Annotated in this window: 53 protein-coding genes, 1 pseudogene and 1 riboswitch (1 of these 55 running past the window's edge); of the genes and pseudogenes, 4 read left to right on the top strand and 50 right to left on the bottom strand. The window is 51.3% G+C overall.

All coding sequences use genetic code 11. The annotated features are described in order from the left end of the window. Nucleotides 1–308: 308 nt before the first annotated feature. Both WMO41_RS09375 and WMO41_RS09380 read right to left on the bottom strand, forming a co-directional pair. Nucleotides 309–422: pseudogene (locus WMO41_RS09375) on the bottom strand (Rid family hydrolase); the annotation flags it as partial. Between the two features lie 52 nt (nucleotides 423–474). Beyond that, nucleotides 475–1,707, bottom strand: coding sequence for a Zn-dependent hydrolase (locus WMO41_RS09380; protein WP_349229517.1), 1,233 nt, complete (start codon nucleotides 1,705–1,707; stop codon nucleotides 475–477). A gap of 268 nt (nucleotides 1,708–1,975) precedes the next feature. Between WMO41_RS09380 and WMO41_RS09385 the strand changes: the two genes are divergently transcribed. Beyond that, entirely contained in the window at nucleotides 1,976–2,875 is a 900-nt protein-coding gene (locus WMO41_RS09385) for an AraC family transcriptional regulator (RefSeq protein ID WP_349229518.1), read from the top strand. On the opposite strand, the gene WMO41_RS09390 is transcribed toward WMO41_RS09385, so the two are convergent. After that, a complete protein-coding gene (locus WMO41_RS09390; RefSeq protein ID WP_349229519.1) occupies nucleotides 2,870–3,904 on the bottom strand; it encodes a threonine aldolase family protein in 1,035 nt (344 codons plus the stop codon). The two genes, WMO41_RS09385 and WMO41_RS09390, sit on opposite strands and share 6 nt — an antisense overlap. A 997-nt stretch (nucleotides 3,905–4,901) precedes the next feature. Continuing rightward, a complete protein-coding gene (locus WMO41_RS09395; RefSeq protein ID WP_349229520.1) occupies nucleotides 4,902–6,260 on the bottom strand; it encodes an MATE family efflux transporter in 1,359 nt (452 codons plus the stop codon). 280 nt (nucleotides 6,261–6,540) lie between these two features. Between WMO41_RS09395 and WMO41_RS09400 the strand changes: the two genes are divergently transcribed. Further along, on the top strand, nucleotides 6,541–7,443 hold the full coding sequence (locus tag WMO41_RS09400; protein ID WP_349229521.1) for a LysR family transcriptional regulator: 903 nt from the start codon (nucleotides 6,541–6,543) through the stop codon (nucleotides 7,441–7,443). 18 nt (nucleotides 7,444–7,461) lie between these two features. Here the strand turns inward: WMO41_RS09400 and atpC are convergent, their stop codons facing one another. The 23 genes from atpC to WMO41_RS09515 all read right to left on the bottom strand — a co-directional run bounded on the left by atpC (nucleotide 7,462) and on the right by WMO41_RS09515 (nucleotide 26,891). Beyond that, nucleotides 7,462–7,890 carry an ATP synthase F1 subunit epsilon gene (gene atpC, locus WMO41_RS09405; protein WP_349229522.1) on the bottom strand — a complete coding sequence of 143 codons (429 nt, stop codon included), beginning with the start codon at nucleotides 7,888–7,890 and terminating at the stop codon, nucleotides 7,462–7,464. Nucleotides 7,891–7,970: 80 nt separating this feature from the next. Further along, nucleotides 7,971–9,377 carry a F0F1 ATP synthase subunit beta gene (gene atpD / locus WMO41_RS09410; protein WP_349229523.1) on the bottom strand — a complete coding sequence of 469 codons (1,407 nt, stop codon included), beginning with the start codon at nucleotides 9,375–9,377 and terminating at the stop codon, nucleotides 7,971–7,973. Nucleotides 9,378–9,400: 23 nt separating this feature from the next. Beyond that, nucleotides 9,401–10,294, bottom strand: coding sequence for an ATP synthase F1 subunit gamma (gene atpG, locus WMO41_RS09415; protein WP_349229524.1), 894 nt, complete (start codon nucleotides 10,292–10,294; stop codon nucleotides 9,401–9,403). Further along, nucleotides 10,261–11,799, bottom strand: coding sequence for a F0F1 ATP synthase subunit alpha (atpA, locus tag WMO41_RS09420; protein ID WP_349229525.1), 1,539 nt, complete (start codon nucleotides 11,797–11,799; stop codon nucleotides 10,261–10,263). The genes atpG and atpA overlap by 34 nt, the downstream gene beginning before the upstream one ends. Nucleotides 11,800–11,809: 10 nt before the next feature. Beyond that, a complete protein-coding gene (gene atpH / locus WMO41_RS09425) occupies nucleotides 11,810–12,322 on the bottom strand; it encodes an ATP synthase F1 subunit delta (RefSeq protein ID WP_349229526.1) in 513 nt (170 codons plus the stop codon). Further along, nucleotides 12,315–12,806 (bottom strand): F0F1 ATP synthase subunit B, encoded by a 492-nt coding sequence (gene atpF / locus WMO41_RS09430; protein ID WP_349229527.1) that lies wholly within the window; start codon nucleotides 12,804–12,806, stop codon nucleotides 12,315–12,317. Before atpF ends, atpH begins: the two co-directional genes overlap by 8 nt. Before the next feature lie 33 nt (nucleotides 12,807–12,839). Continuing rightward, on the bottom strand, nucleotides 12,840–13,064 hold the full coding sequence (gene atpE, locus WMO41_RS09435; protein WP_118534383.1) for an ATP synthase F0 subunit C: 225 nt from the start codon (nucleotides 13,062–13,064) through the stop codon (nucleotides 12,840–12,842). Nucleotides 13,065–13,126: 62 nt separating this feature from the next. After that, nucleotides 13,127–13,813, bottom strand: coding sequence for a F0F1 ATP synthase subunit A (locus tag WMO41_RS09440; protein ID WP_349229528.1), 687 nt, complete (start codon nucleotides 13,811–13,813; stop codon nucleotides 13,127–13,129). A 256-nt stretch (nucleotides 13,814–14,069) separates the two neighbouring features. Beyond that, entirely contained in the window at nucleotides 14,070–15,344 is a 1,275-nt protein-coding gene (gene purD / locus WMO41_RS09445) for a phosphoribosylamine--glycine ligase (protein WP_349229529.1), read from the bottom strand. A 72-nt stretch (nucleotides 15,345–15,416) separates the two neighbouring features. Continuing rightward, the gene (gene purN, locus WMO41_RS09450) at nucleotides 15,417–16,013 is read right to left on the bottom strand and encodes a phosphoribosylglycinamide formyltransferase (protein ID WP_349229530.1); all 597 of its coding nucleotides are present in this window, start codon (nucleotides 16,011–16,013) and stop codon (nucleotides 15,417–15,419) included. Further along, nucleotides 16,007–17,038, bottom strand: a complete 1,032-nt coding sequence (purM, locus tag WMO41_RS09455; protein ID WP_349229567.1) for a phosphoribosylformylglycinamidine cyclo-ligase — start codon at nucleotides 17,036–17,038, stop codon at nucleotides 16,007–16,009. Before purM ends, purN begins: the two co-directional genes overlap by 7 nt. 104 nt (nucleotides 17,039–17,142) lie before the next feature. Continuing rightward, nucleotides 17,143–17,658: a 5-(carboxyamino)imidazole ribonucleotide mutase gene (gene purE, locus WMO41_RS09460; RefSeq protein ID WP_177291307.1), complete on the bottom strand. Its 516-nt coding sequence runs from the start codon at nucleotides 17,656–17,658 to the stop codon at nucleotides 17,143–17,145. 245 nt (nucleotides 17,659–17,903) lie between these two features. Next, complete coding sequence (locus WMO41_RS09465; RefSeq protein WP_349229531.1) at nucleotides 17,904–19,985, bottom strand: aminopeptidase; 2,082 nt, start codon at nucleotides 19,983–19,985, stop codon at nucleotides 17,904–17,906. Between the two features lie 22 nt (nucleotides 19,986–20,007). Continuing rightward, a complete protein-coding gene (locus WMO41_RS09470) occupies nucleotides 20,008–20,340 on the bottom strand; it encodes a calcium:proton exchanger (RefSeq protein WP_177291528.1) in 333 nt (110 codons plus the stop codon). Further along, the gene (locus tag WMO41_RS09475) at nucleotides 20,337–20,801 is read right to left on the bottom strand and encodes a VanZ family protein (RefSeq protein WP_177291527.1); all 465 of its coding nucleotides are present in this window, start codon (nucleotides 20,799–20,801) and stop codon (nucleotides 20,337–20,339) included. Before WMO41_RS09475 ends, WMO41_RS09470 begins: the two co-directional genes overlap by 4 nt. A gap of 157 nt (nucleotides 20,802–20,958) precedes the next feature. Beyond that, on the bottom strand, nucleotides 20,959–21,108 hold the full coding sequence (locus WMO41_RS09480) for a hypothetical protein (RefSeq protein ID WP_177291526.1): 150 nt from the start codon (nucleotides 21,106–21,108) through the stop codon (nucleotides 20,959–20,961). Between the two features lie 47 nt (nucleotides 21,109–21,155). Beyond that, complete coding sequence (gene pyrE, locus WMO41_RS09485) at nucleotides 21,156–21,833, bottom strand: orotate phosphoribosyltransferase (protein ID WP_177291525.1); 678 nt, start codon at nucleotides 21,831–21,833, stop codon at nucleotides 21,156–21,158. Nucleotides 21,834–21,878: 45 nt separating this feature from the next. After that, the gene (locus WMO41_RS09490; RefSeq protein ID WP_349229532.1) at nucleotides 21,879–22,781 is read right to left on the bottom strand and encodes a dihydroorotate dehydrogenase; all 903 of its coding nucleotides are present in this window, start codon (nucleotides 22,779–22,781) and stop codon (nucleotides 21,879–21,881) included. Further along, nucleotides 22,781–23,560 (bottom strand): dihydroorotate dehydrogenase electron transfer subunit, encoded by a 780-nt coding sequence (locus tag WMO41_RS09495; RefSeq protein ID WP_349229533.1) that lies wholly within the window; start codon nucleotides 23,558–23,560, stop codon nucleotides 22,781–22,783. The genes WMO41_RS09490 and WMO41_RS09495 overlap by 1 nt, the downstream gene beginning before the upstream one ends. A 20-nt stretch (nucleotides 23,561–23,580) precedes the next feature. Next, nucleotides 23,581–24,498: an orotidine-5'-phosphate decarboxylase gene (gene pyrF, locus WMO41_RS09500; RefSeq protein ID WP_177291905.1), complete on the bottom strand. Its 918-nt coding sequence runs from the start codon at nucleotides 24,496–24,498 to the stop codon at nucleotides 23,581–23,583. A gap of 100 nt (nucleotides 24,499–24,598) precedes the next feature. Then, on the bottom strand, nucleotides 24,599–25,471 hold the full coding sequence (locus WMO41_RS09505; protein ID WP_349229534.1) for a YitT family protein: 873 nt from the start codon (nucleotides 25,469–25,471) through the stop codon (nucleotides 24,599–24,601). Between the two features lie 347 nt (nucleotides 25,472–25,818). Beyond that, complete coding sequence (locus WMO41_RS09510; protein WP_349229535.1) at nucleotides 25,819–26,511, bottom strand: LrgB family protein; 693 nt, start codon at nucleotides 26,509–26,511, stop codon at nucleotides 25,819–25,821. Continuing rightward, complete coding sequence (locus WMO41_RS09515; RefSeq protein WP_177291902.1) at nucleotides 26,508–26,891, bottom strand: CidA/LrgA family protein; 384 nt, start codon at nucleotides 26,889–26,891, stop codon at nucleotides 26,508–26,510. Before WMO41_RS09515 ends, WMO41_RS09510 begins: the two co-directional genes overlap by 4 nt. A 190-nt stretch (nucleotides 26,892–27,081) precedes the next feature. Between WMO41_RS09515 and WMO41_RS09520 the strand changes: the two genes are divergently transcribed. Beyond that, entirely contained in the window at nucleotides 27,082–27,846 is a 765-nt protein-coding gene (locus WMO41_RS09520; protein ID WP_349229536.1) for a GNAT family N-acetyltransferase, read from the top strand. Between the two features lie 40 nt (nucleotides 27,847–27,886). Here the strand turns inward: WMO41_RS09520 and WMO41_RS09525 are convergent, their stop codons facing one another. After that, nucleotides 27,887–28,723: a P-loop NTPase gene (locus WMO41_RS09525; protein WP_177291900.1), complete on the bottom strand. Its 837-nt coding sequence runs from the start codon at nucleotides 28,721–28,723 to the stop codon at nucleotides 27,887–27,889. A 237-nt stretch (nucleotides 28,724–28,960) separates the two neighbouring features. On the opposite strand from WMO41_RS09525, the gene WMO41_RS09530 reads away from it, so the two are divergent. Then, nucleotides 28,961–29,671, top strand: coding sequence for a GTP pyrophosphokinase (locus tag WMO41_RS09530; protein ID WP_349229537.1), 711 nt, complete (start codon nucleotides 28,961–28,963; stop codon nucleotides 29,669–29,671). Nucleotides 29,672–29,747: 76 nt separating this feature from the next. Here the strand turns inward: WMO41_RS09530 and WMO41_RS09535 are convergent, their stop codons facing one another. From WMO41_RS09535 to WMO41_RS09640, 22 genes are all read right to left on the bottom strand, one after another. Next, a complete protein-coding gene (locus WMO41_RS09535; RefSeq protein WP_349229538.1) occupies nucleotides 29,748–30,320 on the bottom strand; it encodes a folate family ECF transporter S component in 573 nt (190 codons plus the stop codon). A gap of 57 nt (nucleotides 30,321–30,377) precedes the next feature. Continuing rightward, nucleotides 30,378–30,489: riboswitch (THF riboswitch) on the bottom strand. Nucleotides 30,490–30,549: 60 nt separating this feature from the next. Continuing rightward, nucleotides 30,550–31,902, bottom strand: a complete 1,353-nt coding sequence (locus tag WMO41_RS09540) for an MATE family efflux transporter (protein ID WP_349229539.1) — start codon at nucleotides 31,900–31,902, stop codon at nucleotides 30,550–30,552. A 25-nt stretch (nucleotides 31,903–31,927) separates the two neighbouring features. After that, complete coding sequence (yfcC, locus tag WMO41_RS09545) at nucleotides 31,928–33,439, bottom strand: putative basic amino acid antiporter YfcC (protein WP_349229540.1); 1,512 nt, start codon at nucleotides 33,437–33,439, stop codon at nucleotides 31,928–31,930. Nucleotides 33,440–33,698: 259 nt separating this feature from the next. Continuing rightward, nucleotides 33,699–35,672 (bottom strand): diguanylate cyclase domain-containing protein, encoded by a 1,974-nt coding sequence (locus tag WMO41_RS09550; protein ID WP_349229541.1) that lies wholly within the window; start codon nucleotides 35,670–35,672, stop codon nucleotides 33,699–33,701. A 7-nt stretch (nucleotides 35,673–35,679) separates the two neighbouring features. Next, nucleotides 35,680–36,036, bottom strand: a complete 357-nt coding sequence (locus tag WMO41_RS09555; protein ID WP_349229542.1) for an Hpt domain-containing protein — start codon at nucleotides 36,034–36,036, stop codon at nucleotides 35,680–35,682. Between the two features lie 170 nt (nucleotides 36,037–36,206). After that, nucleotides 36,207–38,834, bottom strand: a complete 2,628-nt coding sequence (ppdK, locus tag WMO41_RS09560) for a pyruvate, phosphate dikinase (protein WP_349229543.1) — start codon at nucleotides 38,832–38,834, stop codon at nucleotides 36,207–36,209. A 283-nt stretch (nucleotides 38,835–39,117) separates the two neighbouring features. Further along, nucleotides 39,118–40,242 (bottom strand): molybdopterin-guanine dinucleotide biosynthesis protein B, encoded by a 1,125-nt coding sequence (mobB, locus tag WMO41_RS09565; RefSeq protein ID WP_349229544.1) that lies wholly within the window; start codon nucleotides 40,240–40,242, stop codon nucleotides 39,118–39,120. Then, complete coding sequence (locus WMO41_RS09570; RefSeq protein WP_349229545.1) at nucleotides 40,242–41,630, bottom strand: glycine--tRNA ligase; 1,389 nt, start codon at nucleotides 41,628–41,630, stop codon at nucleotides 40,242–40,244. Before WMO41_RS09570 ends, mobB begins: the two co-directional genes overlap by 1 nt. An 18-nt stretch (nucleotides 41,631–41,648) precedes the next feature. Beyond that, a complete protein-coding gene (locus tag WMO41_RS09575; protein WP_349229546.1) occupies nucleotides 41,649–42,296 on the bottom strand; it encodes a hypothetical protein in 648 nt (215 codons plus the stop codon). A gap of 71 nt (nucleotides 42,297–42,367) precedes the next feature. Beyond that, nucleotides 42,368–43,057 (bottom strand): DNA repair protein RecO, encoded by a 690-nt coding sequence (gene recO / locus WMO41_RS09580; protein WP_349229547.1) that lies wholly within the window; start codon nucleotides 43,055–43,057, stop codon nucleotides 42,368–42,370. A 3-nt stretch (nucleotides 43,058–43,060) separates the two neighbouring features. Beyond that, nucleotides 43,061–44,053: a GTPase Era gene (gene era / locus WMO41_RS09585; protein WP_349229548.1), complete on the bottom strand. Its 993-nt coding sequence runs from the start codon at nucleotides 44,051–44,053 to the stop codon at nucleotides 43,061–43,063. 21 nt (nucleotides 44,054–44,074) lie between these two features. Next, a complete protein-coding gene (locus WMO41_RS09590; RefSeq protein ID WP_349229549.1) occupies nucleotides 44,075–47,008 on the bottom strand; it encodes an insulinase family protein in 2,934 nt (977 codons plus the stop codon). 36 nt (nucleotides 47,009–47,044) lie between these two features. Continuing rightward, entirely contained in the window at nucleotides 47,045–47,935 is an 891-nt protein-coding gene (locus WMO41_RS09595; protein ID WP_349229550.1) for a YdcF family protein, read from the bottom strand. A 153-nt stretch (nucleotides 47,936–48,088) separates the two neighbouring features. Further along, nucleotides 48,089–48,613, bottom strand: a complete 525-nt coding sequence (locus tag WMO41_RS09600; RefSeq protein WP_349229551.1) for an adenine phosphoribosyltransferase — start codon at nucleotides 48,611–48,613, stop codon at nucleotides 48,089–48,091. A gap of 78 nt (nucleotides 48,614–48,691) precedes the next feature. Beyond that, nucleotides 48,692–49,963 (bottom strand): glycoside hydrolase family 10-like protein, encoded by a 1,272-nt coding sequence (locus WMO41_RS09605; protein ID WP_349229552.1) that lies wholly within the window; start codon nucleotides 49,961–49,963, stop codon nucleotides 48,692–48,694. Between the two features lie 145 nt (nucleotides 49,964–50,108). Beyond that, nucleotides 50,109–51,371, bottom strand: a complete 1,263-nt coding sequence (gene hemW, locus WMO41_RS09610) for a radical SAM family heme chaperone HemW (RefSeq protein WP_349229553.1) — start codon at nucleotides 51,369–51,371, stop codon at nucleotides 50,109–50,111. Continuing rightward, complete coding sequence (lepA, locus tag WMO41_RS09615; RefSeq protein ID WP_118530299.1) at nucleotides 51,364–53,178, bottom strand: translation elongation factor 4; 1,815 nt, start codon at nucleotides 53,176–53,178, stop codon at nucleotides 51,364–51,366. The genes hemW and lepA overlap by 8 nt, the downstream gene beginning before the upstream one ends. 112 nt (nucleotides 53,179–53,290) lie before the next feature. After that, nucleotides 53,291–54,466, bottom strand: a complete 1,176-nt coding sequence (locus tag WMO41_RS09620; RefSeq protein ID WP_349229554.1) for a stage II sporulation protein P — start codon at nucleotides 54,464–54,466, stop codon at nucleotides 53,291–53,293. Then, a complete protein-coding gene (gene sigE, locus WMO41_RS09625) occupies nucleotides 54,459–55,199 on the bottom strand; it encodes an RNA polymerase sporulation sigma factor SigE (RefSeq protein ID WP_177291396.1) in 741 nt (246 codons plus the stop codon). The genes WMO41_RS09620 and sigE overlap by 8 nt, the downstream gene beginning before the upstream one ends. An 18-nt stretch (nucleotides 55,200–55,217) precedes the next feature. Further along, nucleotides 55,218–56,090 carry a sigma-E processing peptidase SpoIIGA gene (locus WMO41_RS09630; protein ID WP_349229555.1) on the bottom strand — a complete coding sequence of 291 codons (873 nt, stop codon included), beginning with the start codon at nucleotides 56,088–56,090 and terminating at the stop codon, nucleotides 55,218–55,220. A gap of 187 nt (nucleotides 56,091–56,277) precedes the next feature. Beyond that, nucleotides 56,278–57,519: a cell division protein FtsZ gene (gene ftsZ, locus WMO41_RS09635; RefSeq protein ID WP_349229556.1), complete on the bottom strand. Its 1,242-nt coding sequence runs from the start codon at nucleotides 57,517–57,519 to the stop codon at nucleotides 56,278–56,280. Between the two features lie 136 nt (nucleotides 57,520–57,655). Further along, nucleotides 57,656–57,671 carry the end of a cell division protein FtsQ/DivIB gene (locus WMO41_RS09640; RefSeq protein WP_349229557.1) on the bottom strand. Its footprint extends 686 nt past the window's final position, so only the last 16 of its 702 coding nucleotides appear in the window; its start codon lies off the right edge, out of view; it ends in the stop codon at nucleotides 57,656–57,658.

A 57,671-nucleotide genomic window follows, 5' to 3' on the forward strand; every position in this document is an offset into this window, starting at 1 on the left:
TGTCACTGCTTTTTTATTTGAGAAAGAAAAAGCTGCGCAACAACCTTGGCAGGCCGTCGCGCAGCGACTTAGTTCAAATAGCAATATAAATAAATAGCTAATAAGGTAGGGCGTGCGGGGAATTGGATTCTGGAATTTTCCGCATATCCAGGTGTTTGCCTCTCGAACACACACGTCCGAATGTGGCGGATGCTAATCCGACACAGGCGAACGCGTGTTGTGAGAGCAAGCAAACAACGGATATGTGAAAATGTAAGAATGCAATTCCCCGCACGCCCGGCTCTTTTATTGAATCTGCCCTTATATTTTTATTTGACTGCAATGGCCTCGATCTCGCACAGCATGCCCTTCGGCAGATCCTTTACTGCGACGCAGCTTCTTGCCGGCTTGGAGGTGAAGTAATCTGCATACACTCTGTTGAATGCTGGCAGGTGCCGCAGCCACAGTTCCTGCCCGCGGCACCTGGTCAGTATTTTACTTCTGCTGTACTCCAGCCATCTCGCTCACAACATCCAGGAATACGTTTGCGCCTGCTACGCAGTCCTCATCCGGTGTGTACTCCTTCGGGTTGTGGCTGATGCCCTTGATGCTCGGCACAAAGATCATGGCAGTCGGACAGATGCGCGCCATCATCTGGGCATCCTGGCCTGCGCCGGAAGTCATGCGGCGGGTATTCAGTCCTCTTGCTGCGGCTGCTGCCTCAATTTTCTTTACGATACCCTCATCAAACGGAACCGGATCAAACTCAGTCAGACGCTCGCTGCTGATCTTGACATGATCGGTCTCCTCCAGTTCTTTGAAGTAAGCGGCAAGAGTCTTCTCATCTGCATCCAGCTTTTCCTTGTTCGGATTTCTTAAATCCACTGTCATAATGGCTTTGGACGGAATGACGTTGATGGCGTTCGGCTCATGCTCGATGCAGCCTACGGTTGCCACGCCGCCGGATTTCTTCACCAGCTCTCTTAAGAACACGTTGATCTTTGCTGCGGCCAGACCAGCATCCACTCTTAAGTTGGTCGGGGTGGTTCCTGCGTGGTTTGCAACACCCTCAATGGTGACACGCTGCCAGTGAATGCCCTGCAGATTCTCAACCGCGCCAATCTTCACACCCTCTACATCCATGATCGGTCCCTGCTCAATGTGCAGCTCCACGAATGCCTCCGGCTGTAAGAATCCCGGCTCCACGGTTCCTTCGTAACCGATGCGCTTTAACTCCTCACCCAGGATGGTACCGTCGGTGCCGACCGTTTTTAATACTTCATCCACCGGAAGTCCGCCTGCGTAAACCAGGGAGCCCATCATATCCGGTGAGTAGCGCACACCCTCCTCATTGGTGAAGGCGCCAACCACGATCGGCCTCTCACTCTGATAGCCTGCATCCTTTAAGGTCTTGATGACTTCGATGCCGCCGATGACACCCAGGCATCCATCATACTGGCCTGCGTTGATGACAGTATCAATGTGGGATCCAACCATCAGAGGCTTTTTGTCCTTATTCTCCTCAGTCTCCCAGATTCCGAAGATGTTGCCGATGCGGTCTACCACTACCTTCAGACCTGCATCTTTCATCCAACTGACTACCTTGTCTCTGCCCTGCTTCTCGGTGTCGGAAGCAGCAAGACGGGTTCTTCTTCCCTCTTCATCCTTGCCGATTGCTCCCAGTTCATTGATTCTTTCCAGTAATCTTGCCCCATTCACAGATAACATAATGTGTTCCTCCTGTACGTTTTTCTGATTTCAAAGTTTCGTCACTTCCGTAAGTGTTTTATCACTTTTCACCTTTGAAAGCTTCGCTGTCTTCTGTTGTCCTTGTGACCTCAGTATAACAGTCTCCTGCATCGGATTCTATCAATATCCCCCTCATTTTTATCAGATTTATACTAACCTGTTCTCACTTACTATCCTTTTTATCAGTTTTGTGCTATAAAATATCATAAAAGCAATCATTGTATTTTTCAGGAAGGAGAATCGTTTTATGAGTGCGTCATTCCCAAAATGTAACCAGGCCGGAATCGAATTTGTCATTTCTACCAACGAAGATCTCCGGGAGGAAAGCATGTTCCTCTCGGAGGAATTTCCCATTGCCATGTATACACAAAATTTCATCCATGCGGCCTCGGACTCCATTCCGTTTCACTGGCACGATGAACTGCAGATTACCTGGATTTCCGAAGGCGAGCTGGAATACTGCATCAACGGAGATAAATTCAAACTGGGAAGCGATAAGCTTGTGCTAGTCCAGAGCCACCAGCTCCACAGTTCCCACACCACCACCAGCGACGTAAAAACCCTGTGCATCAACTTTACCCCGGAGATTTTTCATCCCCTGATTTTAAAGAAATACATCCAGCCCATGCTGGACAGCCACGCCTTTGCCTATTCCCTGCTGCTGTTAAAACCCTATCAGATAACAATGCTGAAAAAACTCCAGAACTGGAAAAAAGAACCCCTTGGATACTTCTCTGTCATGAACTTTTTATCCCAGGTGTTCGAAGAAATTTTGAAAGAATTTGAAGAAGATACCGAAACCCCTGACCGGGAAGAAACACGGCTGTTCCACGAAATGCTTGGCTTCGTCCACGCCAATTTCGCCCAGCCGCTTTCCGTGAAGGACATTGCGGATTCCGTGATCTTAAACAAGAACCGCTGCACCGCCCTCTTTAAAAAATATACCAACATGTCCCCCATCAAATATTTAAACGAATACCGCCTCTACACCGCGAAAAATATGATCCTCCACACCGACAAATCCATCTCCGATATCAGTGCCGATGTGGGGTATAACCAGATCAGTCACTTTATAGAGCAGTTCCGGTTAAGTTACGGGATGTCACCTCTGAAATACCGGAACAAATTTGGGCGCGAAGCCTTATAATGCCCGGATATCTCCGATCAACTGATCTTTCTCCGCTTCCGTAGTCGCCCAGCTGGTGCAGAACCGCACGACTTTGCGTCCATCTTCCAGCGTCCGCTCCTGCTCGAAAGTATACTCTTTTGCCAGCTGCTCTGCCTGTTCGTCAGTCACGATCACGAACTGCTGGTTGGTATAGCTGTCCACGAACTCCGGGATACCTTTTTCTTTGAAGGCTGCCTTGATTTCCATGGCGTAGGCATCCGCCTGGGCAGTCATCTTCTCGTAGGTGTCATCCTCCAAAAGCGCACAGAACTGCAGTCCCAGAAGCCAGCCCTTTGCCAGCACTGCGCCGTTCTGCTTCATATAGGTGCGGAATTTCCGTGCCAGTCCGGCGTTGGTGATGACCAGAGCCTCGCCAAAGAGCGCACCACATTTCGTTCCGCCAATATAGAATACATCGGTCAGCTCTGCCAGTTTCTCCAGAGTCACATCATTCTTCACAGAACCAAGCCCATAGCCCAGACGCGCGCCGTCCACGAATAGATACATGCCATATTCATCACAGACCTTGCGGATATCCTTCAGATCCTGCTCAGAATACAGGGTGCCCCACTCGGTCGGGAAAGAGATGTAAACCATTTTCGGCTCACAGAGATAGTTTGGCTCCCCTGCCTCATAATAAGATTTAACTGCCTTGCAGATCTGCTCTGCCGTAATGGTTCCGTCTGCAGATGGAAGCGGCACCAGCTTATGCCCGGTGTTCTCGATGGAACCGGCTTCATGGGCATACACATGACCAGAATCCGGGCAGATGACACTCTGGATCGGGCTTAACGCTGCCGCATGGACAATAAAGTTTGCCTGGGTTGCACCCGGGAAGAAATGAACAGCTGCCTCCGGTGCGTTGCATTTTTTCCGGATCAGGTCCGCTGCCTTTTCACACCAGGTATCCTCTCCGTATCCGTCATAGCTTTCGGCATTGGTCTCTGCCAGCTTCTCTAAAATTTTGGCACAGGCGCCGCGGTTGTAATCATTGTGTAAACGAATCATGATATTTGACTCTCCTCTTCTCCGCATAAAATGCGTTTCGTTTTTCCCCATTATAGCAGTCTGTTCCCATTCTGTCACGGAAAGAATCCCGCTTTCTGCATATACTACTATCAGAAGGCGGGGTGATGCAGGATGCTGGCATGGTTCTTCTATCTCATGGATGCCATAAAAAAGCTGCTGTAGCGTTGCATTTTTTCATTCCCGGCGCTATAATAAAACCGCTGCACCGGTTCCGGGAGGAATGCGCATTCTGCGTATCGCCAGTGTCTAGGCTCACCTTTCAGAATATCCCGTAGAACACTCGGCGGCCGGGCGCGGCTTTCAAAATAATAAAAATATTGAGACGGAACTAATAAAGAGTCCGGGCGTACTGGGAATTGAATTCTTACATTTTCACATATCCGTTGTTTGCTTGCTTTCGCTGACACGCGTTCGCCTGTGTCGGATTAGCATCCGCCACATTCGGACATGTGTGCTCAAGATGCAAACACCTGGATATGCGGAAAATTCCAGAATCCAATTCCTCGCACGCCCTGCTTTATTGGCTGTGCTACGAAAAGAATAGTGGCTGCAGGCATGTATTGGTCTTGTTAGGATAATAAAGGCTATGACCGGAAGGATACTGACCAAGGCGGCAGTTATGTGCCGGCAGAGCCTCTTTGGATTGCTTGATTAGCCCATACCTGGAGAAAACGGACACGTCAAGGTCGCGTAAGCGCTTGTTATAACCTTGATGTGTCCGTTTTTTTCAGGTATCCTATAGCAAGCAAGCGTAAGAGGTTTAAACCAATACATTGCGCTTGCGCGGTTTTTTATCTCTAGCGGAACCAATACAGCAGGAAGTGAATGAGACCGCTTTCCGGGATTTTCAGCATATCAGGTGTTTGCATCTTGAACACACGTGTACGAATGCAGCGGATGTAGTCCGATGCAGGCGAACGCGTGTTGTGAGAGCAAGCAAACAACGATATGTGAAAATAGAGGAAGGCGGTCTCTTTCACTTCCGGACCTTTATTCGTTCCGTCCTATAATTGCAATTTTCTATCACCTTCCGGTAAAACAGAATCGTCAGCGCCGTCGCCGCAAACCACCCAAAGGGCCAGGCCATCCAGATTCCGGTGCTTCCAAACTTTGGTGTCAGCAAATGCGCAAACCCGATCCGCAAAATCAGGTCCGGAACCGTTGCCGCTACAAAATAGGCCATGGCCCCGGAGCCGCGGATAATACCATCTGTCATCAGCTTTATGGAAATCATAAAATACAGAGGCGATACGATCCGCAAAAAGGCCATTCCGGCATGGATTGCCTCTTCACTCTCCGCATTCAGGAACAGTCCCATCATTCCCCGGCTGAAAACAAAATATAGGATCACGAAAGGCAGCGCTGCAAATTCTGCCAGCTTTATCCCGGTTCGAAAGCCCAGGGACAGGCGTGCCGGTTTTCCTGCGCCCAGATTCTGGGCCGTGTAGCTGGAAAGGCAGGAGCCAAGCGTCATGAAGGTGTTGATGGCAAAGGTATTTAACTTGATAGCTCCGGAGTACCCGGCTACCACAGCAGATCCATAGCTGTTCACGATCTCCTGCACAAACAGGTTTCCTACGCTTAACACACTCTGCTGCATAATGCTCGGCACCGCAATAGAAATGATCCGCCAGAGCAGGCTTCTGTCAAACAGCGGTTGTCTCTCCAGTTCCCTGGTATATGCTGCAAGCCTGCGCCACAGCGTCAAAAATGCCAGCACCGCCGACACGCCCTGCGCCAGGAAAGTGGCCCATGCCACACCGGCTACCCCCCACTGAAACTGTGCCACAAACAGATAGTCCAGAAAAATATTTCCCAGAGAAGAACCGATCAGAAAATACAGCGGCGTTTTCGAATCGCCAAGCGCGGTAAATATGCCGGTGCACACGTTGTAAAACAGCAGAAAGCTCAGACCGTACACATAAATCTTCAGATACAGAACACCGTCTGCCATAATATCTTCCGGTGTATGGATCCAGCGCATCATGGCTCCGCTGCAGAAATATCCAAATACACTGAGTACCACACTCAGCACAAGCACGGAAATAAATGCAGTCGATACCGCACGCCTGAGCCCTGCCTTATCTCCGGCTCCAAACAATCTGGAAATCACCACCGAAGCACCCAGATTCATGCCCACCGCAAAGGCCATGTAGATGATCGTAATCGGGTAGGATGCTCCCACTGCCCCCAGTGCCGATTCCCCCGCAAATTTTCCCGCGATCATGCTGTCCGCGATATTATAAAACTGCTGGAAGATCACACTGATCATCAGCGGCAGCAAAAAACGCCAGAGGATCTTATCCGGATGTTCCTTTGTCAAATCTGTGATCATTTGTATCCCTCCATCTCCTGGTTACTGTTTACTGTTACTGTTCACGCGTTGCGCAAACAGCAACGGATTTTGCCGATGCTTCGCATTCCAAATCGGCAAAATCTGCTGCCACCACGATATCATACGGCATTTTCAGTTCAGAAAATGCCTACCCGTGTACAGTAACTGTTTACTTACATCATACCATACTATGCGCTCTGTTTCATTTGACATTTTGCCTTTATCCGATATAATAATTTCATTACATAACCATCGAGCGTAATCAATAAGGAGTGACATCATGGAATTACTGCAATTACGATACTTTCTGGTCGCAGCCCAGTACCAGCATATCACAAAAGCTGCTGAACATCTGCGTATTGCGCAGCCTGCCCTTTCCCAGTCGATCCACCGTCTGGAAGCCGAGCTTGGGGTTCCGCTTTTTACGCGCCATAACCGGAGTATTGAATTAAACGAAGAAGGCCGTTTTCTCCAGCAGCGGCTCATCCCCATCTTAAACAGTCTGGATCAGATTCCGGAGGAGCTTCAAAAAGGCAAGTACCAGATGAACCACACCGTCCATCTGCGTCTGCTGTCAGCTTCTTCCCTGATCACCAGCCGCATCATTGCCTACCGCAGTCTTCATCCGGAGGTGAGCTTCCAGCTCTATCAGAATCCGGATCAGGATGATAACTTTGATCTTTGCGTATCTGCCCGGAGGGCTGACACTGTTTCGGAGCACAGTGCCCACAATGACTTTGCGGACGATGTCATGGTCATGCTGGAGGAGGAGCTCTACCTTGCCGTTCCCACTCATTCCGATTTTGGTCAGAAAACAACAATCCGCCTCTCTGAGACCAGAGACGCGGATTATATCTGCCTTGCCGGTTCCCACCCTATCAGGCAGATCACCAACAGCTATTTTGAAGAGGAGGGATTTTCTCCTCATATTGTATTTGAAAGTGACACCACGGAATCGGTGCGCAACCTGATCGCGGCCGGCATGGGAATCGGGTTCTGGCCCCAGCACTCCTGGGGTACCATCCCGGAAAAGCTGGCAGACTCCCCGGAACAGTTTCCGGTCCGGCTGCTTCATATTGAAGACCGCGTCTGCCGCCGCCAGATCACGCTGACCCGCTCTGAAAAAGGGCGGAACAATCCCGTTATCACGGATTTCTGTAATTTTCTTATGTGTCAGAAATAATCTGGGAACAGCTGCATTTTACAGCCCATTATAATAGCTGCCCTTCTGCTGGCTCGCTTTTAATCTGCTCAGGGCTCTCGCCATGGAGGCCCTGGACATATGGTATTCCCGGATGCTCTGCTTCTGACGGAGCTGTTCCTTTGCCCGCTCCAGCGCCTGGCGCGCCCGCACCTGATCGATGTCCTCTGGGCGCTCTGCCGTGTCCACTACAACGGTCACACGGTTGTTGGCCACCTGGACAATGCCAAGTCCGACTACTGCCCGGTGCCAGTCTGTTTCCCCTGGAATGCGAAACCTAAGCTCGCCCTCCTGTGAAGCCAGGATCATGGCTTCCCGGTGCGGCAGGATTCCTACCTCTCCATCATGGGCCGGCACCACCAGTGCCTCACAGCTGCCATCATAAAATACATGGTCACTGGCTATGACCTTAAGCCAGAATGTCGACATGGCTTTTGCTCCCTTCTGTTTTGAACCGCCAGGATTCTTCCTGACGGTTTCTGTTCTGATTTCTGTTTTGGAATTTCATCTCATCCGTTTTCTGCGTTCTGCGCCATCTTATGCGCCTTCTCCACAACCTCATCGATGGTTCCGACATTGAAAAAGGCTGCTTCCGGATAGGCATCCATCTCTCCGTCAATGATGGCCTTAAAGCCGCGGACTGTTTCTTTTACCGGCACATATTTGCCCGGAATGCCAGTAAAGTTCTCAGCCACATGGAAGGGCTGGGACAAGAATCTCTGAATCTTTCTGGCACGGCTTACTGTCAGCTTGTCCTCATCCGAGAGTTCCTCCATACCCAGAATTGCGATGATATCCTGCAGCTCTTTGTATTTCTGAAGCATCTCCTTTACCTGGTTGGCTACCTGGTAATGCTCCTTTCCAACGACATCCTCCTCCAGGATACGGGAAGATGATTCCAGCGGATCCACGGCCGGATAGATACCCTGCTCCACAATCTTTCGGGAGAGTACCGTGGTGGCATCCAGATGCGCAAAGGTCGTTGCCGGAGCCGGATCCGTCAGATCATCAGCCGGTACATATACGGCCTGGACGGAAGTAACGGAACCATTTTTCGTGGAAGCGATCCGCTCCTGCAGTTCGCCCAGATCAGTAGCCAGTGTCGGCTGGTATCCTACTGCGGACGGCATACGTCCAAGCAGTGCCGATACCTCGGAACCGGCCTGGATAAAACGGAAAATGTTATCGATGAACAGCAGTACATTCTGATGCTCCACATCACGGAAATACTCTGCCATGGTAAGTCCGGTCTCAGCTACCCTCATTCTGGCACCCGGGGACTCATTCATCTGGCCGAATACCAGCGCGGTCTTTTTTAATACGCCAGATTCTCCCATCTCCGTCCACAGATCGTTTCCTTCACGGGAACGCTCACCAACGCCGGTGAATATGGAATAACCGCCATGCTCTGTTGCAATGTTGGTGATCAGCTCCTGGATCAGCACCGTCTTTCCGACACCGGCACCGCCAAACAGACCAATCTTACCGCCCTTGGCGTATGGTGCCAGAAGATCAATGACTTTGATGCCGGTCTCCAGCATCTCTGCCACCGGGCTCTGGTCCTCAAAAGAAGGCGGATCACGGTGGATCACCCATTTCTGTTCTCCATCCAGGCTTTCACCTCCATCAATGGTCTCGCCTAATACGTTAAACAGTCTTCCCAGTGTTTTTTCTCCCACCGGTACCTGAATACCGCTTCCGGTAGCCTCCACTTCCATATCACGGTGAAGTCCCTCGCTGGCGGAAAGCATCACACACCGGACCACATCTCCGCCGATGTGCTGGGCTACCTCCATCACGCAGCGCTTTCCCTGATTCTCTACGACCAGCGCATCCTGAATATGCGGAAGGTTTCCATCTTCAAAGGCCACATCTACCACAGGCCCCATGACCTGTATGATCTTTCCCTTGCTCATGACTTTCTCCTTATCTTATCCTGTTATCTCTTTTTCTTTCTCTGTGCCCTGGCACCTCCCACTACCTCGGTAATCTCCTGGGTAATGGCCGCCTGGCGCAGACGGTTATATTCCATAGACAGCTCAGAAAGCAGGGCCGCAGCATTGTCGCTGGCGGACTGCATTGCCATCATTCGTTCATTCTGTTCACTGCAGAAGGACTCCACCAGCGCACCGAATATAAAACCGGTCACATAGTTCGGTACCACATGGTCCATAACCGCCTCCGGCGAAGGTACCATGCGGATTTCCTCCTGATGAATGTCTGCCGGAATGGAAATGCCACTGAAATTCTCTCTTTTTAACGGAAGAAGCTGTTCCATTCTGGTCTCCGTTTTCATACTGTTGATCATCTGGGTATACAGAATCCAGACCTCATCGACCCGGCCTTCCATGAAATCCTCAATCAGTGTGGACGCGATACAGCGTGCCCGGTGCATGGTCGGATTCTGGACCGTATAATGAAACTGCTTCTCAATCGGCAGCTGCCTGGATTCAAAATAAGCACGTCCAAGCTCACCCACCACATACAAGCGGTTGTTTTTCCCGGCTTCCATCCATTCCTGAGCCTGCTTTAACACATTATGGTTATAAGAACCGGCCAGGCCCTTATCTCCGGTTATGACCAGAAGACCGCGCACCCGTTTTTCCTTCGGAATTGTTTCCCGCGCATCAAAATACGCATGCCTGGTATCCGGCATATGACGCAGGATCCTGTGGATCAGGCTCTGAAGTGTGTAAAAGTACGGCTCCGTATCTGCCAGAAGCTTTTTGCTCTTCTTCATCTTGGTGGAAGAGATCAAATACATGGCACTGGTGATCTTTCTGGTATCCTGAATGCTCTTTATTCGGCTCTGGATCTCTCTTGCGTTTGCCATACTGCCTCCTTGAACTCTTTCGCAGCCGCGGTAATCCGCTCTGCCAGCTCATCACTCAAAACCTTTTTCTCTGCCAGTTCTTTCCCGATCTCCGGATGATGGTTCGCGAACCATTCCAGCATGTTCATCTGAAAGTCCTTGATCCGTTCTACCTCCACATCCAGCATCACGCGGTGAGTTGCTGCACAGAGAGTGATGACCTGCTCCGGCATGGACAGCGGACGTCCAAGCGGCTGCTTCAGCAGCTCCATCAGACGCTTTCCGTAAGCCAGCTGCTCTTTGGTGGTCTCATCCAGATCGGAACTGAACTGGGTAAAGACCTCCATCTCACGGTACTGGGCCAGGTCAATACGGATACTTCCGCTGGCCTTCTTCATAGCCTTGGTCTGGGCCGCGCCGCCCACACGGGATACAGAAAGTCCTACATTGACCGCCGGACGCTGACCGGAGAAGAACAGGTCACTTTCCAGAAAGATCTGTCCATCCGTGATGGAAATGACATTGGTCGGAATGTACGCAGATACATCGCCCGCCTGTGTCTCAATGATCGGAAGCGCCGTAATGGAACCGCCGCCCAGTGCATCGCTTAAGCGGCTGGACCGCTCCAGCAGTCTGGAGTGCAGATAAAACACATCACCCGGATATGCCTCACGTCCCGGAGAACGCTCCAGCAACAGAGACAATGCACGGTAAGCAACTGCATGCTTGGACAGATCATCATAGACGATCAGCACATCTCTGCCCTGACGCATGAAAAACTCCGCCATGGCCGTACCTGCATACGGAGCAATATACTGAAGCGGTGCCGGATCACTGGCAGTAGACGCCATCACAATGGTGTAGTCCATGGCATCGTGTGTCTTTAAGGTATTGACCAGCTTGGCAATCGTGGAAGCCTTCTGGCCAATGGCCACATAGATGCAGATCACGCCCTTGCCCTTCTGGTTTAACATGGTGTCTACGGCAATGGACGTCTTACCGGTCTGACGGTCACCGATGATCAGTTCTCGCTGTCCGCGTCCGATCGGGAACATGGAATCAATCGCCAGAATACCGGTCTCCATCGGCTCGCTGACGGATTTACGGTCTACAATACCGGGCGCTTCAGCCTCAACCGGAAGCCAGTCCTCCTCTTTCGCCGGTCCCAGACCATCGATCGGCTCGCCCAGGGCATTGACCACACGCCCTAAAAACGCGTTTCCGACCGGAACACCGGCCCTCTTCTTCGTCCGGGTCACCCGGCTTCCCTCTACGATCTCCGTATCCTTTCCAAACAGGATGCAGCCGATCTCATTTTTCCGGATATCCTGTACCATGCCTTTTACGCCGCACTCGAATATCACGATTTCCCCGTACATGGCATGATCGATGCCATAGACAATGGCAATGCCATCGCCCACCCAGATGACGGTTCCGGTTTCCCGGGTTTCCCCTGCGTGGGCGTCAAAATCTTCAATCTCTCCTTTTATGATGGAGATGATCTCCTGAGAACTGATTGTACTCATCTTCTGTCTCCTATCTAGTTTCTTCGAACATCCGCCTGAGCTGTCCGCTCAGACTGTAGTCATATTCCACATCACCGGTCTGCAGCACAAAACCGCCGATCAGCTCCGGAGCCTCCTGCATGGACAGCTCCACGCTGTTCTTTCCATACGTTTTACACAGAAGCTCTTTCATGGCCTTGACTTCTGCCGCATCCGGCTCTGTCACATAGCGAAGCTTCGCGGAAAGAATCCCTGCCGCCTCGCGGCTCTTTTCATCCCGGATTCGAACCATGTCCTCCATCTGGTCACTGCATCCGGCCTCACAGATCTTCTTCAGAAAATTCCGCATGTTCCGGGAAAAGTCCGGGCTCTGAAAAACCCGGTCGATGATGGTTTCCTTTTTATTCTGCCGGATCACCGGACTTTTCAGAACCTGCGCAAGCTGCGGATTTTCCCTCAGAATGCTTTCGCAGGTCCGGATCATAGTCTCCGGAAGCTTCAGCTCATACAACACGGTTCCGTAAAGTCTTGCCTGTTCAGTCATGCTTTTCCCCCGTATCTGCCAGAAATGCCGCAAACCGTTTCCGGTCCGCTTCCCGGCCGCTGTTTTCCTTCAAAAGCTTCTCAGCCGCAGTCGCAGCCAGCTCCTTCGTCAGGCCCTGAAGCTCTCTTAACGTCTTTTCGCGCTCCAGGCCGATCATCCGGTCAGCCTGTTCCAGTTTCTTTGCCGCGTCCTCATCCGCCTGCCGCAGAATCTTTTCATATTCTGTTCTGCCCATCTTCTTCGCATCTTCCAGAATCCGGCCGGCCTGATCCTCTGCTTCCCGCAGGGAGCCTTCATACTGCTCTTTCAGCCGGATGGCCTCCTGCTTTTCACTTGCGGCATCATTTAAATCTGCCTCCACCTGTGCCTGCCGCTTTTCCATGATCTCCATCAGCGGCTTCATAAGGAAATGTTTCAGGAACAGATACAGCACCAGAAGGTTGATGACCGTAAAGGCAATATTCCAAAAATTTATGTTTAACATAGTACCTGCCCTTCTCTGCTTCCGAGTTCTTGATTATTTCAGGAAGAGAATGATCAGAAGACCGATTACAAAGCCGTAAATTGCGGTAGCCTCTGCCAGCGCACAGCCAAGAAGAAGCGCCTTGGTGATCTTGCCGTCTGCCTCCGGCTGTCTTGCGATAGCGTCTACAGCCTTAGAGGTTGCAAGTCCGATTCCGATTCCTGCTCCAACACCTGTGATAACTGCTGCTGCTGCACCGATTGCGATTAATCCTGACATAATTCATTTCTCCTTTTCTCTCTCGTTTTAACCTTTTTACCAGCGGTCCGTCGCTTTCGCGCTTACTCGACCGCCTCTTTTATATATAATGATGTGAGGAACACAAAGACGTAAGCCTGGATCACTCCATCAAATATATCGAAATATCCGCTGAACGGAAGCGGAACCACCACCGGAAGCAGATACTTGATCAGCGCCATGACAACCACTGCACCAAGCACGTTTCCAAACAACCGCATACAAAGGGAAAGCGGCCGGATAAACAGTTCCAGTACATTGATCGGCGCAATGATCGGAATCGGCTCCGCAAAGCTTTTGAGCCATCCTTTTATGCCCCGTTTCCGGATTCCCGCTGCCTCCACCAGCACAATGCTCATCACTGCAAGGGAAGCCGTCACATTCAGATCCTTCGTCGGCGATTTGAAGCCCAGAAGTCCGATCATGTTCGCAATCGCAATATAAAGCATCACCGTGATCAGATACGGAATATACGCTTTTCCGTCTTTGCCGAGAAGATCCGCAAAGAAACGGTAGAGAAACGTAAAGCCGCTTTCCAGAGCTGCCTGCTTCTTCCCGATGTTTCTCATCTTCAGGCCCTTCACCAGGATCAGCGAACCGATCATCATGATGGCCATAATGATCCAGGTAACCACCACTGATTCCAGCACCGGGATACCGCCAAACAAAGGAATGGTAAATACCGTGTTGCAGTTTAATTCCTCCATCAGGGATTCCACCAGCTTATCCATATACTCACACTCCTTTCTCTTTCGCTCTGTCCGTAATTATAAGCATCTGTTTTTTTCTTATCAATTTTATTTTTCTTATCATCACATAACATTCACGTTATTAACTGAAATTTTACACAATTTTCGCATCCAGGTGATGCAATATTGGGTATTTTTTCAAAAGATGTTTTGATTTCGTCAAAAAAACAGAAGCTGTATTTTCGCTCATCTTGAAAATACAGCTTCTGTTTTTCTATTTTTTGGTAATGTTTATCCCTTATGCCTCATCGATCGCATGTCCGATATCATGACGCATATATTTATTATCGAAGTCAATCCACTCCGTTGCCTTATAGGCATTGGCACGGGCTTCTTTTAAGTTGCTGCCGGTTGCGGTTACGCCCAGCACGCGGCCGCCGTTGGTTACCACACGGCCCTGGTCGTCAAACTTGCTGCCTGCGTGGAATACATAATAGCCTTCTTTGTCTCTAAAGTTCTCCAGGCCGCGGATTTCAAAGCCCTTCTCGTAATGTTCCGGATAACCTGCGGAAGCCAGGACGACACAGACTGCCGCGTTATCCTCAAACTCCAGCTCAATCTGATCCAGGGTGCCGTCGATGCAGGCCTCAAACAGATCAACCAGATCGTTCTTCATGCGCGGAAGCACAACCTGGGTCTCCGGATCTCCGAATCTGGCATTGTATTCCAGTACCTTCGGACCGTCTGCAGTCAGCATCAGGCCAAAGAAGATGATGCCCTTAAATTCTCTGCCCTCTGCCTTCATGGCATCGACCGTCTTCTGATAAATGTGTTCTTTACAGAACGCATCCACCTCCGGGGTGTAGAACGGGCTTGGAGAGAAGGTTCCCATGCCGCCGGTGTTCAGTCCCTGATCGCCGTCCTTCGCGCGTTTGTGATCCTGCGCGGAGGTCATGATCTTGATGGTCTTTCCGTCTACGAAGGATAACACAGAAACCTCACGTCCGGTCATGAATTCCTCAATGACGATCTCATCCCCGGCGGAGCCGAACTGCTTATCCATCATCAGGGTCTTGACGCCTGCCTTTGCCTCTTCCAGATCCTTGCAGATCAGAACGCCCTTGCCCAGTGCCAGGCCGTCTGCCTTTAATACGATCGGCATCTTTGCGGTTTCGAGGTAAGCCAGTGCCTTTTCCGGGTCGTTGAAGGTCTCATAAGCCGCAGTCGGAATGCCGTATTTTTTCATCAGGTCTTTGGAAAATGCCTTGGAGCCCTCCAGAATCGCTGCGTTGGCTCTCGGACCAAAGGCACGGAGGCCTGCTGCCTCAAATGCGTCCACTGCGCCTGCTGCCAACGGATCATCCGGTGCTACCACCGTTAAGTCAATCTCATGCTCTTTCGCGAATGCCACCAGCTTGTCAAACTCCATCACGCCAATGTTCACGCACTCTGCCACCTCTGCAATGCCTGCATTGCCCGGTGCGCAGTACAGTTTCTCTACCTTCGGACTCTTTGCCAGTTTCCATGCAATGGCATGCTCTCTTCCGCCGCCGCCTACGATCAAAATTTTCATCTGCCTGTTCCTCCTGTCTTTCCTTACACCACAGACAGACCGGAAGTTAGCCGGTCTGCCCTTATCGTTTTTTTATTTTATTTTCCCGTTCGCAATCAGGTCAATGGCCTGCGGAAGCAGCTTCCACTCGGCCTGCTCCATAACCCTGCGCTGCAGCACTTCCGGGGTATCCCCCTCCTGTACCTCCACCGCTTTCTGCAAAATGATCGGGCCGGTGTCCATGCCGCTGTCCACGAAATGAACCGTTGCTCCGGTCACCTTCACGCCTCTTGCCAGCGCTGCCTCATGCACCTTCAGTCCATAGTAGCCCACACCGCAGAAAGACGGGATCAGGGACGGATGGATGTTGATGATCTTATGCTCGTATTTCTCGATCATAGCTGCCGGGATCTTTACCAGGAAACCGGCCAGCACAATGAGATCCAGATGGTACTCGTCTACCTTTGCCAGAAACGCCTCATTAAACGCGTCGCGGCTCTCATAGTCCTTCGGGGAAATGCACAGGGCTTCCACACCGTGCTTCTTTGCCCGCTCCAGGGCATAGGCGCCCGGATTGTTGCTGATGACTACTGCAATCTCGGCATTGGTGATCTTGCCTGCATCCACTGCATCCAGAATTGCCTGTAAGTTGGTGCCGCCGCCGGACACCATGACACCGACTCTTAACATAAGGTCACTCCCTTTTCGCCTTCCTCAATGGAACCAATCACATACGGAACATCGCCGGTGGCCTTGATGGCTTCCATGGTCTTCTCCACATCTGCCGGATCCACGGCAACGATCATGCCAATACCCATGTTGAAGGTGTTGTACATCATCTCCTCCGCGATGTCGCCTTTCTCTGCCAACATCTTGAAGATAGCCGGTACCTCGTAGCTGTCTTTCTTGATCACAGCGCGGGTACCTTCCTTTAACATACGCGGAACGTTCTCGTAGAAACCGCCGCCGGTGATATGGCTGCATGCCTTCACGGTCACGCCTGCGTTCTTCACGCTCTTTAATGCCTTGACATAGATGCGGGTCGGAGCCAGAAGTGCCTCACCCAGAGTCTTGCCAAGAGCATCATAATAAGTATCCAGACCTTCCTTGGTCAGCTCCTTCTCAAATACCTTGCGCACCAGGGAGAATCCATTGGAATGTACGCCGGTGGATGCCATGCCGATGAGCACATCGCCAGCCTTTAAGTGTTCGCCGGTAATCATCTCTTTCTTATCGCAGACACCAACCGCAAAACCGGCCAGATCGTAATCCTCCTCCGGCATCAGGCCCGGATGCTCTGCGGTCTCGCCGCCGATCAGGGCAGCCTCAGACTGGAGACATCCTTCTGCAACACCCTTTACGATGTCTGCAATCTTCTCCGGATAGTTCTTGCCGCAGGCAATGTAATCCAGAAAGAATAACGGCTCGCCGCCTGCGCAGGCAATGTCGTTTACGCACATGGCAACGGCATCAATACCGATGGTGTCATGCTTGTCCATGATGATGGCCAGTTTTACTTTGGTACCGCAGCCGTCGGTACCGGATAAGAGCACCGGCTCCTCCATGTTTTTGATCTTAGCCAGGGAGAATGCGCCGGAGAAACCGCCCAGTCCGCCTAACACTTCCTCACGCATGGTCTTCTTTACATGTTCCTTCATCAGCTCTACTGACTTGTATCCTGCCTCAATGTCTACTCCGGCTTTCTTGTAATCCATCTTCTTATCCTCCATGTATCCACACATGTTATTTGTTTTCGTCTTCTATTTTCAGGGCATCCGCTGCGCTTTCAGCCCTTTTTCACTGGTCCTGGTGTCCTGAACTATTTCATCTGTGCCAGATATTCTTTGTATCCGATGCTCTCCAGCTTATCTGCCTTCTTCACGACATCGTTCTTCATCTCTTCGCTGTAGTTTTTGAGTTTCGCCAGCAGCTCCGGGTCAGAGGTCGCCAGGATCTTTGCTGCCAGGATGCCGGCATTGGCACCGCCATTGATGGCTACGGTGGCCACCGGAATTCCTGACGGCATCTGCACGATGGAATACAGGGAATCCACACCGCCCAGGTCAGAGGTCTTCATCGGGATTCCTACAACCGGCATCGGGAACAGCGCTGCACACATACCCGGCAGATGTGCTGCCTTTCCGGCTCCTGCAATGATCACCTTGATGCCCTTTTCCTCTGCGCTCTTCGCCCAATCAAAAAAGATATCCGGCTCGCGGTGCGCGGAAATGATCGTCATCTCATAATCGATTCCGAACTTATCCAGAATCTCTGCTGCCTTTGCCATAACTGGCATATCTGAATCACTGCCCATTACAATTCCTACTTTTGCCATTGTAAGATCTCCTTTTTAGTTTATCATTTTTACTAATAAGTGATTATGTTGTTTAAAGCATTGCTTATTAACATGATAACTGATTTTCCATAGGCAGTCAATACGGAAAATGTAGAAATCATGGGCTGAAGCATCCATTGTATACAAAAAAACGTCAAAAAAGAAGCCCGCCGCCGCAGAATTTCTCCTGCTGCAGCCAGCCTCTCTCCTCTGTTCGAAATGGATTCATTTCCGGCCGGACCGGATCAGCCATCCAGCTCTTCATTCAGTTTTTCTGTTCCTGCAACCACAAACCGTCCGTTCTGGATCAGCGGAAGCTTCCGTCCATCCCTGCAGACTGCCGTGATATCCCCCAACTCGGAATACGGGATTGTGATATCGGTGTGGCATCCGAAATATGCTTTGGAAACATCTTCTTTTCTTAATAAAGAAATCTCGTTATCCCTTGCAATAATTTCCTTGCCGTCCGGATTGTACACGGCAGAATCCTCGCTCCAGCTGTAGCAGGTATCCCCCACCGCAAAATGCGGGCCGGTCTTCTCCGCGATCAGAATTGGGAATTTGTCCATGATGCCGTACTTCTGCGCCACTGCGTAAGCCGTAGTGTTGGTTCCAATGGCAAACTCGCCCATGGGCAAAGTGTCATGGTTCTTTAAGATCTGCTGGCGGATCAGCTTCTTGCCTTCCTCCGGGTCTGAGAAATTGTCACAGGAGTAATTGGTGATCTTTCCGTCCTTGAATTCCATCCGGAAGTTCTTAAACTGAAAATCTCCAATGTAAACCTGGCTCACATGGAGCAGACCCTCGGTTCCGGCCAGCACCGGGGAAGTAAATACTTCGCCCACCGGAATGTTCACATCGGCCACACAGTTTTCAAAGTTCGTCTGCTTTGCCTGATCTGTCAGGGTGTGCAGAAAAATCTTCATCTGCGTCTCATTGCCTGCCCCTGCATTGCCGGTTACGGTCACATACTCTGCCTGATCCAGCACATCTACCAGGTTCTGCTGGATCTTTTTGTACTCCTCATAATCCAGCGTATTGATGCGGATAGTCTCATGGAAAATCTCTGCAAAATCCTTGCCAATCGCCGGTACCGGGAATGCGATGATAGTGAAGCTGGTCTCATCCCCAGGAATATACTGGTTCACCACCGGCATCGCCTCGTTGGAGTAGGCAATCTGCAGTTCCTCCTGCTTTTCGCTCAACGCATAAGCCTCCGGTTTGTTCACCGGCTCAAAGCCATCCTCGCCAAAGGTCTCCACCACGGCCGGTCCGGCATACTCTGTCGCCTGCTTCTTGCAGTTTTCATAAGCGGTGCGCAGCACAGCCAGTTTGCGCTCCTTAAAGGCCTTGTCCAGGTAAATGGCCTGGTCATAGCGGTGATCGTAGTCAAACTGCATGTTGGCAGAGGTGCCGTGGTAACCAATCTTACGGTTCGGACTCATGGTCACAGACCACACAGCTGCACGGTATAAGATCACCTCCAGCCCCATCTCCTCAAACTGACGGATGGCTGCCCGGATCATACGCTCAAAGCCCAGCTCATAACGGATGGACACGGTCTTTTTCTTAGACAGATCACGTCCCATCACCTCAAAGCCCTTGCGGTAGCCCTCTGTGTAGGTGGATGCCATCTTCTCAATGGTCTCCTCCGGCAGGGAATTTAAGTAGGAAGCAATCTGCAGTTCGGAATCGGAAATGTATTCACCAAACCGGTACAGATAGCGAAGATCATTTAAGTCCGACTCCATGATAATGTCTTTTGCAAAACTTAAGCCCGGATCCAGCTGTTCCCGGATGCGGTAGGTCAGCGTTACATCGGTATAGTCGCTGAAGAACCAGTACAGAACATCCCGCACAGCCCGCGCCTGGGGCTCGCCATCCTCAAACATGTTGTAAATCTCAATCAGCGTCTCACACAAAATCGTAATGTCGGTCAGTCTGCATTCATAAGCAAAGACAATGGCTGCCCGAAACTGTGCGTAAAAAGCAGAAAGCAGCGGGCCAAGATCGGCGCCCAGCATCCGCACCGCATAGACCGGATCGGCATAGCTTTCCGCATAATGCTCCGGCAGAATATCCGCGTAAAGTTTGTGGTTTAACTGCTGCAGTTCTTCCAGCGTAAAACCGTCTAAGTCCTCCCGCAGCTGCAGCCTTGCCAGTTCCTCAATCTGTGCGGTAAATGCTGCCATCTGGTTAAAATAGCTGCGATACGGCTCCGCCACCCGCTCCTCAGACGGGATCTCTAAAATCCGCTCCATGGCAAGATCATACCGCTCCCTGATATTTGTATTTTCCTCATTCCATAATTCCTGATATTTCACCATATATTAATATCCTTTCCTGAAGCTAAATCACAGTCAGCACACCGATCACCAGCATGCCAAGCCAGCAGAACAGCAAAACTCCACCCACGATGGTGCCAATCCGTGCCAGAATATAGTTGACTTCCTTCATTTTCAGTGTTTTCACACCGCAGATCACGGCCTCCACGGAAAACAGCAGGCTGGTCAGTGCCCAGGCTGCCACATCCGGTCCGCCGCTTCCCTGGTTTACAATGCTGTTTCCAAGACTAAAACAGAAACAGACAAGCCCCACCACGGCAAAGGCCAGACAGAAAAAGCTCTGCTTCGGCATGGGCTTACGGATATAGGATATGCGTTTTTTCTTATTTTTCATCATTTCCGTTTTCTCCTTCTGATCCGGACTTTTTGTACCACCCGGTGGGTGAAAAAGCCCAGCATGCCACCCAGTGTATTTAAAAACAGGTCATCAACATCAAAGCTTCCCACCCGGAAGACCAGCTGGGTGATTTCAATGCACAGGCTCAAACAGAAGCTGAACAGAAACGTATTATAAAACTTTTTGCTTCTGCGGCTGATGATCGGCAGAAAGAACCCGCACGGCATGAAACCTACTACGTTGCCCACAATATTTAAAAGGAATGCTTCCATTCCCAGTGATTTTCGATATTTATAAAAACGCCGGATTTCCTTAAATGGCTCCAGATTGTACGAATACTCCCGCAGATCCGGATTGCGCCCAAGGGATTCCGCAAAAAACATAAAATAAACCAGCAAGGCCAGGTAAGCAATGAAAAGCACCCAGCCCAGCTTCTGATTTCTGGTCGTATTCCTGATCATACTTTCCGACAAAACTCCTTTTTATAATACAAACACTACAAGCAAAGAGGCAGTCTCCGCCCGAAACCTGTCGCAGAAACTGCCGCCCCCTGTATCTTTTCGTAATAATCTGCTGAGGAACGCCCGCCCTGCAAACATTCCCCAGCCCTCTGTCCATCTAAAATGTAATCTCGCCCTTGCGCTTTAACAGCAGTCCGCCGCAGACGATGGACATGATGCCCACGGTCACGCCGGTCACCAGAATGATGACTCCCACTGCGATGCTGCACGCGCCGGTGCGCTGCATGGTCTTATAAACCCTTTCCATAAAAATCTCCTCACTCCGCTGCGACGCAGCATTGCAAAATTTAATGCTTACTCTTCTGCACCATACTGCTCATAGTATGCGTCAATGGCTGCCTTTAAGGTGTCATCGATGATGACTTTTCCTTTGTAAGGCTTGTTGTAGAGATGCTCTACCACATCTGCCATGGTTACGATGGCAGTGGTCTTGAAACCATACTTCTCCGCAATCTCCTTCAGCGCGGACTTGGTGCCTTTGCCGCGCTCCATACGGTCTACGGAAACAACCAGGCCAAGCACATCTACATCGCCCTGGGCCTTGATGATCGGCAGAGTCTCCTCAATGGAGGTACCAGCAGTGGTAACATCCTCGATGATCACGACTTTGTCACCGTCCTTGATCGGGCTGCCCAGCAGGATGCCCTTGTCGCCGTGGTCCTTGACTTCTTTCCGGTTGGAGCAGTAACGGATATCTGCGTCGTACATCTCGCTGATGGACATGGTAGCAGCAACGGTTAACGGAATACCCTTGTAAGCCGGTCCAAACAAAACGTCAAAATCGGTGCCGAAGGTCTCTTTGATGGCACGCGCATAGTACTGGCCCAGGCGGCGCAGCTGCGCGCCGGTGCGGTAGAAGCCGGTGTTTACGAAGAACGGGGTCTTACGGCCGGATTTGGTTACAAAATCACCAAATTTTAATACTTCGCAGTCAATCATAAATTCAATAAATTCTTTCTTGTAATCTTCCATGTTCTTCTCCTTTTCGCTCTGTCTTTCCGGCAGAACCGTCACTATTTATTTTACACATCCGATGAGTTCCCGGATGTCCTCTACCTTCTGTTTCTTCATGAAGTTCTCAATGCCCTCCGCGATTTCCACAGTCGCGTAGGGGTTGTAGAAGTTGGCAGTTCCCACGGAAACTGCGGTGGCGCCGGCCATGATGAACTCCAGCGCATCCTCTGCGGTGGCAATGCCGCCCATGCCGATGATTGGCAGGCTTACCGCATTGGCCACCTGGTAAACCATGCGGACAGCCACCGGTTTTACAGCCGGACCGGACATGCCACCGGTCTTATTGGCAATGGCAAAGGCTCTGCGGTTGATGTCGATTTTCATGCCGGTCAGGGTGTTGATCAGGCTCAGCACATCTGCGCCGCCTGCCTCCGCTGCCTTCGCCATGACAGTGATATCCGTTACGTTCGGACTCAGCTTCATGATAACCGGCTGCTTTGCGTGCTTCTTCACTTCCCGGGTAATGGCCTCCACCGCCTTCGGATCCTGACCGAAAGCGATGCCGCCCTCTTTAACGTTCGGGCAGGAGATGTTGATCTCTAATAAATCCACCGGCTCGTCACCCAGACGCTCTACCACTTCAAGATAATCTTCCGTGGTCTTTCCACAGACATTCACGATGATCTTCGTGTCGTACTGCTTTAAGAACGGGATGTCGCGCTTTACAAATACATCAATGCCCGGGTTCTGCAGGCCGATGGCATTCAGCATGCCGCCGTACACTTCCGCGATACGCGGGGTCGGGTTGCCCGGCCACGGCACATTGGCTACGCCCTTGGTGACCACAGCACCAAGACGGTTTAAATCTACAAATTCGCTGTACTCAGCACCGCTTCCGAAGGTTCCGGACGCTGTCATGACCGGATTTTTTAATTCCACACCGGCAAGATTTACTTTTGTGTTCATTACAGCTCCACCTCCTCTGCAGCAAATACCGGGCCATCTTTGCAGATGCGCTTGTTGTGCACGTGGGAATGCTCGTCAATGTCTTTGGACTTGCAGACGCAGGCCAGGCACGCGCCGATTCCGCAGGCCATCTTCTCTTCCAGGGAAAGCCAGCACTCAATGCCGTTCTCTGCGGCATAAGCCTTTAACGCGCGCAGCATCGGAGTCGGACCGCATGCATAGATGACATCAGCCTCCAAGCCGTTTGCCTTAATCGCATCGATGACATTGCCCTTGGTTCCGGCACTGCCGTCCTCGGTTGCCACATACACCTTGCCGTACTGCTCAAATTCTTTGTTTAAGAATAAGACGTCGCGGTAGCCCAGAACCATCTGCTTCTCACAGTTTAAGTTCTTCGCCAGCTCTAACATCGGCGGGATGCCGATGCCACCGCCAATGAGGAAGGCTTTCTTCTCTTTTAACGGGAAGCCGTTGCCTAACGGTCCCATGATCTCGATATCATCCCCAGCCTGATATGCGGAGAACTCTCTGGTTCCGGCGCCCACCACGCGATATACGATGCGCAGTCTTCCCTGCTCCTTATCCACCTCGCAAAGACTGATCGGGCGCGGAAGCACCTTGCTCTTATCCTTCGTGTATACAGAGATAAACTGTCCCGGCTTTGCAGCTTTCGCAATCTCGTCTGCCTGAATCCACATGCTGCAGATATCGTCTGTCAAAGCTTCCTGGCTGACCACTTTTGCCGTAAGCTTTACTTTTTCCTTCTGAATCGTTTCCATACTCTGCTCCTTCGCTTCTATTACAGTACGCTGTTGATGTCAGCCACCATATCAATGACAGCCTGTCTGGATGCCTCTGCGAAATGCTCTGCGCCAAACTTTGCGTACTTCTCCTGACGGTATGCCGCAATGATGCCGCGGGAGGAGTTAACCACTGCGCCGAGTCCGTCTTCGTTGAAGCAGTTCTTTAAGTCTTTCGCGGTACCGCCCTGTGCGCCGTAGCCCGGTACCAAGAAGTAGGTCTTCGGCATAAGTTTTCTTAAGATGGCGCTCATCTCCGGATAGGTTGCGCCCACAACTGCGCCTACGTTGCTGTACGCGCCGTCCATGGAAGCCTCGCCCCACTCAACGACCTTGGCTGCTACATGCTCGTAAAGCGGCTTGCCGTCAATGAGTCTGTCCTGAAACTCGCCGCTGGAAGGGTTGGAGGTTTTCACCAGTACGAAAATGCCCTTGTCCTCTGCGTTGCAGACATCAACAAACGGCTTTACGCCATCGGTTCCCAGGTACGGGTTTACAGTAAGGAAATCCGTGTTGAAAGCGGAGCAGATGCTGTTTCCAACCTTTACCTTGCCCAGGTGCGCGGTTGCGTATGCTGCGGAGGTAGAACCGATATCGCCGCGCTTTGCGTCGCCGATGACTACAAGGCCCTTCTCCTGGCAATACTTCACAGTCTTGTCATACACCTTTAATCCCTCAATGCCAAACTGCTCGTACATGGCGATCTGCGGTTTCACAGACGGGATCAGATCCCAGGTGTGATCCACGATCTCTTTGTTGAAATTCCAGATGGCGTCTGCCGCGCCCTCTAACGTCTCTCCAAACTCTCCGAAAGACTTCTTTAAAATGTGCTCCGGAATATAGTTTAACATCGGGTCCAATCCCACACAGATCGGTGCCTTTGTCTTCTGAATCTTTTCAATCAGTTTCTGAATCATGGCTTCCTCCTTAAGTGTATGCGTAGCGCATCATATTCTTTTATACTTCCTTTTAATATACCATAACCACAGACCCCTTTCAACCGAAAAAAGTGTATAGTTAACGATACCGTTTTTTCATGGAAAAGCCCCGCCCGCTTACCTCGCTGACCCGGTTTACTACCATAAAACTTTCCGGATCAATGGCATGAATCAGTTTTTCCAGTCTTGGAAGTTCCCGGTTGGAGATCACGCTGAAGATCATCTGGGTCTGATGCTTCAGATAACCGGTCTCTCCGGAAAGCATGGTTACGCCGCGGTCCATCTCCGAGATAATGGCTTCCCGGATTTTCTGGGCATGCTTGCTGACGATTCGCACCTCCGTGCGGGTGGTTCCCATCAGCATCAGCTTATCCAGGACCAGTGTGTAGGTCATGACCAGGATCAGTCCATACATTACCTTTTCCGGCGGATTTCCAACAGCCTGAACCAGAAGAATGCAGAAATCGAACACATACATGGAAATTGAAACTGGAATTCTCAGATAATGATTGAGCACCAGCGGCGGAATATCCATTCCTCCGGTCGATGCCCCGGCGCGGATCACGATTCCAAGAGAAGACCCGATCCCCAGGCCTGAAAATATCGTGCATAAAAACAGATCCTGTGTCAACACAAGATTTCCAAACAGTTTCTCAAAAAATCCCAGGGCAATGGGATATACAAAGGTACTCACAATGGTAGTCAGCGCAAACTTCCGCCCCATGACCTTCCATCCGATCAGCAGCATGATCACGTTAAATGACAGCACAAAGGAGGACACCGGAATCCCGAACGCGCGGTTTAACGCCAGTCCGATCCCTGTCGTTCCTCCCGTAAGAAGTCCCGCCGGCATCAGAAACAGTTTAACCGCCAGCGCATACAAAATATTTCCCAGTATCACGATTCCCAGAGAACCCGCTTTCTGTAATCGCTCACTCCAGTTCGTCTCCATAATTTCTGTTCTCCTTCCATACGAATTGTCTGTAATTCATAGAACGTCCTTGTTTTTTAAGAACAAGTTTTTTCATAGGACGTAATTTCCTATAAAATGAAAAAGAATCCGGCTTGCCGGATTCTCGCGCCGAGGCGCGGTTGCTTCAGCAACCATCTGCCATTGCGCCGAGTGCGCATCCTCGCGGAGCGTTTTTGTATGATAGGACGCAATTTCCTATCATACAAAAAACGCCTGTCAGGGAATTTTCCCTAACAGACGTGGATCAAGGCATCGGCCTAATACATTTTCAGTATAAAAAATCTGCTGCTTTCTGTCAAGACAGAAGTCTTTCTTATTAGATCTTCTTATTTGATCAGTCCCGATACCAGCGGAACAACGATGACCGTCATCAATCCGGCTACCGCGATGGAAAGGCTGCTCATAGCACCTTCTACCTCTCCCAGTTCCAGAGCCTTCGAAGTACCAATCGCATGGGCGGAAGTTCCCAGTGCCAGTCCTTTGGCAATAGGCTCTTCGATCTTCAGGATCTTAAACAGCGTCTCTGCGATAATATTTCCGAAAATACCGGTAATAATGATACACACTACGGTAATCGTTACAATACCGCCGGCTTCCTCACTGACGCCCATACCAATGGCTGTGGTAATGGACTTTGGCAGGAAGGAAACATAGTGTATATGCTCCACTCCAAACAGGGTACACAGTAAAAAGATACTGCCCGCGCTGGCTGCCACTCCGGAAGTAATGGATATGATTACGGAAACGAAATTCTGCTTTAAAAGTTCCAGCTGCTTATACAGCGGAATAGCCAGACACACCGTAGCCGGTGTCAGCAGATAGCTGATGTACTTGGCACTATTATTATAAGAAGCATAATCCACATGCAAAAACTGCAGCACTGCAATGACAATCACAACCGCCACCAACAGCGGATTCAAAATAGCCCAGCCCACTTTTTTCTTAAGCCAGCAGCCAATCAGATACGCAGCCAGACTGATCACAAATCCAAAATAAAGGGATTCCTGTAAAACACTCATGCTTTTGTCTCCTCTCCTGCGTTTGTTTTATTCTTTTTCAGAAGCTTCACCATAAATTCTGTCACCTTACCGGTCACGCCCATGACCACAACCGTAGAAACCAGACAGGTTACGATCAGAGGAATCAGAATTGCTTTCATGGCATCGTAGCTGTCGATCAGTCCGACGGAAGCCGGAATAAACATAATCGGCATCGTATCCAGAAGGAAATTTCCGGTAGCTTCAATATCTTCCAGTTTCATCACTTTTGTGCAAAGCAAAAGTAAGAGTAGAAACAGTCCGTATACACCAGCTGGAACCGGCAGCGGCAAAAGCTTGTTTAAAAATTCTCCGATCATCGTAATGCCAAAGATGATCGCTGATTCTTTGATATACTTCATGATTTGTCCTTTCCGGTGACTGCTGCAACGCATCACCGTTTCGTATTGTATACAGTTCAAATTTTGTAAACAGTAATGTATTCTACCATCGGAAACGAAAAAGTCAATGTACATTCTTGTATTCTTTATGTTTTTTTCCTATACTCTACTTACAAACGAAACGACAGAAAATTCTCATCAGGAGGTCTCCATGAACCTTGACATTCATATTTGCCCAACCAATTTGCTCACCCAAAAGCAACAGCAGGAACTCGCAGATCTGACTGCTTTCTGCCGCCATCATGACGGCACTGATTTGTCCTATCCTACCGACGAAGAAGACCTGACTCACATGCTCGGTTATCTTCCGGACGGCCGCCTTGCCGCCTGCCTGACTCTCATTCCCTACGAGGAAACCCTGGCAGAATGCTGTGCCTTCACCCACCCGGTCTTCCGCAGACAGGGATTCTTTTCCAAGCTTTTAGAAGAAGCAATCTCCCAGTATCCCAGTGTTGATCTGCTCTTTGCTGTCTCCGAAGACTGCAAAGATGCGCTCAAAGTTCTGGAATCCATGGAGGCAGAGAAGGATTCCGACGAACATATGATGGAATGTGAGCTGAACAGCCAGTGCATAGCACAGCAGTCCGGCATTGCAGACAGTAGTTTCCATCCGTTTTCCCTGTTCCGGACCTCGGAAACCGAATACGTCCTCTACCGCTCCGGTGCTCTCTGCGGTACTGCCTCGGCTGAACCGGTCAGCGAAACTACAGTCTGCCTTCACCATGTGGAAATACTTCCGGAATTCCGGAACCAGGGCTGTGGAACTGCATTTTTGTGCCTGCTTCTCCCCAGCCTTTCCGAAAACGGATTCCGGAAGGTCATTTTGCAGGTCGCCGGAGATAATGCCCCCGCCATGGCCCTGTATAAAAAAACAGGGTTTTCTGTCACGAAAACCCTGTCGTATTACTTCTATTAAAATCGAACAATTGTACAGGTGATGCCTGATTTTCTGTGCTTTACAGCTCCATAGCCTTCTCAGCTGCCAGATCAAACCAGTCTCTCTCCAGATACTCGATGGTGCCGTTGTCCACATGCTCGGCTACCTTCGGGTCAATCGGGAGCTTAGCCAGTACCGGAATGTTGTACTCTTTGGCAATCTCATCGATATGGCTCTCACCGAATACAGAGATCTTCTTGCCGCAGTCCGGGCACTCTAAGTAGCTCATGTTCTCCACCAGGCCAAGGATCGGAATATTCATCTTCTGAGCCATTTTCACAGCCTTAGCCACGATCATGGAAACCAGCTCCTGCGGAGAGGTTACGATGATGATGCCATTCACCGGAAGGGACTGGAATACGGTTAAAGGAACGTCACCGGTTCCCGGCGGCATGTCCACGAACATGTAATCTACATCCTCCCAGAGAGTTTCATTCCAGAACTGTTTGACAGCGCCTGCAATAACCGGACCTCTCCAGATGACCGGATCGGTGTCGTTGTCTAACAGCAGGTTTGCGGACATGATGTCGATGCCCAGCGCGGAAGTAGCCGGGATCATCAGGTTGTCCTTGGTCATCATGACCATGTTATTATTCAGGCCAAATGCCTTCGGGATAGACGGACCGGTAATGTCCGCATCCAGGATTGCGGTATGCTTGCCCTTGCTGTTCATCTTCACTGCCATCATGGCGGTGACCAGGGATTTGCCGACGCCGCCCTTACCGCTGACTACGCCGATTACTTTTTTCACACTGCTTGCCGGATTTAACGGCTCTAAAAAACTTGTCTGCTCTGCCGTGCGGCTTCCACAGGATTCGCCGCAGGTGCTGCAGTTATGGGTACAATTTTCGCTCATGTAAATACCTCCAGATTCTGATACACTCTTTGTGTTACTGCTGACCCTGAATTCAAGCATACCACATTTCTCTCCAAAACAAAACCCTTGTATACAAAAATATGTTACCGCTCATGCGTTGCACAAACAAAAATACACCTTGTATGACGTGTGGAATCTGGTATAATATAGATAATATTCCAACAATATTTTCCAGATACAGGAAATATTGCACAAAAAGCAACGAGGTAGTTACCAATGAACATGAATATGAACCCGAACAGCGAGCTGGTTCAGTCCGCTGTCAACGTCCCGAATCTCGTACAGGTTCCGGACGCCCTCATCAGCCAGGCACAGGAATTCCAGCGTGCCATGATGATGTACACCTGCGCCATCCGCGAAGTGAAAACCAAACTGGAAGTCTTAAACGATGAGCTTTCCATTAAAAATCAGAGAAACCCCATCGAGATGATCAAGTCCCGGGTGAAAAAGCCTTTAAGCATCGTAGAAAAGCTGCAGCGCAGAAACCTTCCGGTCACGCTCGAATCCATGATGAACAACTTAGACGATGTAGCCGGCATCCGTGTCATCTGCTCCTTCGTGGACGATATCTATGCCGTAGCCAACATGCTGGTAAGCCAGGATGACATCACCGTCATTGCCATCAAGGACTACATCAAAAATCCGAAGTCCAACGGCTACCGCAGCTACCACCTCATCATTGAAATCCCGGTTTTCTTCTCAGAAGAGAAAAAGAACCTGCGCGTAGAAGTCCAGATCCGTACCATTGCCATGGATTTCTGGGCCAGCCTGGACCACCAGTTAAAGTACAAAAAGGACATCGGCGCTGCCGCTGACGAAATCAGCGAAGACCTGCGCCAGTGCGCCGAAGTCATTGCCGCCACCGACCAGCACATGCTCCAGATCCGAAAGAGTATTGAGGAAAAAAGCGCACGGCAAAGTAAATAGCAATTTATTCCAACACAATAGGACCGGAAAATCTGCCGCGGCGGATTTTTCCGGTCCTTGTTTTTGCGCAATATTTTTAGATGAGTGCTTTGCGCCCTGCCGTTTTCAGCAGGCGGAACACTCCGGATGCCTCCAGTGTCTTTCCGATGGTGTAAAACAGCATGGAATTGACGGGCCACATGATGAGGTTTTTGAGTACCCGCATCGGCAGGAGTGCCAGGAATCCTTTTCCGTAGAGCATGCTCAGCCACAGGGTTCCAAGGAGCATGTTGCAGATGACGGATACGGTCAGCTCTGCAGCCAGCACCCGGACAAGACTGATGGGACGCTTGTAGAGGAAGCAGCCATAGAGAACACCGCCAACCATGGCTCCGATGGTAAAGCCCGGGAAGTATGCGCCGGTCGGGCGGATGATGTATTTTAAGATATCAAGAGCGCCGCCGAACATCCCGCCTGCCACCGGACCGAACAGATAGTAGACAAACTGATTGGCAATGGTGGAAAAGCCAATCTTCAAATAATCTCCCAGCACCAGGGTAAAGTACCCCAGCACCACCGAGATGGCCGCAAACATGGCCATAACCGTGACCGTGTTAACATGCTTCAACTCTTCCAAGGAATCCGTGAACAAAGCTGTAAATTTCTTCATAAAAAAATTACCTCCTTTGCAGAATTCTCTACTACAAAGGAGATAAGATATCCTCTTCGCAGCGGGATGCGGTCCGCGTACCGCGAAACTGCTGTATCCCACCAGTTTCTTCGTCCTGCCGGCAACTCCCTGTCCGGCTGGCACTTGACGCACGCAGACCTACTCTGCTTTCTTTATTTTATTTTTGGTATAACGCTCAAACCGCCTTCGCAGCTGCCGTTGCGAGCTACTATAGCACTTTTTTTGACTCCTGTAAAGTGTACTTTCGCATTTTGTAAATATAATATGGAATCAGCGGGATCAGAGCGGAGATCCAGGCCGCCGGGTCAGACAGACAGGTCTGCACAAAGCCACCGCCCAGATGCAGTACCAGCACAACCACCGCACCTCTTGCCAGCAGTTCAAACACACCGCCCAGCATCGGCACCAGTCCGTATCCCATTCCCTGAAGCGCGTTCCGGTAAAGGAAGATGCTGCCCAGAAACGGATAACACCAGGATACAGTCTTAAAGTACTGATTTGCCGCGTCAATGACCACAGTCTTGGAACTGTCCACAAAGATCAGCGTCAGCTTCCCTGCAAAGAAATGGATGATCAGAAAGGAAGCCGCTGCCGCAATCAGGATCATGATCTGGGTATCTTTTACACCCTGGCGCACCCGGTCTAACCGTCCAGCGCCGCGGTTCTGTCCCACAAAAGTGGCGATCGTCGCGCCAAACGCAATGAAAATGGTATTGACCATGTTCTGCAGCTTTCCGGCTGCCGCATAGCCCGCAATGTAATCCGCGCCAAACACATTGATGGCACTCTGCACGATGATGGTTCCGATGGCCGTAATGGAAAACTGCAGTCCCATCGGTACACCAATGGACAAAAGACGCTGCATCATGGAAACATCCGATTCAAAATCTGCCTTCTGCAGCTTTAAAATGTCAAACTTCAGAATGATGTAAACCAGACACAGCAGTGCGGAAATTCCCTGGGCAATGACCGTCGCGTACGCGCAGCCCTCCACGCCCATGTGGAATTTCACAATAAACAGCACATCCAGTCCTGCATTGATCACCGCGGAGATGATCAGGAAATACAGTGGAGAACGCCCGTCTCCCAGTGCCCGCAGCACTGCGGCAAAGGCATTGTAAGCCGCCGTCACGCAGAGACCTGCGTAAATAATCCCCATGTAGGCTGCCGTCTGTCCAATAATCTCGTCCGGCGTGTTCATGAGCCGAAGGATCGGTAGATTAAAAATCATAAGCCCTGCAGTCATGGCCACAACAAAGGCCACGCACAGATACACCGACATGGCCACATATCGGCGCATCTGCTGGTAGTCCTTCGCGCCAAAGCTCTGGGCTACCATGATGGAAAAACCACTGGTGATTCCCTGAAGCCATCCGGTCACCAGAAAGATCAGGGATGTGGTGCTTCCGATGGCCGCCAGCGCGTTGACGCCAATGTAGCGGCCGGCCACCACGGAATCCACCAGATTGTAAAACTGCTGAAAAATATTTCCCAGATACGTTGGGATCATAAATGCCAGGATCAGGCGCACGGGATTGCCCCGCGTCATATCATTTGTCATGCTGAATTACTCCTGCACTTTCTGATTAGGACAGTCCGATCATCATAGCTGCCACCACTGCGATGGACGCAAACACAAACAGGAATGCCTGGAACTTGATCTGGAACTTTGCCCACTGTCCCCACTCCAGCTTTGCTGCAGCCAGCGCGCCAAGCAGGCATCCGCTGGTCGGAACAATAAAGTTGGTGAAGGCGTCACCAAGCTGGTAAGACAGGACTGCAACCTGGCGTTCTACGCCTACGAGGTCTGCAAGCGGTGCCATGATCGGCATGGTCAGCGCTGCCTGTCCGGAACCGGATACAACAAAGAAGTTGAATACGGACTGGAATACATACATCAGCCATGCAGAGATCACCGGCGGGAAATTCTTCATGCCGTTGCTGATGGTGTACAGAATGGTGTTCAGTACGGTTCCATCGGTTGCGCTGGTTCCGCCCAGAATGATGATGATACCCTGTGCCATACCGACGCACATAGCCGCGCCCAGAAGATCTGCAGCGCCACGGTCAAAGGCACGCGGGATGTCATTTAACTGCATGCCGTTTAAGTGGAAAATGAGACCGATGATACCGGAAACAAGACCCATAACGAAGAACTGGGAAGCAATCTCCGGAATGTAGTAGCCCTGAGTCACAACGCCCCAGATGGTCCATACCATGCAGGCTGCGATGGTCAGCAGAACCAGCTTGTGTCCCAGTGTGAACGGAAGCTCCTCTTTGCCATTCTTCGCGAAGTCCTCACGGTACTCCTGATCAGACTCGTATGCAACAGACATCTTCGGGTTCTTTTTCACCTTTGCGGCATAACGCATGGTGAATACGCAGGTCAGCGCAGTAAAGATGATCCATAACGGAATACGGAACCAGGCTCCGGACATAACCGGGATTCCTGCGATACCCTGTGCCACTGCCAGGCCGAACGGGTTCTGCCAGGAGGTACCGAAACCGATCTGGGTTGCCACGTAGCTGCACATGATGCCGACTACCGCGTCATAGCCCATGGCGATGAACATCGGCACCAGAATCATAACGAACGGAATGGCCTCCTCGCCCATGCCGAACACTGCGCCGCCCAGGGAAAACAGGACGGTGAGGATCGGCACCAGGAGAATCTCCTTGCCGTTTGTCATGCTGATGACACGCATGATTCCGTTCTCTACGGCACCTGTTCTGAGTACGATACCGAAGGATCCGCCTACAACCAGGATGAACGCGATGATGCCAACTGCGGTACCATTTTTCGTTCCGGTTGTCATACCCTCAAATACATAGTTTAAAATACCCTGACCGCCGAAATCTTCTGTACCGAAGAGCGGCGCAACTTTCGTCACCTTGTTTCCATTCTCATCCAGGACATACTCAAAGCTGTCCGGATCCAGAACGGTTCTGGTCTTCTCTTCCCCGTTCATGGTGTAGGTGATTTCTTTTGTCTCATATTTACCCAGCGGGATAAACATGGTCAGGATTGCTGCAAACAGAATTACACCAAAGATGATGATGTACGTATGCGGCATCTGAAACTTCTTTTTCTTTTCCATTTGTAGTTCCTCTTCATTCTCAATGATAAAATTAACGTGTCGCAACAAAAAATTATAACATACCGTAAAGAAATTGTAAACGAATCGACCGCATATTTTGTATTTCCACCGCGGATTTCTGTGTGCATACGGCGGTATTCGGGCTCCAATTGTTAACTGTCATCATATTTTTAGTTGACATTCTGTTTTTTTCGTGTTATACCTAAAACCATTAACGCAGTTTTATTCTATGTTTTTACACCGTTGTTCCATGCTTTTCTCAGCTTTCCTGCGGAGTCGTATCATACGCACGGATCTGATCCTGAATCTCCTCCAGACATTCCAGGAGAAGTGGATTGAATACGCCACACTCTCCGTTCATGATCATCTGCATGGCCTGCTCATGCGGGAATGCCTTCTTGTATACACGCGGGCTCACCAGCGCGTCGTACACATCAACAATGGAAACCACCTGTGCCGCAATCGGGATATCTTCTCCCTTTAAGCCATCCGGGTAGCCCTTTCCGTCATAGCGCTCATGATGCCAGCGGCAGATCTGGTACGCAATCTTGACAATCGGTTCGTTCTGGTATGCCGTCAGCTGCTTTAACATGAATGCGCCGATCACGGTATGGGTCTTCATGATCTCGAATTCCTGCTGTGTCAGCTTTCCAGGCTTGTTTAAAATCTTTTCATCAATGCCGATCTTTCCAATATCGTGAAGAGCCGAAGCCGTAGCGATCAATTCCCGGTCAGACCGTGACAAATGGTACTGGCCTGTCTTCTGCACCAGACGTTCCAGTAAAAGATAGGTCAGGCGGTTGATATGGGATACATGAAGACCGCTCTCCCCGTTACGGAATTCCATAATGTGGCTTAAAATGCCGACCATAATACGGCTGTTCTTTTCTTTCTCGTAAATCTGGCTGGTAACCATCCGGATCAGGCGGCGCTGCTTTGCGTAAAGCTTGATGGTGTTAAACACACGCTGGAACACCACCTTGGCATCAAACGGTCTGCTGATATAGTCAGAAACGCCCAGTTCATAGGCCTTCCGGATATACGGCTCCGAGTTCTCACTGGAAATCATGATGACCGGAATCTCCTCAATCCAGTGATTCCGTGTCATGGATTCCAAAACTTCAAAGCCATTCATCCCCGGCATGACGATATCCAGAAGGATCAGCGCAATTCCTGTGCCGTACTGCTCCAGCATGGTCACGCACTGTTCCCCGTTCTCTGCCTCCAGAATACGAAAGTCCGAATGCAGCATCTCTGACAGGATTTCCCGGTTCAGTTCAGAGTCATCGACAATCAGGATCTGCTGCTTGATGTTTTCCTGATCTTCCAGTTTCTGGCTCTGCCTGCCGGCTTCCTGTTCCGTTCCGGCTGTCACCACCATGTTTTTGCGGTTTTTCGCCTGATACATCAGCTTGTCCGCCCGGGTTGCCGCGTCCTCCACTGATTCCGAAGCCTCCGACAAAACACCTCCAACGCTGACCGAAAGGTGCAGGTTCGTATAGCCCGGAACATCTGCCTCATTGATCTTCTGCTTTGCTTTTTCAAGCCGCTCTTCAAATTCCTTCTGGCTGATTTCCGGCATCAGGAGCAGAAATTCATCTCCGCCATAACGGATCAGGGAGTCTTCATCACGCACACAGTCCCGGATCATCAGCACCAGCGTTTTCAGTACCGCGTCCCCGGCATCGTGACCGCAGGTATCGTTGTAGAGCTTGAAATCATCGAGGTCAATCATGGCTACGCCGCACTTCTGAGTCGAAGTCTTGATCTTATCTTCATAGTAGCACCGGTTGTAAGCACCGGTCAGAGCATCAATGTAGAGTTCATCGTGGTAGCTGGTCAGCTTGTTCAGAAGCTTATCCCGCCCCTCCGCGTCGATGAGGCAGTTGTCGCTCATATGACGCACCAGTTCCATGACACATGGCTTTCCATCCACTTCCACATAGCGGGACGTTACTTCATAAAGATCATTTTCTTTATATTCCAGTTTGGTCCGCTGTATCCGGTCCTGATAAACTTTTCTGGAAATACAGTTTTCACAGGGCTGGCTCTTCTTCCAGCAGTCATAGCAACGACAATGGTTCAGCTCTCCCATCTGATATTCTTTTGTCTTATTGTTTCCAGTCAGACGAAGATCCACAGCATCCAGCAGACGCACCGCCGTAAACACTTTGCGGTAAAGATTCATCTGTTCCTGGGCCTGCTGCCTCGTCAGTTTATCGTATGAATTCATGTATGGATTAAGCCTCCGCTTCCAGCTCCCGAATTGCCTCTGTTAACTGCTCATAGCGCACGGTCAGTTCCGGGAATAACCGGTCGCTGTCGTTGATATCTCTTCTTCTGAGATCTTCGGTGAGGGCCGCGCTGGTCTCATAAAGGCGATCAAAGCCAAGGTTTAAGCAGACACCCTTTAAGGTGTGGGCTGCGCGGAACGCGCGCTCTGCGTCACGCGCCTCCAGAGCCTCTTTTAATTCCGCATAGCTCGGATCCTTTAAAAACTTCAGCGCAAAACGCTTCACCAGCGCCTCATTGCCGAATCTGCTTAATACGCTCTCATAATTGGAACCAATTTTTTCATAACACTCTTTTATAGTCATTATTCATTCCCCTGATTTATTTCATTATTTGTGACTGCTGTTTTCGTAGACAGCAGAATCTGTATTAAGTTTAACATAAAACTGTCTGCATTTCCACTAGTAATACCGAAAAGACCGCGTACAGTTTTCCGTACGCGGTCTTTAAAGATGTTATTCTGTTTTATTTTGAATTACTTCTGGGCAATTGCTGCCTGAGCTGCTGCCAGTCTTGCGATCGGAACGCGGTATGGTGAGCAGGATACATAGTCCAGGCCAATCTTGTTGCAGAACTCTACGGAAGACGGATCTCCGCCGTGCTCGCCGCAGATACCAATGTGCAGATCCGGGTTAGCTGCCTTACCAAGTTTGATAGCCATCTCCATGAGTTTGCCGACACCAGTCTGATCCAGTTTTGCGAACGGATCGTTCTCGTAGATCTTAGCATCGTAGTAAGCGCCTAAGAACTTGCCTGCGTCATCACGGGAGAAGCCGAAGGTCATCTGGGTCAGGTCGTTGGTACCGAAGCAGAAGAAGTCAGCTTCTTTTGCGATCTCGTCTGCAGTCAGGGCTGCTCTCGGGATCTCGATCATGGTACCTACATGGTACTTCAGGTCAGAACCTGCTGCTGCGATCTCTGCGTCTGCAGTCTCAACAACGGTCTTCTTGCAGTATTTTAATTCTTTGACATCGCCGATAAGCGGAATCATGATCTCCGGAACGATGTTCCAGTCCGGATGAGCGTTCTTTACGTTGATTGCTGCGCGGATGACAGCCTTGGTCTGCATAACAGCGATTTCCGGATAGGTAACAGCCAGACGGCAGCCACGATGACCCATCATCGGGTTGAACTCATGCAGGGACTCGCAGATTGCCTTGATCTCTGCAACGGTCTTGCCTTTTGCCTTAGCCAGTTTCTCGATGTCCTCTTCCTCGGTCGGAACGAACTCATGTAACGGCGGATCCAGGAAACGGATGGTTACAGGGTTGCCCTCCATAGCCTCGTAGAGCTGTTCGAAATCGCCCTGCTGTAACGGAAGGATCTTCTCCAGAGCTTCTTCTCTTTCTTCTACGGTATCGGAGCAGATCATCTCACGGAATGCGTCGATACGGTCACCCTCGAAGAACATATGCTCGGTACGGCAAAGGCCAATGCCCTCTGCGCCAAGCTCACGAGCCTTCTGTGCGTCGTGCGGGGTATCTGCGTTGGTGCGTACGCCCATGGTTCTGTACTCATCAGCCCATGCCATAATGCGTCCGAACTCACCAGCAATGGTTGCCTCTACAGTCGGGATTGCTCCGTCATATACACAGCCGGTGGAACCGTCGAAGGAGATTACGTCGCCCTCGTGGTACTCTTTGCCAGCCAGAGTGAATTTCTTGTTTGCTTCATCCATAACGATGTCGCCGCAGCCTGCTACACAGCAAGCGCCCATGCCACGTGCAACTACTGCTGCGTGGGAGGTCATACCACCGCGGACAGTTAAGATACCCTGGGACGCTTTCATACCGGTGATATCCTCCGGAGAGGTCTCAAGACGTACCAGAACGACTTTCTCGCCTCTTGCTGCCCACTCTACAGCGTCATCTGCAGTGAAGACAATCTTACCACAAGCTGCGCCAGGTGCTGCGCCCAGTGCTTTTGCAATCGGGGTAGCTGCCTTTAATGCTTTCTGGTCGAAGGTCGGATGCAGTAAGGAATCCAGGTTACGCGGATCGATCATGGCAACCGCCTCTTCCGGAGTTCTCATGCCCTCGTCTACCAGGTCACATGCGATCTTTAATGCAGCCTGAGCGGTTCTCTTACCATTACGAGTCTGCAGCATGTACAGTTTGCCGTGCTCAACGGTGAACTCCATATCCTGCATATCTCTGTAGTGATCTTCCAGAGTCTTACATACCTTCTCGAAATCTGCGAATGCCTCCGGGAACTTCTCAGCCATCTCCTGAATGTGCATCGGGGTGCGGACACCAGCTACTACGTCCTCGCCCTGTGCGTTGGTTAAGAACTCACCGAACAGGCCCTTTGCGCCGGTTGCCGGGTCACGGGTAAATGCAACACCGGTACCACAGTCATCACCCATGTTACCAAATGCCATGGACTGTACGTTTACAGCAGTACCCCAGGAGTACGGGATATCGTTGTCGCGGCGGTAAACGTTAGCACGCGGGTTGTCCCAGGAACGGAATACGGCTTTGATTGCGCCCATTAACTGCTCCTTCGGATCGTCCGGGAAATCTACGCCGATCTTGTTCTTGTACTCAGCCTTAAACTGGTTAGCCAGCTCTTTTAAGTCGTCAGCGTCAAGCTCAACATCGAGTTTTACGCCTTTCTTCTCTTTCATCTCGTCGATGAGAGCTTCGAAATATTTCTTACCGACTTCCATAACAACGTCGGAATACATCTGAATGAATCTTCTGTAGCAGTCCCATGCCCAGCGCGGGTTGTTTGACTTCTCAGCGATTACCTTAACTACATCTTCGTTTAAGCCCAGGTTTAAGATGGTATCCATCATACCAGGCATGGAAGCCCGTGCGCCGGAACGTACGGAAACCAGCAGCGGGTTCTCAAGATCACCGAATTTCTTTCCGGTAATCTCTTCCATCTTTGCGATATACTCGTTGATCTGGCCCTGGATCTCATCGTTGATCTCGCGGCCGTCCTCGTAGTACTGTGTGCAGGCCTCCGTTGTAATGGTAAAGCCCTGCGGTACCGGAAGACCGATATTTGTCATCTCAGCCAGGTTTGCACCCTTACCACCGAGAAGATTTCTCATGGTAGCGTCACCTTCTGTAAATAAGTACACCCACTTTTTAGCCATTGGTTTATCCTCCTCAACATGTGCAGACTTTTTTGTCTGCGGTTTAAGCTCCGTCTTGTATAGTTTTTGCACAAAAAAGAATCATTCGACGGTCTGGTATAAGTATACCATATTTTTTTCAGGAGTAAAGGTTTTTTCGTGTGGTTTTTGTATATTTTTTAGCAAAAACTCGTAAAATTTTGTCGATTCTTCATTATTTTCACATATGCGATAAGAATTCGTATATGCGAATGTGTAATTTGCCATTTTGACGAATCTGAAAAATAGTTTTTTAGTCTAAAAATTATACAGGTGCAGTCTGCTGCATGATCTTTTCCATTTCGTCTGCCAGTCCTGCTGCATCCGGCAGCGGTTTTTCCGGATACGCGCAGAAATATTTCGGATAGCTGCTGTTTTTTAATCCCTCGATCAGGATGATGTCTGCCTCCGGAAAGGCGGAAAACAGGTCCCGCTCCGTAATCCCATGACATTCTTTCGTGATCAGAAATCGGTTTTTGGAAAACACAGCGGTTCCGTAAGCGCCCGCTTTCTGATGGCGATAGCTGTCCGTCCCCGGAACATCACTTTTAAAATCATGGCCATCGTGTTTGATGACGGCCACCTTGTATCCGCGCCCTGTAAGTTCTGGAATGAGTCTTGTGATCAGGGTCGTCTTGCCGCTGTTTTTATAGCCGCTGATGGCAAATACAAAGGGATGAGCGGCTGTGTACGGATTCTCCCCCGCATTTTGCGCTTCCGCCAGTCTGCGATATTCTTCCGTACTGTTGATATTTTCCATGGCGTGGCTTTCCGGTTCCAGCTCCAGTGTCCGGTATCCGGCCCGCTCCAGAAAGTGCATGATACGGTAATCCCCCTCCCGGATCAGTTCTTCCGCAAACGGAAGCACGCGCTTTGGGTAAATTCCAAAGAGCGGGTGGATGCGCCCATTCTGGGACGTCACAAGCACAGGCGGTTGCAGGTTGGCCCCATCCGCGCTTTCCGCTGCGTTCGCAGACTCTGGCCCGGCCGGACGCTCTGCCTTCGCAGCTGCAGTCTCGCAGCAGATCTTCTCATACGTCTCCAGCATCCGCTCTACGGTTTGCCGCTCCATCATCGGCATGTCGCAGGCCATCACAAAAAGCGCGTCTTCTTTGCATGTCAGAAGTCCGGAGGCAATGCCGCCAAGCGGCCCGATCCCCCTCCACCGGTCCTCGACCATGGGCAGACCGGCTTTTCTGTAGGGTTCTTTGTTATCTACAGACAAATAAACCGCAGGCAGACAGTCACAGGCATGCAAAATTCTCTGGCAGAAGGTCTCACCCGCATAGCGGAGGAACAGTTTTTTCTGTCCCTCCATGCGTGTGTTTCTTCCTCCTGAGAGAATGTACCCGGCGACTGCGCCTACGGTTTGTAATTTGTTTTCTTTCATTAGAAACGGAATTTATCCTCGAAGTACTGCTTTAACTCAGCGATCGGCACACGAACCTGCTCCATGGTATCACGGTCGCGGACGGTCACTGCCTGGTCTTCCTCAGACTCGAAATCATAAGTGATGCAGAACGGAGTACCAATCTCATCCTGTCTTCTGTATCTCTTACCGATGTTGCCTCTGTCATCGAACTCACAGTTGTAGTACTTGGACAGCTCTGCGTATACCTTCTCAGCGCCCTCGTTTAACTTCTTGGACAGCGGAAGAATACCGATCTTAACCGGTGCGATGGCCGGATGGAAGTGAAGCACGGTACGCACATCACCCTCACCGATCTCTTCCTCATCGTATGCTGCACACAGGAATGCCAGGGTTACACGGTCAGCACCCAGTGACGGCTCGATGACATACGGAATGTATTTCTCCTTTGACTCGTCATCAAAGTAGGTCATATCCGCGCCGGAGGTGTTCTGATGCTGGGTTAAGTCGTAGTCGGTTCTGTCTGCGATACCCCACAGCTCGCCCCATCCGAACGGGAAGAGGAACTCGATATCGGTGGTACCCTTACTGTAGAAGCACAGCTCCTCCGGAGAATGGTCGCGGAGACGGATTTCGTCTTCCTTTAAGCCCAGTGCCAGCAGCCAGTCGCGGCAGAAGCCTCTCCAGTACTGGAACCACTCAAGGTCGGTGCCCGGTTTGCAGAAGAACTCCAGCTCCATCTGCTCGAACTCACGGGTACGGAAGGTAAAGTTACCCGGAGTGATCTCGTTACGGAAGGACTTACCGATCTGTCCAATACCAAACGGAACTTTCTTTCTGGAAGTACGCTGTACGTTCTTGAAGTTTACGAAGATACCCTGTGCGGTCTCCGGTCTTAAGTATACCGTGTTCTTTGCGTCCTCGGTTACACCCTGGAAGGTCTTGAACATCAGGTTGAACTGACGGATATCGGTGAAGTCATGCTTGCCGCAGCTCGGGCAGCAGATGTTGTTGTCATCGATGTATTTCTTCATTTCTTCCTGAGACCATGCGTCTACGCTGCCCTCGACGGTGATGCCGTTCTCTGCCATGTAGTCCTCGATCAGCTTGTCGGCACGGAAACGCTCCTTACATGCCTTACAGTCCATCAGCGGATCAGAGAAACCACCCAGATGTCCGGAAGCTACCCAGGTCTGGGAGTTCATGAGGATCGCGCAGTCAACGCCTACGTTGTACGGGCTCTCCTGAACGAATTTCTGCCACCATGCTTTCTTTACGTTGTTCTTCAGCTCTACGCCAAGGTTGCCGTAATCCCAGGTGTTTGCCAGACCGCCGTAGATCTCGGAACCCGGATAAACGAATCCTCTGCTCTTGGCCAGCGCTACAATTTTCTCCATTGTCTTTTCCATCGTCGATAACCTCTCTTTTTATTTGAATATAATACAGCCGGTTCCCTCTGGGGTCACTGCTGAATGATCACTTTTTACTTCCACGCCGTCGGTCACATAGAGGATTTTTCCTTCCGTGTAAACCGTTGCAGAGCCTTCGGTAAGTACCATGTGGCTGTCCTTTGCGGCAGCCTTCTGAATGTCCGCGTTCTTCCCGGCGGGTGTTTTGTAGGCCAGATCCGGGAGCTTTGCTTCTTCCGTATCAAAGACCGCAAGGGAAATCACCGTGTGGGTATCATCCCCGTTTTCTTCGGAAAACTTTACAAAGTCCTCCGGTGTTTTGTAGGCAAATACCAGCCTTCCGGTCTGTCCCTCCAGGCTGCTGCTCACAAGCGCTGCCGGAAGTTTTTCACCGTCTTCAGGATTCTCTGCCTCAGCCGCCGCGCCCTGTTCTTCATTATAAGAAGCAATCTGCTCCTTCGCGAACTCAGCCAGGCCCTCGGCGCTGTATAAATCATTCTCCTTTTCGGACGTGTAGACCATGGCGCTCTGCACGCTTAAGTCATCCGCCACATAAATGCTGTTCTCGGAACCATCCCAGGTCTTTCCTGAGCCTGCAGAACAGCCTGCAGTCCAGACTGCTGCAAGCAGTGCGGATGCAGTCAAAACCGCAATGTTCTTTTTCATAAATCTCCTCACTCCCCTGCACCACAGGGCTATCTAGGATTATACCTGTTCATGGCAGGTTTTTCAACACCTTATTTTTTCCCGGCCGGTACGGTTTTCGTCAGCCTTGCAGCCGTCTCCATCATCCGCAGGATCTCCAGGGAATGAAATTCCCGGTCAATGAAGCGTCGTTTGTTCAGCTCCACGCAGTGCCGCAGTTCCTCCAGCACCTCCGGTGCCAGCACAAAGGTGTACAGCGATTCCAGCGGCGAGGCGATGATATACTCCCAAGCGTAGTTTGCGGAATCACTGACCGGACGGGGCGGATGCTCCGTGTAGTCTCCGTTGATGACCATGCTGCGAAGCTCAAACACCGCCTGGATGAGCGGTTTGGGAAGCGCCGGTTTTAGCAGGGCCCGCAGGGACTGGTACAACAGCAGAAGCTGCTCCGTGGCCTCCAGATTCTCCCGGCTGTAGTAATCCGCGAATTCCAGAAAATAGGATCCGTAGCAGGTTGCTTCCATATCCTGGGGGATCTCCGCAAAATAATTGAGTACATCGGCTCCCTGCAGATTGTAGGCGTCCCGGCCCTCGTACAGCTTAAAGGTGCCAAATACAAAGGGCCTGGTCACGCCCATGAGCTGGCTTCCGGGCCGCTTGGCTCCCCGGGCAAAGGCTGTGATCTTGCCACGCTCCCGGGTCAGGATGACCAGCCTCCGGTCGTTATCCCCCACCGGGGATGCCTTTAAGACCATACCGGTCAGATTCACAGATTCTCTCACAGCTTATTCCTTTGGATTGTATCCGTAGTTTTTCATCAACAGTTCGCTGTCACGCCACTCTTTTCTCACTTTGACCCAGATCTGCAGGTTTACTTTCGTCTCCAGCATATTCTCCAGCTCTCTTCTGGCCGCGGAGCCGATACGTTTTAACATGGCGCCGCCCTTGCCGATGATGATGCCCTTGTGGGAATCCCGCTCACAGATGATGGTCGCCTCCACATCTATGATGCCGTTTGGCCGCTCACTCATCTTTTCAATGGTAACCGCAATGCCATGGGGGATTTCCTCATCCAGCAGGCGCAGGGCCTTCTCCCGGATCAGCTCCGCCGCGATCTGGCGCATCGGCTGGTCTGTGACGGTATCCTCATCATAGAACTGCGGACCGTAGGGCAGGTACTTGAACAGCTGCTCCAGCAGTGTATCGGTGTTCTTATCTCGCAGGGCGGACACCGGAACAATCTCCGCGAAATTGCAGATATCCTTGTAGGCATTGATGAAGGTCAGGATGTCTTCCTGATTTTTTACCGTATCGGTTTTGTTGATGACCAGGATGATCGGGGTCTTAATGCCCTGAAGCTGCTCGGCAATGTGGCGCTCACCGGCACCGATGAAGGTGCTGGGCTCCACCAGCCACAAAATCAGGTCTACCTCTTTTAAGGTATGCTCAGCCACATTCACCATATACTCGCCCAGCTTGTTTTTCGCCTTGTGGATACCCGGGGTATCCAGGAAAATGATCTGGCCGCGCTCGTCGGTGTAGACGGTCTGAATGCGGTTTCTGGTGGTCTGAGGTTTATCCGATGTAATAGCGATTTTCTGGCCGATCAGATGGTTCATCAGGGTGGATTTGCCCACGTTCGGCCGTCCGATCAGGGTTACAAAGCCAGATTTCTTCTGAACCGGGGCGGACTGGTTTTCTCCGCCTGCCCCGGTTTTCTTGCCGTTCAGTTCTTCCAGCAGTTTATCAAAATTCGTACCTTCCGGTTTCTTTGCCATAAATTTATCCTTTCGAAATACTTATCCTCTTGTAAGACTGGAAACCTCGCCAAACATGCCGCGGCTTGCCTCAATCTTCTCTTCGTTTCCGACTACGCAGAAGCTTCCGGTGCTCAGAACTGCCCGTACCTGGGCAGCCAGCGCGCGGATGTCTTCCTTGGTGGCTCCTAAGATCTGGTCACGCTCGGTCTGCATCATCTCCTCCGTTACGCCGGACAGGTACGCAGAAAGGCCTCTGCTGCCCTTCACGGACGGAGTCAGCGGAGCGTCCAGATTGCTGATGGTTCCGATAACATACTTGGTCATGTCGCGCTCATCCGGGTCAAAGGCCTCCAGATAAGCCGGAATGCCCTCATAAATCTCGTTGGTCTCTTTTAAGTTCGGGTCACGGTAGGATACCAGATAGCCCTCGCCGGAACGTCCGAAACCACTCATGCAGCCATAGGCGCCACCTTTTACGCGGATATTCAGCCACAGGTAATCATAGCTTAAGATCACCTGAAGAATCTTCAAAGCACCCGTATACTCGAGTCCTGCACTGCGGAAATTGCCGCAGCGGGCCACATAATCTACCTGGGCAGAAGTCTTTAAGCCCTCGTTCAGGTTCTTGACCGGATGTCTGAAGGCATGCTTCTCTCCGCTTCCCTGCGGCAGCTTGTCTGCCAGAAGCTTTAAAGTCTCAGGAAGCTTCTCGTAGCCCTTGTCGTCTGCCGTGTAGTTGACCAGCATATTGACTCTGGTAAAGAGCTTTTTGCTTACCTCCTGCAGTCTCGCGATGATCTCGCCCTTCTTTTCTGCGTAATCCTTCTCCAGCTGCTCCAGAAAATGATAGTATGCGGTACCGCCGGTCAGCTCATTGTAATAAGCGGTTGCGGAGAAATAGGAGGTCGCGCGGGATACTGCCGTGCTGTGTCCTGCGTTCTCCAGCTTCATCTTCGCGCGGGAACGGGTCTCCTGAATTACCTCTCCCAGACGCTTCTCATCTGTAAATACAGAGTGATTCAGAATCTCCTCCAGCATGGTGAAACCAAAATCCAGCTTATCGTACAGCACACGAATGCTTGCCACGAAAGCTCCGGTAAAGCGCTCCGGGTCTGCCAGATCCGGGTAGGAAGTTACGGAAAAGTCCACGCCGCCGCTGTTTAAGTGAATCTCACTGGTTAAATCGGAATAGCTGTAATGCTCCGTGCTGATGGATCCCAGAACGGATTTTAACAGGCCTGCATATGGAAGGTCTTCCTGCGGCAGCACCTCGGTGTTGAACAGCACCTTCAGATATCCGATACCAGAAGTAAAGAAGTTGTGGTGCAGCACCTTGATGCCGGCCTCTTCTTTCTCTGTCCAGAAGAAGGTCTCTGCCTTTTTCTCGATGTCTTCCCGTCTTAAGAGCGGGATTTTCGCCAGAACCTCCGGGGTGGACGGGGTATCCTGATACTCTTTTAATTCTCTGGTGGCAGTCACCAGCGCCTCCAGTTCTTCCTCAGACAGGGAAGCCTTATAGTCTGCCAGCTTCTTCGCCAGCTTCTCGTCTTCTTTTGCTGTCAGGTTCTTCTCCGGAGCCACCACAATGACAGCTTCAAACGGATTGTCTAACAGATAATCCCGGATCAGCTGCTCAAAATAGCCATTCTCCACTTCCTTCTTTAAGAAATCAAAGGTTTCCTGATAGCAGAGGTGGGTCATCGGGTCTCCGTCGTACAACCAGCTGTCCAGACACTGCAGGCCGTACATCAGGCCCTTCGGCGCAGAGCCATAATCTGCCTCACGGTATTTAAACTCAAAGTAGTTCATGCCGGCCAGCAGGCTCTTGCGGTTGATACCCTGGTCCGCCAGCTTGCGCAGGGTGCCTTTAACAATAGCCAGGAATTCGCCCTTCTGCTCTTTATTGGCATCCTTGGCAATGACAGAGAAGTACGGCTGTAAAATGCCGTTCTCATAGCCGCCCATAACATCTTTACCGATTCCCGCGTCAATGAGTGCCTGCTTTAACGGCGCGCCCGGCGCGTCGAGCAGGGTATACTCCAGGATCTGGAACGCCACATACAGCTTCGGATCCAGATCATCTCCCACAACGGTATTGACGGAAAGATAGGTTGCGTCCCCCTCAGACTCCCCTTCGGTGATGGAGTAGGAGAACTCGCGCTCCACCGGAGCTTCAAAAGCTTTCTGCTCCCGGATGCGGGAATCTACCGGGCGCTCCTCGTAGTGGCTTAAATATTCCTCATCCAGCCAGGTCAGCTTCTCCGCCATATCCATATCTCCATAGAGATAGATGTAGCTGTTGGACGGATGATAGTAGGTCTTATGGAAATCCAGGAACTTCTCGTAGCTCAGCTCCGGAATGTGTACCGGGTCACCGCCGGAATCCTTGCCGTAGCAGGTATCCGGGAACAGGGTCTTCTGGGTCACACTATCTAAAATGCTCTCCGGAGAAGAGTAAGCGCCCTTCATCTCATTGTATACAACACCATTGTAGATGAGCGGAGCGTCTTTGCTCTCCAGCTCATAGTGCCAGCCCTCCTGGCGGAAGATTTTCTCTTCTTTATAGATATTCGGATGAAGCACAGCATCCATGTAGACATCCATCAGATTGTGGAAATCTTTGTCGTTGCAGCTTGCCACCGGATATACGGTCTTATCCGGGTAGGTCATGGCATTTAAGAAGGTGTTTAAGGAACCCTTTACCAGTTCCACAAACGGATCCTTTAACGGGAATTTGTCGGAGCCGCAGAGCACGCTGTGCTCCAGAATATGCGGCAGTCCGCAGTCATTGTCCGGCGGGGTGCGGAATCCGATGCAGAATACCTTGTTCTCATCGTCATTTGATACCAGAAACAGTCTGGCTTTTGTTTTCTTATGCTCCAGCACAATGCCTTCTGACTGCATCTCCTCGATTGTTTTATGTTCTACCACACGGTAGGCATCCAGTTTTTTGATTGCTTCTAACTGACTCATGCGTTTTCTTCCTTTCCTGTCTGTCTTTTCCGTTTTTTATAGATTACCCATCAGGCGGTCTTTTAACAGTGCAATGCCGTCGCGCAGGGAAAAATGCACCAGCAGCACCTTATCTGCCTCCGACGCAATGCCGTAGACGGTACCATAATCCTGCTTTTTTGCGATCATCCCGGCCCTGCAGAGATGAAAATTGCTGGTAATGATACCAATGCGCGGCTGGCGCGCAGGAACCGGGATGTTGTCTGCGGATATTCCTGCCCCGGGCCCGTCTTCCACTTCCCCTTCCGTTTCTCCCGGCGCATGGAGCAGCCGGTCTGCCTCTGCTTTGCGTTCCTGTTCCCGCTGATATTCCAGCTCCCGGTTTTCAATTAAAATTTTACTGTAGGCCAGATTCTCCACCGTACTGAAGGACTGCTCTTCTTTCAGAAGATGTTCCGGATCTGCCCCCTGCTCCAGAAGATACGCTTCCATGGCATCCGCCTCGGAACACGGCTCCGCGTCTCCCTTTGCGCCAGAAAGCACCAGCATGGTCTCCGGATTCTCCTTCAGATACTCCAGTGCCTTATCCAGCCGGAGTTTTAAGGTTTTGCTTAAGGTTCCGTCCGGTTTCACCTTGGCCCCCAGCACGATCACGTAATCGAGCGAAGGCTCTGCCGCCGCCGGGATGCGCCCGAAGATCAGAATCTGTGTCACCAGAACAATCATCAGGCCGGAAGCGCACAAGGTTACAAAAGGGACCGGAAGCCACAGCGGCACCCGTTCCGGATACTTCTGATAAAAGTGGATGCTGGCGGCCGTAGCCCCAAAAAATCCGCCGACCAAAAGCCACAACACAGCAAACGAAGTGCCAAATCCCGCATACAGCACAATGACTCCGTAGTACACCAGGCAAAGCACCGCCGCCGCAGTGAAGACCCATATTAACATCGTTTCACCTCTTATAATTTTTATGCCGTAAAACACAGCACAGTTGGAATAATTATACTGCATTTCCGAAAACGCCACAAGGCTAATCACATAAATAAAGGGTGAAAATCCGTTATTGCGGATTTTCACCCCTGCTGCAATCCCTTCTGAATTTTATTTTCCTTCGTAGATGATTGCGGACTCTACGTCGTATCCGGCAAGGCGCTCACGTCCCTTGAGGCCTGCAAGCTCCATCACAAAGCAGAGCTTTACGACCTTGCCGCCCAGCTGCTCAATAAGGCCTGCAATGGCCTCGGTGGTGCCGCCAGTGGCAATGAGATCGTCCACAACTACCACTTTCTGGCCCGGTTTGATGCCATCTTTGTGGATTTCAATCTCGGCAGTGCCATACTCCAGATCATACTTTGCGGTGATGGTCTCACGCGGCAGCTTGCCTTTCTTGCGGATCGGCACGAAGCTCTTGTGCTCTGCGTAGGCAACCGGCACACCGAAGATAAAACCGCGGGACTCCGGTCCCACAACCACATCGTAGTCCAGATTCTTTACCATCTCACGGATGCTGTCAATGGCCATTGCCAGTCCGTCCGCATCCTGCAAAATGGAGGTAACATCGCGGAAAATGATTCCCGGCTCCGGGAAATCCGGAATGCTTACTACGTAATCCTCTAACTTTTTCATCTCTGTTCTCCTTTATCCGAGCGTTCGGAAACGCTTTATTTATGATTGTCTGCGCGTTGCGCATGCATTCCGGCACTGCTACCGGAATACCTTCATCAGGTTCTTTACTTCCTTCTGACACACATCCTCCTGGAAGGAACCGTACTCATAAAAACAATAGCCGGATACCGCTCCGCTGGCCCGTCCGGCCTCCACCTGGCGGCTGATAACATCGTCGTAGCGTTTCCATTCCGGAATTCCGGTATTGTCTCTTGCGTTGCTTCCTGCCTTGTACATGGCCAGGCCGATATAGAGCTTCGCGTGGCCCTTCTTTACCAGGCTGATCCAGGTCTTTAAGTTGTTCTCAAACGCAAAGGGCGCCGGGCTGCCGTTGGACAGCTGATGCTCAAAGCCCCAGTAAATCTGCGGCATAATGTAATCCACATAGCCGTCGTGGGACAGCCAGGTGTCGATGTCGGTAAACAGACGGTTGTCACTGCGCAGATGGTCCACATAGCCCTCCGGGCTGATGCCGAACTGCGCGGAAGGCCTTGCCTCTTTGACTGCCTTATAGACGCCGCGGATCAGCTCGTTGACATTTTCCCGCCTCCACTGGGCGATGCTTAAGCTGCTGCCGGAAGCTTCATATTCCGGCTTGTCAAACCAGCGGCTCTCATTATTGTTGTCCACTTCCGGATAAAAATAATCGTCAAAGTGAATGCCGTCCACCGTATACTTCTGCGCGATCTCCCGCACGCCGTTGATGATGAGCTCCCGCACCTGTGGAATGGCCGGATTAAAGTAATAAGCGCCATTCTGCTTTAAAACCCAGCGGTCATTGGAAGGATCCCCGTCCGTCAGCCACTTTTTTGCCGGGTTCTGGTCCGAAACCTGATCCCAGGTATTGTGATAACCGGTCACGCGGTATGGATTGATCCAGGCATGGATCTGCAGGCCCTTGTTGTGGGCTGCTTTCACAAAGATCGCAAAGGGATCGTAGCCGGGATTCTGCCCCTGGGTTCCCGTCACAAAACGGGACCACGGAAAATACGCGGACGGATACATGGCGTCCGCGTCCGGGCGCACATGCACAAACACAGCATTCATCTTCAGTTCCAGACAGCGGTCCAGCATCTTATCTACTTCATGTTTAAAGGATTCCTGATCTGCCGGAAGCCTTTCCCAGTCCAGATAGGAAATCCATACGCCCCGCAGCTCATCGGAGCGGATGACCGATGCCGACGGAGCGGCAAAGGCCGTGACCATGCCGGTCTGTAAAACCAGCAGGCACGCAAACAGCAGGCTAAACGCCTGTTTCAGTCTCAGGCGCGGCTTTCCCGCGTCCCGATTCAGTTTCTTTTGTATCAGCATTCCAGTCCCTCCCGGATGTCTTTCCAAAACGGGTTGTTTTCGCATTCCCGCATCCTTTTTTTACCATTATTTTTCATAGATAGTATAGCAAAGGACACCGGAAAGAACAAGGAAACAAATCCTTAAGAAAAACCATCGAAACAGGTTACCGGTCCAGCAGAAATTCACTTAAAACCACGTTGCTGACATCGATTCCAAGCTCTGTTAAACGCACCATGGGCGCATCTACTTCAATGAGGCCCTGCTGCTCCAGCTTCTTTAAGGCATCCCCGTAGACATTCCACATATTCTGCCCGAAACGGTCCAGGAATTCACTGCCGGAGACTCCCTTCATCATGCGCAGGCCCACAAACATGAATTCTTCCATTTTATCTTCCAGGGAAAGCTCTTCAATGTCACGGGCGGCCGCTCCGCCCTCGTACAGGTTTAAAGACAGATACTCCTGCAGGTTTTCCGTATTATGGTAACGGTAGCCGTAGGTATAGGAGGACGCGCCAAGGCCAAGCCCCAGGTACTCCACGCCAGTCCAATATCCGATGTTATGGCGGCATTCATAGCCTTTCTTCGCGTAATTGGAAATCTCATAGCGGTCATAGCCATGGGCAGCCATCATCTCTTTGGTCAGATGATACATTTCCCGGTCCGTATCCTCATCCGGGAGATCCGGCAGCGTCATGACTGCCGCCCGGGCCGCTATCTCAGCAGCGGTTTTCGGTGCCGGAAGCGCGCCGCCTCTGTCTGCGTCAGATTCCCCGCATACCACGCTGCTTTGTTTGCCCTGCGGCTCTCCAAACCGCTCATAAAACGGCGTTCCTTCCTCAATGATAAGGCTGTAGGCAGAGATATGCTCCGGTTTCAGCATCATGACTTTTTTCAGGGTATTTTTCCAGGAATGCACATCCTGTCCCGGCAGGGCAGACATCAAGTCCACATTGATATTTTTAAAGCCTGCCTGTCTCGCCCTCTGAAAGCTCTTTAAAAAGGAGTCGTAGGAATGGATGCGCCCTAAGTATTTCAGTTCTTTGTCATCCGCGGACTGCAGGCCGATGCTTAAGCGGTTTACACCGCTCTGGCGGTACACCTCCAGCTTTTCCATGGTGAGGGTTCCCGGATTGGCTTCCATGGTAATCTCCGCGTCCGGGGAGATGTCAAAATTCTCAGAGAGCGTCGCGAACAGCTCCATGATCAGGTCCGCCGGAAGAATGGACGGAGTACCGCCGCCCACAAAGATCGTGGACACACGGTACTCCTGAAAATTCGGACCCTGGCCGCAGATTTCTTCCAGCAACTTGTCCATATAGTCCCGGTACACCCGCTCCGGCGCTGCGAAGGACAAAAAGTCGCAGTAGGCGCACTTGCGGGCACAGAACGGGATGTGAATATAAAGTTCCAGTTCTCGTTTATTCATCGTCTAATTTCAGAACACTCATGAATGCCTTCTGCGGGATTTCTACATTGCCCACCTGACGCATTCGTTTCTTTCCTTCCTTCTGTTTTTCCAGAAGCTTCTTCTTACGTGAGATATCGCCGCCGTAACACTTGGCCAGAACATCCTTGCGCATGGCTTTTACGGTCTCACGGGCAATGATCTTGCCGCCCACCGCTGCCTGGATCGGGATTTCAAACAGATGGCGCGGGATCTCCTCTTTTAACTTCTCACACATCTTTCTGCCTCGCTCGTAAGCGGAATCCGCATGCACGATGAAGGACAGGGCATCCACTTCTTCCTTGTTGATGAGGATATCCAGTTTTACCAGCTCAGAGGTCTCATAGCCCTTCATGTCGTAGTCGAAGGACGCGTAGCCTCTGGAGCGGGATTTTAACGCGTCAAAGAAATCGTAGATGATCTCATTTAACGGAAGGTCATACTTTAAGAGTGCTCTCGTCTCCTCAATATATTCCATGCCATGGTAAACGCCGCGGCGCTCCTGGCACAGCGTCATAATGGCGCCTACAAACTCGGTGGTCACCATAATCTCCGCGCTGACGATCGGCTCCTCCATGTACTCGATCTCGGTCGGGTCCGGCAGGTTGGACGGGTTAGTCAGCTCAATCATCTCGCCGTTTTTCTTGTGAACGCGGTATACAACGCCCGGCGCCGTGGTAACGAGATCCAGGTTGTACTCACGCTCCAGACGTTCCTGAATGATTTCCAGATGTAACAGGCCAAGGAAACCACAGCGGAAACCAAAGCCCAGGGCAATGGAGGTCTCCGGCTCAAAATACAGGGACGCGTCGTTTAACTGCAGCTTTTCCAGCGCATCACGCAGATCATTGTATTTTGCTCCATCTGCCGGATACAGGCCGCAGTAAACCATGGAGGTTACCTTCTTATAGCCCGGAAGCGGCTCTGCGCACGGACGGTTCGCGTCGGTGATGGTATCACCCACCCGGGTATCCTTCACGTTCTTAATGCTGGCCGTGATGTAGCCAACCATACCGGCACTCAGCTCGTCGCACGGGATAAACTGGCCTGCGCCGAAGTAGCCGACCTCAACGACTTCCTCCTGGGCCCCGGTTGCCATCATGCGGATCAGGGTACCCTTCTTCACGGTTCCCTCTTTGATACGGCAGAATACGATCACGCCCTTGTACGGGTCGTACAGGGAGTCAAAGATCAGGGCCTGCAGCGGTGCCTCCGGGTCTCCCACCGGAGCCGGAACCTTGTGGACAATGGCCTCCAGTACATCCTCCACATTCAGGCCTGTCTTTGCGGAGATGCGCGGCGCGTCATGGGCCTCAATGCCGATGACATCCTCGATCTCGTCCGCAACCCAGTCCGGTCTTGCGCTCGGCAGATCAATCTTGTTGATAACCGGGAAGACATCCAGGTCATGATCCAGCGCCAGATACACATTCGCCAGAGTCTGGGCCTCAATGCCCTGGGCTGCGTCTACTACAAGGATTGCGCCGTCGCAGGCTGCCAGGCTTCGGGATACCTCGTAGTTAAAGTCCACATGTCCTGGGGTGTCGATCAGGTTAAAAATATATTCTTCTCCATCTTTTGCGTGATAGACGGTGCGGACAGCCTGGGACTTGATGGTAATGCCGCGCTCCCGCTCCAGATCCATGTTGTCCAGTACCTGCGCCTGCATCTCGCGGCTGGTCAGAAGGCCGGTCATCTCGATGATGCGGTCTGCCAGAGTGGATTTGCCGTGGTCAATGTGGGCGATGATACAGAAATTGCGGATCTTGCTTTGGTCCATTGATGCCATGTATTTATTTCCTCCAATAACGTATAAGGTCTGTTTTGTCAATTTACTATCATATCATTTTTTCAGATTCCATGCAAGACCGGATTGTGGCCCAGCCTGCGCCGTTTCTGCGCTATTCATACACTACCGGCTGAAGTACGGCATCCACTGCCTCCGCCAACAGATCCATGGCATTCCAGACCTCTTCCTTTGTGCTGGTCTGGGCTCCGGCTTCGATCAGGGACGAACGCCCCCGCAGATGCAGGTTGTAGCGCAGGCCTTTTAAATAAATCTTTCGGGTGAATCCCGGATACCGGCCACAGGCCAGCTGCATCTGAAAGCAGAAGGCCAGATTTTCCTGCAGGTACGGGTTTGGCAGATAGGCAATCTCCCCCTCCGGCGTGCGGCTCATCCCCTGAAAGAACATGATCTGCGCCGTGGGCTTTCCGCCAATATCCTGCACCAGCCGCAAAGAATCTGACACCCCGTCCCGGTGCAGGTCCAGGATCACCTCAATGGTGGGATGTTCCTGCAAAATCCCCTGGATGCCCTCCAGCGCATAGGTGTAGGCCCGGCTGCGCTCCAGCGTTCCTTCCTTCCGGTCATAGGCTGTGGTGTCATGGATCACATTCCAGCCGCGCTGCCGCAGGAGTTCTGCCAGATAAGTCCCGGCTCCCACCACATTCGCGTCCGGGTTCCGGGGCCCGTAGTCCGCGTAGGTCTCGCTGGCGTGGGTGTGGTAAATGAGGATCTGGGGCACTTCCGGGTTCTTTGTTAAACCTACATCGGTTCCAAGAAGCTTCTCTGCTTTCATAAGACCGCGGTCCGCTGTCGTGGAGGCATGCACGCTGAAGTAATGTTTCATCAGATAGTCATAATCCTGCAGCTGTGCCAGGGCGGCTGCAGGGAGCGCAGTTCCATTACCAGCCTGCCCCGCTTCCGTTCCGGCTGAGCCTGCACTTCCGCCCGCACCGGTGCTGCCGTCCTCCAGGCCATTCCAACCAGCCAGATCTCCATTTCCGCCCTGAACCCTCCCGTCTGCCCCGGTACTTTCCTGTCCGCCGCCGACTGCCCCGGCGTTCCCGCTCCCGCCTTGCCATAAACGATTTTCCGCCGGTCCCGCGCCCGTTTCCTCCGCATACGAAAACAGGTATCCGTACCGCTCGTACGCATACCTGTATGTCTCGTAAACCGCGTAGGACGGATCTCTCCGCACCGGTTCTTCATTCTGAAACCGCGCCGCCGGGTACCGAAGCTGCAGGCACAACGCCAAAAGTCCTCTCAACACCCAGACCAGCAGATTACTCAAAACGGACAATTTCCTTTTTCAGACGCTTCATGATCTTTTTCTCCAGGCGGGAAATATAGGACTGGGAGATTCCCAGATGGTCTGCCACTTCCTTCTGGGTCATCTCTTCTCCCTCCGCGCTCTTTAAGCCGTACCGCAGTTCCACAATAGTCTTCTCTCTGGGACTTAACCGGTCGATGGCAGATTTTAGCAGTTGCCGCTCTGTCTCATCCTCCAGGCCCCGGTAGATGATGTCATCATCCGTCCCCAGAATGTCCGAGAGCAGCAGTTCATTTCCGTCCCAGTCTACGTTAAGCGGCTCATCAATCGAGACCTCTGCCTTCGTCTTGCTGCTGCGGCGCAGATACATAAGGATCTCGTTTTCAATGCAGCGGGAGGCGTAGGTGGCCAGCTTAATATTCTTCTCCGGATTGAAGGTATTGATGGCCTTAATGAGGCCAATGGTGCCGATGGAGATCAGATCCTCTACCCCGACTGCCGTGTTGTCAAATTTCTTTGCTATGTAGACCACCAGGCGCAGATTATGCTCGATCAGAAGGGACCGTGCTTCCTTTTCCCCCTCGGTTCCCAGAAGTGAGATCATCTCCGCCTCCTTTTTGCTCTCCAGCGGAGGAGGCAGAATATCCGCGCCTCCGATATAGTGGACCTCTCCCTTTTTCTGCCACAGCATTGTGGTAAAGGAAGGAACTGCCTTAAACTGAAAACGATTTGGTACTGAAACTTTCACAATCACTTTTCCATCCTCCCGATCTTATAATGTTAGCTCCCCGTGTAACAGCATTTCGTACCGATGCCGCGCGGACAGCGGCGTTTCGCAAAACGCCACCCACGGGTTCTCCAGAACCCGGACCAGCCTTCCCCGCTGCCGGATTTCCATCCGGTCCATGCGGACGGCGGCCAGGATCCCGTGTTCTTTTCCCACCGAACAGAAGGGAACATAAATGACCTGGGCAGCCGCTTCGCCAAACTCCAGGCCCGCACTCCGTTCCAGGATGTGAACCGGCTGGTGGTGATAAGGTTCATACAGCTGGTTCCCTGTATCCCGCAGAGCCCGTACTGTTTTCTGTTTTCCCTGGTAATACAATGTCGCCTCATACAGGCTGTTGTGAAATGCCATTCCCTGTCTCAGAAATACGGTTCCGGCCCACAGTGCTCCCCCTGCCACGCTGAGGGCCAGCCCAAATTTCCGGAAGGTCCAGGGTGTCTGCTCCCAGACCGCTGTTACAGTACCCACAAAAGCCTGTGGCGCGTTCCCGCTCACCGGCAGCTCCCTGCCGCCTCCCGCAGATTCCAGAAGCGAAAAGCTCCCACCGGTCAGCGCTGCTGCCATCCACAGCACGGTAGTCCGCCGCAATAGTTCCAACAGACCGCCACGCCCAAAAGCAGCTCGTGTCATGAGCACCGCCGGCAACACCAGTTCCAGAAGGATCCAGACAGATACCGGCAGGTTCGGGAAAAACACCAAAGCACAGCCCGCCGCGGCACCCACAACTGCCCCGAGAAGCAGCCGCCCTTTTCGCTTCCTCACAGGTTCACGAAGAACCAGTCCGGTAAGAAACAGCAGATAGCAATCCGCAGCCAGGTTCACCAGAAAAAACAGATCCAGATACAGTGTTTCCGTCATTACACCGTGTCCTCCTGCTGTCATGAGCGTTCATAATCATTCTCACAGCTCATGTCCATCATTATAATCATTCTGAGGGGAAAATTTTGTCAAACGGATGGAGCGGATTCCCGTTTTTGAACGACAAAAAAAGACAGAAGGCCAAATCTGGTCTTCTGTCTTTGTCGATTTTTGTTTGTGTGACTGCTTATCTCTTATTCTTTAAGAAATCCGGGATATTGATCTGAGTCTGGTTTAACGGGCGGTAGGAACCCTGGCCCGGTGCTGCGGTCTGCGCGGAAGCAGTCTGCTGCGGAGCCTGAGTCTGAACCGGTTTTACCGTCGGAGCCTGTGCGTGAAGCTGCGGAGCTGCCTTCGGAGCAGTTGCGCTTGCCTCAGCGGCAGCGGTGCGGCTCTGGGTGTTTAAGTTTAAACCGGACGGCATCTTCGGCTTGAAGTTGCCAAACTCTGCCATAGCCTTGTTGACCGGAGTGTTTGCGTGAGCGTCCAGGCCGGTTGCGATTACGGTGATGGTAGCCTCGTCCTGAGCGTTCTCGTCGTACATAGCACCGAAGATGATGTTTGCGTCATCTCCAGCCAGCTCCTGAACGTAGCTTGCTGCCTCGTTTGCCTCGATCAGGCTGATATCGCCGGAAATGTTGATGATCACGTGGGTAGCGCCCTCGATGGTGGTCTCTAACAGCGGGCTTGCTACTGCCTGCTTTACAGCCTCAACAGCCTTGTCGTCACCCTTGGCATGTCCGATACCGATATGAGCAATGCCCTTGTCGGTCATAACGGTCTGAACATCTGCGAAGTCGAGGTTGATCAGGCCCGGTACGTTGATCAGGTCGGTGATTCCCTGAACGGCCTGCTGCAGCACTTCGTCTGCTTTCTTTAAAGCATCCGGCATGGTGGTTCTGCGGTCAACGATCTCAAGAAGTTTGTCATTCGGGATCACGATGAGGGTATCAACGCTTGCCTTTAAATTCTCAATGCCTGCCAGCGCGTTGCTCATACGTGCCTTTGCCTCGAAACGGAACGGCTTGGTTACAACACCGACAGTCAGGATGCCCATGTCCTTCGCGATCTTTGCGATGACCGGAGCTGCGCCGGTACCGGTACCGCCGCCCATACCACAGGTAACAAATACCATGTCTGCGCCCTTGATAGCCTGTGCAATCTCCTCAGAGCTCTCCTCTGCTGCCTTCTGGCCAACCTCCGGCTTTGCGCCTGCGCCTAATCCCTTGGTCAGCTTCTCGCCGATCTGCATGGCGGTCGGTGCCTTACAGAACTGCAGTGCCTGTTTATCTGTGTTGATGCCGATGAACTCCACACCCGCAATATTCTCATCTACCATGCGGTTTACTGCATTGTTGCCGGCACCGCCGACACCGATCACAATGATCTTTGCGGAGTTTTCCGCTTCATTTATCTTAATCTCTAACAAGACTGATTCCTCCTTAACTTCTTTCATTGGCCTTTTGTAACAGTTTTGTAACATTATATCAAAAACTAGTCTAGTAAATACTATAGGTGATTTCTGAAAAAATATCAACCGTTTTTTTCGCAAAAAAGCTGAAAAACTAGTCCTTTGGCTTA

Source organism: Ventrimonas faecis (assembly GCF_040096075.1).
Classification (GTDB): domain Bacteria; phylum Bacillota; class Clostridia; order Lachnospirales; family Lachnospiraceae; genus Brotaphodocola; species Brotaphodocola faecis.

What these genes read in the sequence shown, in the direction of transcription:
- WMO41_RS09390 (WP_349229519.1), bottom strand. Translation starts at nt 3,904, where the DNA reads ATGATTCGTTTACACAATGATTACAACCGCGGCGCCTGTGCCAAAATT.
- WMO41_RS09600 (WP_349229551.1), bottom strand. Translation starts at nt 48,613, where the DNA reads ATGAAAAAGTTAGAGGATTACGTAGTAAGCATTCCGGATTTCCCGGAG.
- atpD (WP_349229523.1), bottom strand. Translation starts at nt 9,377, where the DNA reads ATGAGCAAGGGAAAGATCATACAGGTCATGGGGCCTGTGGTAGATGTG.
- purN (WP_349229530.1), bottom strand. Translation starts at nt 16,013, where the DNA reads ATGTTAAGAGTCGGTGTCATGGTGTCCGGCGGCGGCACCAACTTACAG.
- WMO41_RS09490 (WP_349229532.1), bottom strand. Translation starts at nt 22,781, where the DNA reads ATGAACACAAAAGTAAATCTTGCCGGTGTGGAATTAAAAAATCCGGTC.
- atpG (WP_349229524.1), bottom strand. Translation starts at nt 10,294, where the DNA reads ATGGCAAACGCAAGAGAGATCCAGAGCCGAATAAAGAGCATTCAGGAT.
- purM (WP_349229567.1), bottom strand. Translation starts at nt 17,038, where the DNA reads ATGGATTACAAGAAAGCCGGAGTAGACATTGAGGCAGGATACAAGTCA.
- WMO41_RS09535 (WP_349229538.1), bottom strand. Translation starts at nt 30,320, where the DNA reads ATGAAGAAATTTACAGCTTTGTTCACGGATTCCTTGGAAGAGTTGAAG.
- atpC (WP_349229522.1), bottom strand. Translation starts at nt 7,890, where the DNA reads ATGTCGACATTCTGGCTTAAGGTCATAGCCAGTGACCATGTATTTTAT.
- ppdK (WP_349229543.1), bottom strand. Translation starts at nt 38,834, where the DNA reads ATGGCTAAAAAGTGGGTGTACTTATTTACAGAAGGTGACGCTACCATG.
- WMO41_RS09540 (WP_349229539.1), bottom strand. Translation starts at nt 31,902, where the DNA reads ATGACAAATGATATGACGCGGGGCAATCCCGTGCGCCTGATCCTGGCA.
- WMO41_RS09555 (WP_349229542.1), bottom strand. Translation starts at nt 36,036, where the DNA reads ATGACTATAAAAGAGTGTTATGAAAAAATTGGTTCCAATTATGAGAGC.
- era (WP_349229548.1), bottom strand. Translation starts at nt 44,053, where the DNA reads ATGGCAAAGAAACCGGAAGGTACGAATTTTGATAAACTGCTGGAAGAA.
- yfcC (WP_349229540.1), bottom strand. Translation starts at nt 33,439, where the DNA reads ATGGAAAAGAAAAAGAAGTTTCAGATGCCGCATACGTACATCATCATC.
- WMO41_RS09630 (WP_349229555.1), bottom strand. Translation starts at nt 56,090, where the DNA reads ATGACGGAAACACTGTATCTGGATCTGTTTTTTCTGGTGAACCTGGCT.
- WMO41_RS09495 (WP_349229533.1), bottom strand. Translation starts at nt 23,560, where the DNA reads ATGGAAACGATTCAGAAGGAAAAAGTAAAGCTTACGGCAAAAGTGGTC.
- WMO41_RS09470 (WP_177291528.1), bottom strand. Translation starts at nt 20,340, where the DNA reads ATGATGAAAAATAAGAAAAAACGCATATCCTATATCCGTAAGCCCATG.
- atpH (WP_349229526.1), bottom strand. Translation starts at nt 12,322, where the DNA reads ATGACTGAACAGGCAAGACTTTACGGAACCGTGTTGTATGAGCTGAAG.
- WMO41_RS09590 (WP_349229549.1), bottom strand. Translation starts at nt 47,008, where the DNA reads ATGAGTCAGTTAGAAGCAATCAAAAAACTGGATGCCTACCGTGTGGTA.
- WMO41_RS09505 (WP_349229534.1), bottom strand. Translation starts at nt 25,471, where the DNA reads ATGGAGACGAACTGGAGTGAGCGATTACAGAAAGCGGGTTCTCTGGGA.
- WMO41_RS09475 (WP_177291527.1), bottom strand. Translation starts at nt 20,801, where the DNA reads ATGATCAGGAATACGACCAGAAATCAGAAGCTGGGCTGGGTGCTTTTC.
- purE (WP_177291307.1), bottom strand. Translation starts at nt 17,658, where the DNA reads ATGGCAAAAGTAGGAATTGTAATGGGCAGTGATTCAGATATGCCAGTT.
- WMO41_RS09380 (WP_349229517.1), bottom strand. Translation starts at nt 1,707, where the DNA reads ATGTTATCTGTGAATGGGGCAAGATTACTGGAAAGAATCAATGAACTG.
- WMO41_RS09550 (WP_349229541.1), bottom strand. Translation starts at nt 35,672, where the DNA reads ATGAATTCATACGATAAACTGACGAGGCAGCAGGCCCAGGAACAGATG.
- WMO41_RS09440 (WP_349229528.1), bottom strand. Translation starts at nt 13,813, where the DNA reads ATGGATAAGCTGGTGGAATCCCTGATGGAGGAATTAAACTGCAACACG.
- lepA (WP_118530299.1), bottom strand. Translation starts at nt 53,178, where the DNA reads ATGGCATCAATGGACCAAAGCAAGATCCGCAATTTCTGTATCATCGCC.
- WMO41_RS09400 (WP_349229521.1), top strand. Translation starts at nt 6,541, where the DNA reads ATGGAATTACTGCAATTACGATACTTTCTGGTCGCAGCCCAGTACCAG.
- atpF (WP_349229527.1), bottom strand. Translation starts at nt 12,806, where the DNA reads ATGTTAAACATAAATTTTTGGAATATTGCCTTTACGGTCATCAACCTT.
- pyrE (WP_177291525.1), bottom strand. Translation starts at nt 21,833, where the DNA reads ATGGAAGATTACAAGAAAGAATTTATTGAATTTATGATTGACTGCGAA.
- WMO41_RS09515 (WP_177291902.1), bottom strand. Translation starts at nt 26,891, where the DNA reads ATGAAGTATATCAAAGAATCAGCGATCATCTTTGGCATTACGATGATC.
- WMO41_RS09510 (WP_349229535.1), bottom strand. Translation starts at nt 26,511, where the DNA reads ATGAGTGTTTTACAGGAATCCCTTTATTTTGGATTTGTGATCAGTCTG.
- WMO41_RS09530 (WP_349229537.1), top strand. Translation starts at nt 28,961, where the DNA reads ATGAACATGAATATGAACCCGAACAGCGAGCTGGTTCAGTCCGCTGTC.
- WMO41_RS09575 (WP_349229546.1), bottom strand. Translation starts at nt 42,296, where the DNA reads ATGAAAAAGAACATTGCGGTTTTGACTGCATCCGCACTGCTTGCAGCA.
- atpE (WP_118534383.1), bottom strand. Translation starts at nt 13,064, where the DNA reads ATGTCAGGATTAATCGCAATCGGTGCAGCAGCAGCAGTTATCACAGGT.
- WMO41_RS09385 (WP_349229518.1), top strand. Translation starts at nt 1,976, where the DNA reads ATGAGTGCGTCATTCCCAAAATGTAACCAGGCCGGAATCGAATTTGTC.
- purD (WP_349229529.1), bottom strand. Translation starts at nt 15,344, where the DNA reads ATGAAAATTTTGATCGTAGGCGGCGGCGGAAGAGAGCATGCCATTGCA.
- atpA (WP_349229525.1), bottom strand. Translation starts at nt 11,799, where the DNA reads ATGAGTACAATCAGTTCTCAGGAGATCATCTCCATCATAAAAGGAGAG.
- WMO41_RS09570 (WP_349229545.1), bottom strand. Translation starts at nt 41,630, where the DNA reads ATGGAAAAGACAATGGAGAAAATTGTAGCGCTGGCCAAGAGCAGAGGA.
- WMO41_RS09520 (WP_349229536.1), top strand. Translation starts at nt 27,082, where the DNA reads ATGAACCTTGACATTCATATTTGCCCAACCAATTTGCTCACCCAAAAG.
- mobB (WP_349229544.1), bottom strand. Translation starts at nt 40,242, where the DNA reads ATGAAAGAAAACAAATTACAAACCGTAGGCGCAGTCGCCGGGTACATT.
- WMO41_RS09605 (WP_349229552.1), bottom strand. Translation starts at nt 49,963, where the DNA reads ATGCTGATACAAAAGAAACTGAATCGGGACGCGGGAAAGCCGCGCCTG.
- WMO41_RS09395 (WP_349229520.1), bottom strand. Translation starts at nt 6,260, where the DNA reads ATGATCACAGATTTGACAAAGGAACATCCGGATAAGATCCTCTGGCGT.
- WMO41_RS09480 (WP_177291526.1), bottom strand. Translation starts at nt 21,108, where the DNA reads ATGGAAAGGGTTTATAAGACCATGCAGCGCACCGGCGCGTGCAGCATC.
- pyrF (WP_177291905.1), bottom strand. Translation starts at nt 24,498, where the DNA reads ATGATTCAGAAACTGATTGAAAAGATTCAGAAGACAAAGGCACCGATC.
- WMO41_RS09525 (WP_177291900.1), bottom strand. Translation starts at nt 28,723, where the DNA reads ATGAGCGAAAATTGTACCCATAACTGCAGCACCTGCGGCGAATCCTGT.
- WMO41_RS09465 (WP_349229531.1), bottom strand. Translation starts at nt 19,985, where the DNA reads ATGGTGAAATATCAGGAATTATGGAATGAGGAAAATACAAATATCAGG.
- WMO41_RS09595 (WP_349229550.1), bottom strand. Translation starts at nt 47,935, where the DNA reads ATGTTAATATGGGTCTTCACTGCGGCGGCGGTGCTTTGCCTGGTGTAC.
- hemW (WP_349229553.1), bottom strand. Translation starts at nt 51,371, where the DNA reads ATGAATAAACGAGAACTGGAACTTTATATTCACATCCCGTTCTGTGCC.